This window comes from Pseudomonas sp. NPDC087814, from assembly GCF_044742865.1.
Taxonomy (GTDB): Bacteria; Pseudomonadota; Gammaproteobacteria; order Pseudomonadales; family Pseudomonadaceae; genus Aquipseudomonas.
The window spans coordinates 194,441-250,899 of sequence record NZ_JBIUVK010000004.1; the positions used below are offsets into that span (position 1 = coordinate 194,441).

The 56,459-nt window shown below is 61.3% G+C and carries 49 protein-coding genes; 32 read left to right on the forward strand and 17 right to left on the reverse strand.

The features are described from left to right. Positions 1-124: 124 nt before the first annotated feature. Both ACIOMR_RS05615 and ACIOMR_RS05620 read right to left on the reverse strand, forming a co-directional pair. Positions 125-478 carry a DUF6124 family protein gene (locus ACIOMR_RS05615; protein WP_401192765.1) on the reverse strand — a complete coding sequence of 118 codons (354 nt, stop codon included), beginning with the start codon at positions 476-478 and terminating at the stop codon, positions 125-127. 298 nt (positions 479-776) lie between these two features. Continuing rightward, entirely contained in the window at positions 777-1,199 is a 423-nt protein-coding gene (locus ACIOMR_RS05620) for an NUDIX domain-containing protein (protein ID WP_401192768.1), read from the reverse strand. 495 nt (positions 1,200-1,694) lie between these two features. Between ACIOMR_RS05620 and phnC the strand changes: the two genes are divergently transcribed. The 15 genes from phnC to ACIOMR_RS05695 all read left to right on the forward strand — a co-directional run bounded on the left by phnC (position 1,695) and on the right by ACIOMR_RS05695 (position 16,408). Further along, positions 1,695-2,528 (forward strand): phosphonate ABC transporter ATP-binding protein, encoded by an 834-nt coding sequence (gene phnC / locus ACIOMR_RS05625; RefSeq protein ID WP_003210623.1) that lies wholly within the window; start codon positions 1,695-1,697, stop codon positions 2,526-2,528. Between the two features lie 32 nt (positions 2,529-2,560). Beyond that, a complete protein-coding gene (phnD, locus tag ACIOMR_RS05630; RefSeq protein ID WP_003210622.1) occupies positions 2,561-3,562 on the forward strand; it encodes a phosphonate ABC transporter substrate-binding protein in 1,002 nt (333 codons plus the stop codon). A 148-nt stretch (positions 3,563-3,710) separates the two neighbouring features. After that, complete coding sequence (phnE, locus tag ACIOMR_RS05635) at positions 3,711-4,493, forward strand: phosphonate ABC transporter, permease protein PhnE (RefSeq protein ID WP_003210621.1); 783 nt, start codon at positions 3,711-3,713, stop codon at positions 4,491-4,493. A 35-nt stretch (positions 4,494-4,528) separates the two neighbouring features. Then, positions 4,529-5,233, forward strand: coding sequence for a phosphonate metabolism transcriptional regulator PhnF (gene phnF, locus ACIOMR_RS05640; RefSeq protein ID WP_023659262.1), 705 nt, complete (start codon positions 4,529-4,531; stop codon positions 5,231-5,233). Positions 5,234-5,244: 11 nt separating this feature from the next. After that, positions 5,245-5,682, forward strand: coding sequence for a phosphonate C-P lyase system protein PhnG (gene phnG, locus ACIOMR_RS05645; protein WP_003210619.1), 438 nt, complete (start codon positions 5,245-5,247; stop codon positions 5,680-5,682). Further along, positions 5,682-6,272, forward strand: a complete 591-nt coding sequence (gene phnH, locus ACIOMR_RS05650) for a phosphonate C-P lyase system protein PhnH (protein ID WP_063028147.1) — start codon at positions 5,682-5,684, stop codon at positions 6,270-6,272. Before phnG ends, phnH begins: the two co-directional genes overlap by 1 nt. Next, positions 6,272-7,348: a carbon-phosphorus lyase complex subunit PhnI gene (locus ACIOMR_RS05655; protein ID WP_008434767.1), complete on the forward strand. Its 1,077-nt coding sequence runs from the start codon at positions 6,272-6,274 to the stop codon at positions 7,346-7,348. Before phnH ends, ACIOMR_RS05655 begins: the two co-directional genes overlap by 1 nt. Next, entirely contained in the window at positions 7,341-8,207 is an 867-nt protein-coding gene (locus tag ACIOMR_RS05660; protein ID WP_008434764.1) for an alpha-D-ribose 1-methylphosphonate 5-phosphate C-P-lyase PhnJ, read from the forward strand. Before ACIOMR_RS05655 ends, ACIOMR_RS05660 begins: the two co-directional genes overlap by 8 nt. After that, positions 8,168-8,977 carry a phosphonate C-P lyase system protein PhnK gene (gene phnK / locus ACIOMR_RS05665; protein WP_085984643.1) on the forward strand — a complete coding sequence of 270 codons (810 nt, stop codon included), beginning with the start codon at positions 8,168-8,170 and terminating at the stop codon, positions 8,975-8,977. The genes ACIOMR_RS05660 and phnK overlap by 40 nt, the downstream gene beginning before the upstream one ends. Then, entirely contained in the window at positions 8,977-9,696 is a 720-nt protein-coding gene (gene phnL, locus ACIOMR_RS05670) for a phosphonate C-P lyase system protein PhnL (RefSeq protein WP_178903447.1), read from the forward strand. The genes phnK and phnL overlap by 1 nt, the downstream gene beginning before the upstream one ends. Continuing rightward, positions 9,686-10,831, forward strand: coding sequence for an alpha-D-ribose 1-methylphosphonate 5-triphosphate diphosphatase (locus ACIOMR_RS05675; protein WP_178903436.1), 1,146 nt, complete (start codon positions 9,686-9,688; stop codon positions 10,829-10,831). Before phnL ends, ACIOMR_RS05675 begins: the two co-directional genes overlap by 11 nt. Continuing rightward, positions 10,831-11,394 (forward strand): phosphonate metabolism protein/1,5-bisphosphokinase (PRPP-forming) PhnN, encoded by a 564-nt coding sequence (gene phnN / locus ACIOMR_RS05680; RefSeq protein ID WP_177054663.1) that lies wholly within the window; start codon positions 10,831-10,833, stop codon positions 11,392-11,394. Before ACIOMR_RS05675 ends, phnN begins: the two co-directional genes overlap by 1 nt. Continuing rightward, positions 11,385-12,134, forward strand: a complete 750-nt coding sequence (gene phnP / locus ACIOMR_RS05685; protein WP_003210610.1) for a phosphonate metabolism protein PhnP — start codon at positions 11,385-11,387, stop codon at positions 12,132-12,134. The genes phnN and phnP overlap by 10 nt, the downstream gene beginning before the upstream one ends. Positions 12,135-12,482: 348 nt before the next feature. Then, positions 12,483-13,979, forward strand: coding sequence for a M10 family metallopeptidase C-terminal domain-containing protein (locus ACIOMR_RS05690; RefSeq protein WP_177035115.1), 1,497 nt, complete (start codon positions 12,483-12,485; stop codon positions 13,977-13,979). 389 nt (positions 13,980-14,368) lie between these two features. Next, complete coding sequence (locus ACIOMR_RS05695; RefSeq protein WP_401192779.1) at positions 14,369-16,408, forward strand: M10 family metallopeptidase C-terminal domain-containing protein; 2,040 nt, start codon at positions 14,369-14,371, stop codon at positions 16,406-16,408. A gap of 157 nt (positions 16,409-16,565) precedes the next feature. Here ACIOMR_RS05695 and ACIOMR_RS05700 read toward each other — a convergent pair whose 3' ends face one another. Next, complete coding sequence (locus tag ACIOMR_RS05700; RefSeq protein ID WP_087694461.1) at positions 16,566-17,762, reverse strand: MFS transporter; 1,197 nt, start codon at positions 17,760-17,762, stop codon at positions 16,566-16,568. A 178-nt stretch (positions 17,763-17,940) separates the two neighbouring features. Between ACIOMR_RS05700 and ACIOMR_RS05705 the strand changes: the two genes are divergently transcribed. After that, complete coding sequence (locus ACIOMR_RS05705) at positions 17,941-18,555, forward strand: DUF5666 domain-containing protein (RefSeq protein ID WP_003210601.1); 615 nt, start codon at positions 17,941-17,943, stop codon at positions 18,553-18,555. Positions 18,556-18,732: 177 nt separating this feature from the next. Here the strand turns inward: ACIOMR_RS05705 and ACIOMR_RS05710 are convergent, their stop codons facing one another. From ACIOMR_RS05710 to gcl, 8 genes are all read right to left on the reverse strand, one after another. Then, positions 18,733-19,737, reverse strand: a complete 1,005-nt coding sequence (locus ACIOMR_RS05710; protein WP_003210600.1) for a sulfate ABC transporter substrate-binding protein — start codon at positions 19,735-19,737, stop codon at positions 18,733-18,735. Between the two features lie 106 nt (positions 19,738-19,843). Then, positions 19,844-20,668 carry an ion transporter gene (locus ACIOMR_RS05715; RefSeq protein WP_008434745.1) on the reverse strand — a complete coding sequence of 275 codons (825 nt, stop codon included), beginning with the start codon at positions 20,666-20,668 and terminating at the stop codon, positions 19,844-19,846. 31 nt (positions 20,669-20,699) lie between these two features. Beyond that, positions 20,700-21,575: an urea transporter gene (locus tag ACIOMR_RS05720; RefSeq protein ID WP_401192785.1), complete on the reverse strand. Its 876-nt coding sequence runs from the start codon at positions 21,573-21,575 to the stop codon at positions 20,700-20,702. Between the two features lie 129 nt (positions 21,576-21,704). Beyond that, positions 21,705-23,120, reverse strand: a complete 1,416-nt coding sequence (pyk, locus tag ACIOMR_RS05725) for a pyruvate kinase (protein ID WP_003210597.1) — start codon at positions 23,118-23,120, stop codon at positions 21,705-21,707. Further along, complete coding sequence (locus tag ACIOMR_RS05730) at positions 23,110-24,405, reverse strand: glycerate kinase (protein ID WP_401192788.1); 1,296 nt, start codon at positions 24,403-24,405, stop codon at positions 23,110-23,112. The genes pyk and ACIOMR_RS05730 overlap by 11 nt, the downstream gene beginning before the upstream one ends. 152 nt (positions 24,406-24,557) lie before the next feature. After that, entirely contained in the window at positions 24,558-25,448 is an 891-nt protein-coding gene (locus ACIOMR_RS05735; RefSeq protein ID WP_177068876.1) for a 2-hydroxy-3-oxopropionate reductase, read from the reverse strand. A gap of 163 nt (positions 25,449-25,611) precedes the next feature. Then, positions 25,612-26,394 carry a hydroxypyruvate isomerase gene (hyi, locus tag ACIOMR_RS05740; protein ID WP_003210594.1) on the reverse strand — a complete coding sequence of 261 codons (783 nt, stop codon included), beginning with the start codon at positions 26,392-26,394 and terminating at the stop codon, positions 25,612-25,614. A 10-nt stretch (positions 26,395-26,404) separates the two neighbouring features. Continuing rightward, positions 26,405-28,180 (reverse strand): glyoxylate carboligase, encoded by a 1,776-nt coding sequence (gcl, locus tag ACIOMR_RS05745; protein WP_063028181.1) that lies wholly within the window; start codon positions 28,178-28,180, stop codon positions 26,405-26,407. 267 nt (positions 28,181-28,447) lie between these two features. Between gcl and ACIOMR_RS05750 the strand changes: the two genes are divergently transcribed. After that, entirely contained in the window at positions 28,448-28,888 is a 441-nt protein-coding gene (locus tag ACIOMR_RS05750; protein WP_003210592.1) for a heme-binding protein, read from the forward strand. 126 nt (positions 28,889-29,014) lie between these two features. On the opposite strand, the gene ACIOMR_RS05755 is transcribed toward ACIOMR_RS05750, so the two are convergent. Together ACIOMR_RS05755 and ACIOMR_RS05760 are read right to left on the reverse strand one after the other, a co-directional pair. Continuing rightward, on the reverse strand, positions 29,015-29,479 hold the full coding sequence (locus ACIOMR_RS05755; RefSeq protein WP_401192793.1) for an REP-associated tyrosine transposase: 465 nt from the start codon (positions 29,477-29,479) through the stop codon (positions 29,015-29,017). A gap of 211 nt (positions 29,480-29,690) precedes the next feature. Beyond that, entirely contained in the window at positions 29,691-30,296 is a 606-nt protein-coding gene (locus tag ACIOMR_RS05760; RefSeq protein WP_003210590.1) for a TetR/AcrR family transcriptional regulator, read from the reverse strand. Positions 30,297-30,537: 241 nt separating this feature from the next. Here ACIOMR_RS05760 and ACIOMR_RS05765 point away from each other — a divergent pair, with 241 nt between their 5' ends. The 7 genes from ACIOMR_RS05765 (at position 30,538) to ACIOMR_RS05795 (ending at position 43,344) form a co-directional block, all read left to right on the forward strand. After that, positions 30,538-31,665, forward strand: coding sequence for an efflux RND transporter periplasmic adaptor subunit (locus ACIOMR_RS05765; protein WP_008433882.1), 1,128 nt, complete (start codon positions 30,538-30,540; stop codon positions 31,663-31,665). 13 nt (positions 31,666-31,678) lie between these two features. Next, the gene (locus ACIOMR_RS05770) at positions 31,679-34,741 is read left to right on the forward strand and encodes an efflux RND transporter permease subunit (protein ID WP_177027733.1); all 3,063 of its coding nucleotides are present in this window, start codon (positions 31,679-31,681) and stop codon (positions 34,739-34,741) included. 5 nt (positions 34,742-34,746) lie between these two features. After that, positions 34,747-37,872, forward strand: coding sequence for an efflux RND transporter permease subunit (locus ACIOMR_RS05775; RefSeq protein WP_177027746.1), 3,126 nt, complete (start codon positions 34,747-34,749; stop codon positions 37,870-37,872). Continuing rightward, entirely contained in the window at positions 37,869-39,290 is a 1,422-nt protein-coding gene (locus ACIOMR_RS05780; protein WP_177019607.1) for an efflux transporter outer membrane subunit, read from the forward strand. Before ACIOMR_RS05775 ends, ACIOMR_RS05780 begins: the two co-directional genes overlap by 4 nt. Positions 39,291-39,357: 67 nt before the next feature. Then, entirely contained in the window at positions 39,358-40,263 is a 906-nt protein-coding gene (locus ACIOMR_RS05785) for a DUF808 domain-containing protein (protein WP_177019608.1), read from the forward strand. 34 nt (positions 40,264-40,297) lie between these two features. Further along, positions 40,298-41,281 (forward strand): GlxA family transcriptional regulator, encoded by a 984-nt coding sequence (locus ACIOMR_RS05790; RefSeq protein ID WP_177027734.1) that lies wholly within the window; start codon positions 40,298-40,300, stop codon positions 41,279-41,281. 71 nt (positions 41,282-41,352) lie between these two features. After that, complete coding sequence (locus ACIOMR_RS05795; protein WP_401192800.1) at positions 41,353-43,344, forward strand: FUSC family protein; 1,992 nt, start codon at positions 41,353-41,355, stop codon at positions 43,342-43,344. Positions 43,345-43,374: 30 nt separating this feature from the next. On the opposite strand, the gene ACIOMR_RS05800 is transcribed toward ACIOMR_RS05795, so the two are convergent. Beyond that, a complete protein-coding gene (locus tag ACIOMR_RS05800) occupies positions 43,375-44,163 on the reverse strand; it encodes a VacJ family lipoprotein (RefSeq protein ID WP_003210582.1) in 789 nt (262 codons plus the stop codon). Continuing rightward, positions 44,156-45,454, reverse strand: coding sequence for a hypothetical protein (locus ACIOMR_RS05805; RefSeq protein ID WP_003210581.1), 1,299 nt, complete (start codon positions 45,452-45,454; stop codon positions 44,156-44,158). Before ACIOMR_RS05805 ends, ACIOMR_RS05800 begins: the two co-directional genes overlap by 8 nt. A 236-nt stretch (positions 45,455-45,690) precedes the next feature. Here ACIOMR_RS05805 and ACIOMR_RS05810 point away from each other — a divergent pair, with 236 nt between their 5' ends. Next, complete coding sequence (locus ACIOMR_RS05810) at positions 45,691-46,059, forward strand: hypothetical protein (protein WP_003210580.1); 369 nt, start codon at positions 45,691-45,693, stop codon at positions 46,057-46,059. A gap of 98 nt (positions 46,060-46,157) precedes the next feature. Here ACIOMR_RS05810 and ACIOMR_RS05815 read toward each other — a convergent pair whose 3' ends face one another. Continuing rightward, positions 46,158-47,711: a glycosyl hydrolase family 17 protein gene (locus ACIOMR_RS05815; RefSeq protein ID WP_401192805.1), complete on the reverse strand. Its 1,554-nt coding sequence runs from the start codon at positions 47,709-47,711 to the stop codon at positions 46,158-46,160. A 330-nt stretch (positions 47,712-48,041) separates the two neighbouring features. Here ACIOMR_RS05815 and ACIOMR_RS05820 point away from each other — a divergent pair, with 330 nt between their 5' ends. From ACIOMR_RS05820 to ACIOMR_RS05830, 3 genes are all read left to right on the forward strand, one after another. Beyond that, the gene (locus ACIOMR_RS05820; RefSeq protein WP_008433997.1) at positions 48,042-48,893 is read left to right on the forward strand and encodes a glycine betaine ABC transporter substrate-binding protein; all 852 of its coding nucleotides are present in this window, start codon (positions 48,042-48,044) and stop codon (positions 48,891-48,893) included. A 240-nt stretch (positions 48,894-49,133) separates the two neighbouring features. Next, positions 49,134-49,445: a DUF485 domain-containing protein gene (locus ACIOMR_RS05825; protein WP_003210577.1), complete on the forward strand. Its 312-nt coding sequence runs from the start codon at positions 49,134-49,136 to the stop codon at positions 49,443-49,445. Beyond that, a complete protein-coding gene (locus ACIOMR_RS05830) occupies positions 49,442-51,100 on the forward strand; it encodes a cation acetate symporter (protein WP_003210576.1) in 1,659 nt (552 codons plus the stop codon). Before ACIOMR_RS05825 ends, ACIOMR_RS05830 begins: the two co-directional genes overlap by 4 nt. Before the next feature lie 162 nt (positions 51,101-51,262). Here the strand turns inward: ACIOMR_RS05830 and gltA are convergent, their stop codons facing one another. Beyond that, positions 51,263-52,552 carry a citrate synthase gene (gene gltA / locus ACIOMR_RS05835; RefSeq protein ID WP_401192810.1) on the reverse strand — a complete coding sequence of 430 codons (1,290 nt, stop codon included), beginning with the start codon at positions 52,550-52,552 and terminating at the stop codon, positions 51,263-51,265. 363 nt (positions 52,553-52,915) lie between these two features. Between gltA and sdhC the strand changes: the two genes are divergently transcribed. The 4 genes from sdhC to ACIOMR_RS05855 are packed head-to-tail and all read left to right on the forward strand — an operon-like array spanning position 52,916 to position 56,147. Continuing rightward, positions 52,916-53,290 carry a succinate dehydrogenase, cytochrome b556 subunit gene (gene sdhC / locus ACIOMR_RS05840; RefSeq protein WP_008433998.1) on the forward strand — a complete coding sequence of 125 codons (375 nt, stop codon included), beginning with the start codon at positions 52,916-52,918 and terminating at the stop codon, positions 53,288-53,290. Next, positions 53,284-53,652, forward strand: a complete 369-nt coding sequence (sdhD, locus tag ACIOMR_RS05845) for a succinate dehydrogenase, hydrophobic membrane anchor protein (protein ID WP_003210573.1) — start codon at positions 53,284-53,286, stop codon at positions 53,650-53,652. Before sdhC ends, sdhD begins: the two co-directional genes overlap by 7 nt. A 3-nt stretch (positions 53,653-53,655) precedes the next feature. Then, entirely contained in the window at positions 53,656-55,431 is a 1,776-nt protein-coding gene (gene sdhA / locus ACIOMR_RS05850; RefSeq protein WP_003210572.1) for a succinate dehydrogenase flavoprotein subunit, read from the forward strand. Between the two features lie 11 nt (positions 55,432-55,442). Next, positions 55,443-56,147, forward strand: coding sequence for a succinate dehydrogenase iron-sulfur subunit (locus ACIOMR_RS05855; RefSeq protein ID WP_003210571.1), 705 nt, complete (start codon positions 55,443-55,445; stop codon positions 56,145-56,147). Positions 56,148-56,459: the final 312 nt, after the last annotated feature.

The following is a 56,459-nucleotide window of genomic DNA, read 5'->3' on the forward strand; positions in this document are numbered from 1 at the left end:
GGGGGGGGGCCCGTGCCCGCCACGGCGGTCAACCACCCCCCTTTCTTCCACCCCCCCCCCCCCCCCCCCCCCCCCCCCCCGCTCCCACATTGGATTTATGTTGCCAGTTGGATTTCGGTTTTGATCAGGCCACCGGGCACTCTCGATCCAGCGCTCTATCCACCAACAACAATCCCAACTCCAGCAGTTGTTGCATCGCCAATACCAGGCTGCGGTCTTTGCCATCAATGTTTTCGGAAAGGTCCAACGCCATTGCATTGGCAGACTGGAGTGTTTCGTAGGCGTTGCTCAGCAGTGCTTCCGTTTCAACGTTGGCTGATACGGTGAACAGACTGAAGTGGTTTTTTTCATTGGTGGACGCTTTGGTTTCGGCGGGTTTCAGGTAGTGATCGATAGCCCGCTGGGCGGCGTCCTGAAGCTTGGTTTTTTCAGACTTGGAGCCAGACGTTACTGGCGGATTGGGCGTGACTTTGTACATGCAATGACTCTCCATTCAATTGGAGCTCACCACATCTGCGACCAAGCAGGAGGGTGGCGAGCTGTACGCAGGTTGGTCGACCAGGGAATGGAAACCCGGCAGGGCCAGGGCCCTCCCACGCGCAGCTCGCCATAAAGCGAACACGATAATGCCGCTTGCGCGGCACTGTGCGCCATTCTAACCCGGGCGACCAAACCCGATCGCTGATGAGCAGCGACTTGGAGAGGCTAGCGGCGAGTTAAGGCTGCTGCAAGCCATAGAGATCGTAGGAAAAATCACCGATCTACCGGGATCTTGATTATTCCTGAAGCGATACTTCGGCAAGGCGCGGCTTTAGAAACTCCAGGGCATCTTTAAACACCTGATGCCACTCTTCTGACGGTTCGCTCGCCAGCGGGTGCCAGAAGAACTGGAACTCGTGGCCGCCATCATCCTTTGCAAAATGGGTCCAGGTATCTGGCAGGTCTTCAGGGATCAGGCATTGATGAAAGGCCCATGTATGCCCCGTGGACGCTGAGTGCCAAGTGCCCAGGTCACGTATCACCTTGCCGGTTATCCCGGCCTCTTCAAGCAACTCTCTAACTGCCGCAGCCTCGGTACTTTCGCCAGGCTCCAAGCTGCCCTTGACCAGTTGAAGACCTGCCAGTGGGTGTTTGAAGGCGAGGATTTCCAGGGATTGGCGGGTTCGCAGGATGACCGGACATGCCTTGTCTTTTCCCATCACGTTGTCCTTTTGCACATATTGGCGGCCAGCTATTGCACCACAGTCCGGCACATTTCCAATGCCGGGCGAAGACCTTGTGGCGAGGGAGCTTGCTCCCGCTGGACTGCGAAGCAGGCCCAAGTCAGCCACTTCAGTACATCTGACAGACCGTGTCACCCAGGCTTGGGGCCGCTGCGCAGCCCAGCGGGAGCAAGCTCCCTCGCCACAGGTTAGGTATGGATCGTTCCCACGCTCTGCGTGGGAATGCATCCCGTGACGCTCCGCGTCACCACTGCGCAAGACTTCAATGGACGCAGAGCGTCCGAGGCGGCATTCCCACGCAGAGTGTGGGAACGATCAAGGTCCTACAGCTACTTCCAACCTTTCATCAAACCTTCATCAAACGGTTTTACTCCAGTCATGTGCAAGTCATAGGGCTGACACAGCCCGCGCCTACTGTCGTTTGAACTCAAACGCAGCCACGGATGGCTGTTCAACCAGACAGAGAAGCCCATGACTCCAGCTATCCATGTCGATCATCTGAACAAGACCTTTGCGAAGAAATCCGCACTGGTCGACCTCGAGCTCACCGTTGCCACCGGTGAGATGGTCGCGCTGATTGGCGCTTCCGGCTCCGGCAAGTCCACCTTGCTGCGCCACCTCGCGGGCCTGGCCTGTTGCGACAAGAGCAACGGCGGCAGCGTCAAGGTGCTGGGCCGGGAAGTGCAGGCCAGCGGGCGGTTGAATGGCAAGGTGCGGCGCCTGCGCGCCGACATCGGTTACATCTTCCAGCAGTTCAACCTGGTCAACCGCCTGAGCGTGCTCGACAACGTACTGCTCGGTTGCCTGGGCCGCATGCCGCGCTGGCGCGGCAACCTCGGTTTGTTCAATGCCGAGGAAAAACAGTTCGCCATGGAATCCCTGGCCCGCGTCGGCCTGGCAGACCTGGCCAGCCAGCGCGCCTCCACCTTGTCCGGCGGCCAGCAGCAACGCGTGGCAATCGCCCGCGCTTTGACGCAACGCGCCGAAGTGATCCTGGCGGATGAACCCATCGCCTCCCTGGACCCGGAGTCGGCGCGCAAGGTCATGGAGATCCTCGCCGACATCAACGGCCGCGACGGCAAGACCGTGGTGGTCACCCTGCACCAGGTCGATTACGCCATGCGTTATTGCCCGCGAGCCGTGGCGCTCAAGGGCGGGCGGATTCACTTCGATGGCCAGGCCAGCGAGCTGAGCAGCCAGTTCCTCAACGATTTGTACGGTGCCGATGTCGACACCAGCCTGATGTTTTCCGACCAGACCCGCACACCCGTCGTCCCCGCACGGTTGGCCCTGGCCCGCGCTTGAAACCTTACTAACGACCCACAGGAATCCTCTCCATGTTGAACCGTATCGGTCATGTGTTTCTGTCTGCCGTGCTGCTTGCCAGCGTGGCCATGGGCACTGCCCAGGCCGCCGACAAGGCGATCAATTTCGGCATCATGTCCACCGAGTCTTCGCAGAACCTCAAGAGCATCTGGCAGCCCTTCCTGGATGACATGCACAAGAAGACCGGCCTCACCATCAACGCCACCTTCGCTTCCGACTACGCCGGCCTGATCCAGGGCATGCGCTTCAACAAAGTCGACGTGGCCTGGCTGGGCAACAAGGCCGCGATGGAAGCGGTGGACCGTTCCAACGGCGAAATCTTCGCCCAGACCGCCGCCGCCAACGGGGCTGCCGGTTACTGGAGCGTGCTGATCGTGCGCAAGGACAGCCCGATCAACAACGTCGATGACATGCTCAAGAACGCCAAGAACCTGACCTTCGGCAACGGTGACCCGAACTCCACTTCGGGCTACCTGGTACCCGGCTACTACGTGTTCGCCAAGAACCACGTCGACGCCGCCACCGCCTTCAAGCGCACCCTCAACTCCAGCCATGAAGTCAACGCATTGAGCGTGGCCAAGGGGCAGTTGGACGTCGCCACCTTCAACACCGAAAGCTGGGACCGCCTGGAAGTCACCCAGCCGGACAAGGCCGCCATGCTCAAGGTGATCTGGAAGTCGCCGCTGATCCCGGCCGACCCGATGGTGTGGAGCAAGGCCCTGAGCGACAGCGAGAAGACCAAGATCCGCGACTTCTTCGCCAACTACGGTGATACCGACGAAGAGAAGGCCGTGCTGAAGAACATGCAACTGGGCAAGTTCCTCAAGTCCAGCGACGACCAGTTGTTGCCGATCCGCCAACTGGAACTGTTCAAGCAGCGCACCACCATCAGCGCCGACGACAAGCTGGAAGCGGCTGACAAGGCCAGGAAGCTCGCCGACATCGACGCCGACCTGGCCAAGCTGCAAGAGCGCATCACCGAACTGGACAAGAAGACCGCAGCCAACGGCTAACCCCCTGTAGGAATCGGGTTCATGTGGGAGCGGGCTTGCTCGCGAATACGGTGTGTCATTCAACGCATCCGGCGACTGAGTCACCGCATTCGCGAGCAAGCCCGCTCCCACATTAAGCCCAGTTCCAACCCTACACCGAGAGTGACCCATGACTACCTTGCATGCTGAAGCAGTGGGCAAAAGGACTTGGCCGCAATACCTGGGCTGGGGCCTGTTCCTGATCCTGCTGGCCTGGGCCTGGCACGGCGCCGAGATGAACCCGCTGGCGCTGTACCGCGATTCCGGAAACATGGCGACCTTCGCCGCCGACTTCTTCCCGCCGGACTTCCACGAATGGCGCTCCTACCTCAAGGAGATGATCGTCACCGTGCAAATCGCCCTCTGGGGCACGGTGCTGGCGATCGTCTGCTCGGTGCCCCTGGGCATCCTATGCGCCGACAACATCACCCCATGGTGGATTCACCAGCCGCTGCGCCGGGTGATGGATGCCTTCCGTTCGATCAACGAAATGGTGTTCGCGATGTTGTTCGTGGTCGCCGTCGGCCTCGGTCCTTTTGCCGGTGTCCTGGCCTTGTGGATCAGCACCACCGGGGTCCTCGCCAAGCTGTTTGCCGAAGCCGTCGAAGCCATCGACCCGGGCCCCGTTGAAGGTGTGCGAGCCACCGGTGCCAGTGCCTTGCAGGAAGTGATCTACGGCGTGATCCCGCAAGTGATGCCGCTGTGGGTGTCCTACGCGCTCTACCGCTTCGAGGCCAACGTGCGTTCGGCGACGGTGGTGGGGATGGTCGGTGCCGGCGGGATCGGCGTGATCCTCTGGGAGAACATCCGCGCGTTCCAGTTCGTGCAGACCTGCGCGGTGCTGCTGGTGATCATCGTGGTGGTGAGCTGTATCGACGTGCTGTCCCAACGCCTGCGCAAGCAGTTCATCTGACGACGGAGGGGTGCCCCTGGGCGCTTTTTTTAAGCATGCAGTTGTCTAGACAAGATGAGCCGGTGTACCGCGAACTCGCCGACATCCTGCGCCGCGAACTGAGCAGCTACCAGGCCGGTGAATTCCTGCCGGGCGAGGTGCAACTGGCTGAACGCTTCGGCGTCAACCGCCACACCCTGCGCCGCGCCATCGACGAGCTGGTGTTCGAAGGCAGCCTGTTGCGCCGCCAGGGCAAGGGCACCCAGGTGCTGGACCGCCCGCTGATTTACCCGATGGGCGCCGAGACCTCCTACAGCCAGTCCTTGTCGGCCCAAGGCGTGGGCGTGGAAGCGATGCTGCTCAAGCGCCGCTACTGCTTTGCCAGCCGCGAAGAGGCCCAGCAACTGGGCATCGCCGAGATGGCGCCGATGATCGAGCTGCAAACCCTGCGCAAGCTCGACCACCAGCCGGTCAGCCTGATCCGCCACCGTTACTGCGCCAGCCATGCGCCGCTGCTGGCGGACTACAACGGCGGCTCGCTGCGCCACTACCTGCGTGAGCGCGACATGCCGTTGACCCGTACCCAAAGCCTGATCGGCGCGCGTTTGCCCAACCGCGACGAAGCCGCACTGCTGATGATGCCCCGGCACTTGCCGGCGCTCACCGTATTCACCCTTTCCCGCGATCGCGACGGCCGCCCGGTGGAGCTGGCGCAGTCCACCAGCCGTTCGGATCGCTTCCAGTACCAAGTGGTGACCTGATGGAGACCCCGATGAACCTGTCCCCGCGTCAACACTGGATCGGCGTGCTCGCCCGCGCCTTTCGCAGTGAATTGCTGCCCCATGAAGACGCCCTGCGCGACGTGGATTACCAACTGATCCGCGCCCCGGAAATCGGCATGACCCTGGTGCGTGGCCGCATGGGCGGCAATGGCGCGCCGTTCAACCTCGGCGAAATGAGCGTGACCCGCTGCGTGGTGCGCCTGGCTGACGGGCGTACCGGCTACAGCTATTTGGCCGGGCGCGACAAGGTCCACGCCGAACTGGCGGCCCTGGCGGATGCGCATTTGCAGGGCGCGCACCCGAGCCCCTGGCTCAGCGACCTGATCGGCGCACTGGCCAACGCCCAGGCCGAGCGCCGGGCGCAAAAAGAGGCCGACACCGCCGCCACCAAGGTCGAGTTCTTCACCCTGGTTCGAGGAGAAAACTGATGAATGCCCAACGCTTGCAACCGGCCTTTGTAGACCCGGTGCTGGACGCCCAGCGCGGTTTTCGCGGGGCCCTCAAGGCCCTCGCCGAGCCCGGCCTGATCCAGTCCTTGCCCGCGGCCCCCAGCCTTGAAGGCCTGGCGCCCGCTACCTATGCGCTGTGCCTGGCGCTGCTGGATATGGACACACCGCTCTGGCTGGCGCCGTGCTTCGACACGCCGCTGATCCGCGCCAACCTGGCCTTTCACTGCGGCTGCCCGCTGACCGCCAACCGGGAAGAGGCCGCGTTCGCCTTGCTCGGTGAACAGGACTTGCTCGACCTCAGCGGCTTCGACCACGGCAATGACCGCTACCCGGATCAGTCCTGCACCTTGCTGGTCCAGTTGACCGACCTGGAAGCCGGTCGCGCCTTGAACTGGCGCGGTCCGGGGATCAAGACCCAGCGTCAGGTCAACCTGCCGGTGCCTCAAGCATTCTGGCTGGAACGTCAACGCCGCGAGACGTTTCCCCGTGGCCTGGACGTGTTGTTCGCCGCCGGCCATCACCTGATCGGCCTGCCACGCAGCACCCGAATTGCACAGGAGCATGCCTGATGTACGTAGCCGTCAAGGGTGGCGAACAGGCCATCGACAATGCCCACCGCCTGCTGGCGAAAAAACGCCGGGGCGATACTTCCATTGCGGAACTGAGCGTGGAGCAGATCCGCGAGCAACTGCCGCTGGCGGTCGCGCGAGTAATGAGCGAAGGCTCGCTGTACGACACGGAGTTGGCTGCACTGGCGATCAAGCAAGCGGCGGGGGATCTGGTGGAAGCGATCTTCCTGCTGCGGGCCTACCGCACCACGTTGCCGCGCTTCAGCCCGAGCCTGCCGATCGATACCGCGCAGATGTCACTGAGTCGGCGTTTGTCGGCGACTTTCAAGGACGTGCCGGGCGGGCAACTGCTGGGCCCGACCTTCGATTACACCCACCGCCTGCTGGACTTCGCACTGCTGGCCGAAGGTGAATACCCGGGCCCGCAAACCACGCCGGATGCGACTCTGGAAGCGTGCCCTCGGGTACTCGGCCTGCTGGCCAAGGAAGGGCTGATCAAGAACGAATCCGACGACACCGGCAGCGTCGCCGACATCACCCGCGACCCGCTGGAATACCCGGCCAACCGCGCCCAGCGCCTGCAAGCCCTGGCCCGTGGCGACGAAGGTTTCCTGCTGGCACTGGGTTACTCGACCCAACGTGGTTACGGTCGCAACCACCCGTTTGCCGGCGAGATTCGCATCGGCGACGTCGAGGTGTGGATCGACCCGGAAGAGCTGGGTTTCCCGATCTGCCTGGGCAGCATCGAAGTCACCGAGTGCGAGATGGTCAACCAGTTCGTCGGCTCGGCCACCGAGCTGGCGCAGTTCACCCGGGGCTACGGCCTGGCATTCGGGCATGCCGAGCGCAAGGCGATGGGCATGGCCCTGGTGGACCGCTCGCTGCGGGCCAATGAGTTCAACGAAGAGATCGTCTCGCCGGCCCAGCAGGAAGAATTCGTGCTGTCCCACTGCGACAACGTCGAGGCGGCGGGCTTCGTTTCCCACCTCAAATTGCCTCACTACGTGGACTTCCAGTCCGAGCTGGAACTGATCCGCAAACTGCGCCAACCGGCCGAGGGCACCCGCCATGAATGACCTGACTCAAGCGCCTGCGCGTGACCCGGCGTACAACTTCGCCTACCTCGACGAGCAGACCAAACGCATGATCCGCCGCGCCTTGCTCAAGGCCGTGGCGATCCCCGGTTACCAGGTGCCGTTCGGTGGCCGCGAGATGCCGCTGCCTTACGGTTGGGGCACCGGCGGCATGCAACTGACCGCCGCGATCCTGGGGGCTGACGACGTGCTCAAGGTGATCGACCAGGGCGCCGACGACACCACCAACGCCGTGTCGATCCGCCGCTTCTTCGCCCGTACGGCGGGCGTCGCCACCACCGAAAGCACCCCGGACGCCACGGTGATCCAGACCCGCCACCGCATCCCGGAAACCCCGTTGCAGGCCGATCAGATCATGGTCTACCAGGTGCCGATCCCGGAGCCGCTGCGTTTTATCGAACCGTCGGAAACCGAGACCCGCACCATGCACGCCCTGAATGACTACGGGGTAATGCACGTAAAGCTCTACGAGGACATCGCCACCTTCGGCCATATCGCCACCAGCTACGCCTACCCGGTGATGGTGGATGAGCGCTACGTGATGGACCCCTCGCCAATCCCGAAATTCGACAACCCGAAACTCGACATGAGCCCGGCGCTGATGCTGTTCGGTGCCGGTCGCGAAAAGCGCCTGTACGCGGTGCCGCCGTACACCCAGGTCACCAGCCTCGACTTTGAAGACCATCCGTTCGAAGTGCAGAAGTGGGAACACACCTGCGCGATCTGCGGCAGCCATGAATCGTTCCTCGATGAGCTGATTCTCGACGACGCCGGTACCCAGAGTTTTGTGTGTTCCGACACCTGGTACTGCGCCCAACGGGTCAAGGAGAACAACCAGTGAGCCAGCCTCTTTTGCAAGTGCGTGACCTGTCGTTGTTGTACGGGGAAGAGAAGGGCTGCCAGGACGTCAGCTTCGATTTGTACCCCGGTGAAGTGTTGGGGATTGTTGGTGAGTCGGGCTCAGGCAAGTCCACCTTGCTCTCGCTGCTCAGCGGGCGTCTGCCACCGCAGGCCGGCCACATCGGCTATCGCGGCAAGGACGGTGAATGGCTGGATCTGTACAGCGCCAGCGAAGCCGAACGTCGCACCTTGCTGCGCACCGAATGGGGCTTTGTCGAGCAAAACCCTCGGGACGGTTTGCGCATGGGCGTGTCTGCCGGCGCCAATATCGGCGAGCGCCTGATGGCCCAGGGCGTGCGCAACTATGAGCAACTGCGTGGCGCCGGCCTCGACTGGCTGGGCCAGGTAGAAATCGACCCGCAGCGCATCGACGACTTGCCCCGGACCTTTTCCGGCGGCATGCAGCAGCGCCTGCAAATCGCCCGCAACCTGGTCTCCAGCCCGCGTCTTGTGTTTATGGACGAGCCCACCGGCGGCCTGGACGTGTCGGTACAGGCGCGCTTGCTCGACCTGTTGCGCGGCCTCGTTCGCGAGCTGGATCTGGCGGTGGTGATCGTCACCCACGACCTCGCCGTGGCGCGCCTGCTGGCCGACCGCCTGATGGTGATGCGCCGCTCGCGCGTGGTGGAAACCGGGCTGACGGACCAGATCCTCGACGATCCACAGCACCCTTACTCTCAACTGCTGGTGTCTTCGGTATTGCAACCATGATGAATGCCTTGATCGAGGTCCGTGACCTCTCGAAAATCTTCACCTTGCACCAGCAGAACGGCGTGGTGCTGAACGTGCTGCGCGGGGTGGAGTTCAGTGTGAAAGGCGGTGAGTGCCTGGTGCTGCATGGCCAGTCCGGCGCCGGTAAAAGCACGTTGCTGCGCACCCTGTACGGTAACTATCTGCCGGCGGGCGGCAGCATCCGGGTACAGCACCTTGGCGAATGGCTGGAGCTGGTTGGTGCCGAGCCGCGTGAGGTGTTGCAGGTGCGCCAGCAGACCCTGGGCTACGTCAGCCAGTTTCTGCGGGTGATCCCGCGGGTGGCCTGCCTGGATGTGGTGATGGAGCCCGCCCTGGCCCGTGGCTGGTCGAAGGCCAATGCACAGTCGCGCGCCGAGCATCTGCTGACCCGCCTGAATATCCCACAACGCCTGTGGCAGCTGGCACCCGGTACGTTCTCCGGCGGCGAGCAACAGCGGGTCAACATCGCCCGCGGCTTCATGGTGGATTGGCCGGTGATGCTGCTGGACGAACCCACCGCGTCCCTCGACGACAGCAACCGCCAGGTGGTGCTGGAACTGATGAACGAAGCCAAGGCTGCCGGCGCGGCCTTGATCGGCATCTTCCACGACCGCGCCGCCCGTGAAGCGGTCGCAGACCGCCATTTCGACATGACCCCAGCGCCTGTTGCCCAAGAGGAATACGCCCATGCCCGCTGAACAGATCCTCAGTAATGCCCGGCTGGTGACGGCTGATCGCATGTTCCTTGGCAGCATCGTGCTGCGTGACGGGCTGATCGTCGACATCGCCGAAGGCCGCAGCCAACTGCCCCAGGCCCAGGACCTTGACGGGGATTTCCTGTTGCCGGGCCTGGTGGAACTGCACACCGACAACCTGGAAAAACACATGACCCCGCGCCCCGGCGTGGACTGGCCGTCGACTTCGGCGGTGCTCAGCCATGATGCGCAGATCATCGCGGCCGGCATCACCACGGTGTTCGACGCGGTGTCCATTGGCGATGTGAATCCCAAGGGCAACCGCATGCAGAAACTGCCGGCGATGCTCAACGCCATCGCGGCAGCAGAAAGCGCCGGCCTGACCCGCGCCGAACACCACCTGCACCTGCGCTGCGAGCTGTGCCACCCCGACACCCTGAGCGTGTTCCGCGACCTGGTGGAAAACCCGTTGGTGCAGTTGGTGTCAGTGATGGACCACTCGCCGGGCCAGCGCCAGTTCGTGCTTGAATCCAAGTACCGCGAGTACTACATGGGCAAGTACCACCTGAACGACGAGACCATGGACGCGTTCATCAAGCTGCAAATGGCCAACTCCAGGGAGTACAGCGACCGCTACCGCGCCGCGATCGTCGAGCATTGCCTGGAACGCGGCCTGTCGGTGGCCAGCCATGACGATGCGACCCTGGCTCACGTCGAGGAGTCGGCGCGCTACGGCATGACCATCGCCGAATTCCCCACCACCCTGGAAGCCGCCCGTGGCTGCCGGCAACTGAACATGAAAGTTCTGATGGGCGCGCCGAACGTGGTGCGTGGCGGGTCCCACTCGGGTAATGTGGCCGCCGCCGGCCTGGCCGCCGAAGGATTGCTGGATATACTTTCCAGTGACTACTACCCGGCCAGCCTGTTGCAGGCGGCGTTCGTGCTGGCCGATCAACAGGATGGCGGCAATCTGTCGCGGGCAATCAGGATGATCAGCCTGGCGCCCGCGCACGCGGCGGGCCTCAGCGATCGCGGCGAAATCGCCACGGGTCTGCGGGCCGACCTGGTGCAAGCCAGGAGCCGCGACGGACTGCCCGTGGTCCAACAAGTGTGGCGACAAGCGAAGAGGGTGTTTTGATGGCAGGCAGGTTGATCTATCTCATCGGACCATCGGGTTCGGGCAAGGACAGCCTGCTGGATGCTGCACGACCGCGTCTGGCCGAGCGTGGTTGCCGCATTGTGCGGCGGGTCATCACCCGCTCGGCGGAAGCGGTGGGCGAAGCGGCGCAGGGTGTGAGCCCGGAGCAGTTTGCCGCAATGGAGGCCGAGGGCGCATTTGCCCTCAGCTGGCACGCAAACGGGTTGTCCTATGGCATCCCGCGGGAAATCGATGAGTGGCTGGCGGCGGGGCACGATGTGCTGGTCAACGGCTCCCGCGGCCACCTGGCGCAAACCCGGCTGCGTTACCCGAACCTGCTGGTGGTGCTGCTGACGGTAGACCAAGGGGTGTTGCGCCAGCGCTTGCTGGCGCGGGGGCGCGAATCCCTGGCGGATATTGATCTGCGCCTGGCGCGCAATGCGCGATTCGCCGAGGGTTTGAGCGCTGCTGCAGATGTGTTCCTGCTCGACAATTCCGGCCAACTGGAACACACGGTCGAGCGCTTGCTGGGCTGCCTCGACGGGCAACCTGCATGCGCCTGACACTGCTGGGCACCGGCGATGCGCGGCAAGTGCCGGTGTATGGCTGTGAGTGCGCCGCCTGTGGCCTGGCCCGCCATGACCAGAGCCTGCGCCGCCGCCCATGCAGCGCATTGATCGAGTGTGGCGACCAGCGCTGGTTGATCGACAGCGGGTTGCCCGACCTCACCGAGCGCTTCCCGCCGCGCAGCTTCAACGGGATTCTCCAGACCCATTACCATGCCGATCATGCCCAGGGTCTGCTGCATCTGCGCTGGGGCCAGGGGCTGGTGATTCCGGTGCATGGGCCGGTGGATCCGGAAGGGTTGTCCGACCTGTACAAGCACCCCGGCATCCTCGATTTCAGCCAGCCGTTTGCCGAGTTTGAAACCCGCCGGTTGGGTGAACTGAGCGTCACCGCGTTACCGCTGCTGCATTCCAAGCCCACCCTGGGGTATCTGCTGGAAGGTGAAGGGCGGCGCATTGCCTACCTTACCGACACCGTCGGCCTGCCACCCGCCACCCGCGATTGGCTGCAACGCGAGCCGCTGGATGTGCTGGTACTCGATTGCTCCATGCCGCCGCAACCGCAGGCACCGCGCAATCACAATGACCTGACGCTGGCGTTGCAATGTATTGAAGAGGTGGGTGCGCAGTTGGGGGTGCTGACCCATGTGGGGCATACGCTGGATGCGTGGTTGTTGCAGCATCGGCGGGAGTTGCCGCGGCATGTGACGGTGGGCTGGGATGGGCGGGTGATTTAGCGTGGGAAGTTATGTCAAGCGGTGAGGTCCTGATCGCTGGTGGATTTGGATGAAAAGTTTGAGTGGATGTATCTTTGTTGATGCCGGTTTGGAGTATTCATATTGGCGGCATTGTGTAGGTTTTTGTTTTTTTTCTGATAAACCAAGGCGCTGCCGCAACGGCTGGTATGTGTTCAGTTGTTTAAATTGCAAGTAATTTATTGAGTTTCTTAGCGGGTGTTTCATCGCTTTTAAGTGTTTCGATGAGAACTAAATAAGCGCTGTCCCGTGCTTTCCATGCATGGGAGCTTAATGGCTGATGCCGATTGTTCCGGCTCGTCTATTAATTAATAAAGAGTGCTCTTTCTCATGAACGTTTTTGACGCGATCTCCATCAGGCCCATGCTTCAAAACTTGCCGGAGTCTGACCCCGGTCCGACTGGCTTCGGCGCGAAAGCCAAGCCGACCTACACCACGGATCAGGCCGGCAAGCAGATCTCGCGGGACAACCTGCGGTTTCACGATCGTAACGGCGACAAGAAAGTTGATCTGTCCTACACCGTCGACCCCAGTTTCACCGCGCAGCAGCAACAACGCGTTCGTCAAGCGGTGCAGTCCTGGCAGGATGTTGCCAACATTAACCTCAAGGAGCAGGCAGATGGGGCAGACGGCACGGTAAACATTAAAAACAACCCTCGCGGTGACCGTGGTGTTGCCACATCACCTACACGCTCCAACACCAGCACGACCGCGACGATAGGCACGCTGAAAGCAGGGAGCAGACCTGGCCTGGGCAGCCACTTTTCGGTGACCGCGGTACATGAAGTCGGGCACGCCATCGGCCTGCAGCATCCAGGCAACTACAATGGTGGCGGCTCTACCTACAACAGTGGCGCGGTCTATGCCGGGGATACCAAGGCGCGCAGCGTCATGAGCTACTGGTCGGAGAAAAACCAGGCCGGCCACGACTTTCAGTCTTCGAATCCATCCGCGCCAATGATGGACGACATCGCGGCAGCGCAGCGGTTGTATGGGGCCAATCACCAAACCCGCAATACCGACACCACGTATGGTTTCAACTCCAACACCGAGCGGGAGGCGATGACGCTCAAGAGCGCCACGGACAAACCCGTTTTTTGCGTATGGGACGGCGGCGGTGACGATACGTTGGACTTTTCAGGGTTCTCACAGAACCAGAAGATCAACCTCAATGCCGAGTCGTTCTCTGACGTGGGCGGCTTGAAGGGCAATGTCTCGATTGCCAAGGGGTGCACAATTGAAAACGCAACAGGTGGGGCCGGTCGCGACACCCTGATCGGTAACGAGGCGGGCAATCGACTCAAAGGTGGAGCAGGGGCTGATACGTTGCGCGGTGGCGGCGGAGCGGACATGTTTATCTACGACAAGGCCAGTGATTCCACGCCCCAGGATCCTGACTTGATCGAGGACTTTACCAGCGGTACCGACAAGATCGACCTGTCGGGCGCATTGAAAGAAGCCGGGGTGGGCACCCTGGTGTTCACGGACCGATTCACGGGGCGCGCTGGCGAGGCCTTGCTCAAGTACGACGCCGCCACGGGCCGGTCAAGCCTTGAAGTTGACCTGAACGGCAGTGGCAAAGCCGAGTTGTTGATCAACAGTGTTGGCCAGATCAAGTCGACGGATGTGCAGTGGGCGGGGGCGACGCCTGGGTTCAAGCCGGTGCCATTACCCATGCCAAATGTAGTGCCGTCCCCGGCGCCGCCCCCTGCGCCTGATTCGAAAACGACCACGCTTGCAGTGTTGAACGAGATGATCGCCAAGACATTGTCGACGTTGCTGCAGCTATTGAAAGGTCTGCTTCAACAGCCGGGCGCCCCTGGGTAACCGCCAGAGTAAAGGCAGAGTCTGGCCCTGTTTCCAGTGCCTGGCTCTCAGCCATCAGCACCACGTGGTGGAGCAGCCGGATGTGTAGCAGATTGTTTTCATGCCCTGGTTAGGGCGATGGGTAATTGTAGGTTTATATGTCTCCGGTTTTCTTCGTATCCCATATTGAATGCAGAGCTGGCCTGATCTGAAACTTCTGAATATAAATATAGTGCGCTTAAAAAATTGGCGATGTGTTTCTGGCTGTTTGGATATTTAAATTGAAACGTTCATAGGGGTGATATTCGGTTTTTTCATGTGAGATTTTAAGGCGGCTGTTAAGTGAAACAGTCGCGTTGAAAGTCTGTTTCCTGATGAATGAAAGTCTCAACTAAAAGGATGTTGTTTTTATGAGAGTCACTGCTTCTTTTGTTAATCCGCCTGTATCAAGTCATGAGCTATCTACGTTGAATGCGGCCACTACCAGTGATGGCGCAACCTCAAAAAAAACCTTCACCACGGATGATGCTGCAAAGCAGATCCTGCGAGAGGGTTCGAGGCATTACGATCGTAATGGCGATAACAAAATCGAGCTTTCCTTCACCCTTGACGATCAATTCTCTGTGCAACAGAAAGCGTCCTTGCGCAAAGCCCTGACGTCTTGGCAGGACGTGACAAATATTGTCTTCAAGGAGGGGGCGCCAGGTCCGGATGGTTCAATAACCATCAAGGCCAATCCCGATGACAATGGCGGGGTGTCGGGGCTGCCTAATCGCTGGTACGGTGATATGAGCACTACGGTTGGAACGAAAGGCGCTTCTGATGCCCCACGGCATGGCGATGTTTTTTTATCAACGGCCATACATGAGTTGGGACATGCCCTGGGGCTTGGCCACCCTGGGGACTATGGTGAAAGTGTGCACTCTTATGCAGATGCCCTATACACGCAGGACACCAGAGCCCACAGCGTGATGAGTTACTGGCGAGAAACCAATCATACGGGCCATGACTTCAAATCGCGCGAACCTTCAACGCCAATGAAAGATGATATTGCTGCCGTACAGAAACTCTACGGGGCCAATCTCAATATTCGGAATACCGATACTACTTATGGCTTTGAATCCAATACTGACCGTGACCACTTCAGCCTTGAGTCCTCGAAGGACGCCCCGATATTTTCGGTATGGGACGGGGGCGGGAATGACACGCTGAACTTTTCGCTATTTTCCCAGAACCAGAAGATCAACCTGAATGCGGAGTCGTTTTCCAATGTGGGTGGCTTGAAGGGTAATGTGTCTATCGCCAAGGGCGTTGTCATTGAAAATGCCACAGGTGGCTCAGGTGACGATGAGCTCATAGGGAATGAGGCCGGCAACCGGCTCAAGGGGGGAGCGGGTTCAGACAGGTTGACAGGCGGCGCAGGCGCGGACGTGTTTGCTTACGATAGAGCGAGTGACTCGACACTCACCAGGCCTGACGAAATCCTGGATTTCACCAGCGGCACAGACAAGATCGACCTTTCGGGCTTATTGAAAAATACCTCAATCAAGCATTTCAACATTGTTGAGCGGTTTACGGGGCGTGCTGGCGAGATTGTCCTGAGCCATGACCCGCGCAGCGGAAACGGTAGTCTGGGTCTCGACACCACTGGCAGGGGCAAAGCGGATTTTCTGATTAAGAGCGTGGGTGGCATTCAGGCAAGTGACATAGTCACTGGCGGGGCACACGAACCTGGAGTTTCCAAGCCGGAGCCCCAACCAGAGCCCAAGCCAGAACCTCAACCGGACCCGAATCCGGAACCTTTTCCTGCTCCGCACGATACTGTCTACGGCTTCAACTCCAACACCGGTGATCCCTTCCTTAGCCTGCATTCCCAGAGTGGCGCTCCCAGGTTCCTGGTGAGGGACAAAGGTGGCGATGACACCCTGGACTTTTCGGGCTTCCGGCAGAACCAGACCATCGACTTGCGCGAGGGCGCAGCCTCCAGCGTAGGCGGCTTGCGCAATAACGTTGGTATAGCCAAAGGTGTCACCGTGGAGAATGCGATTGGCGGCTCAGGCCGTGACACGCTCATAGGCAATACGGTGGATAACGTTCTCACCGGCGGGGCAGGTGGAGATATGCTCTGGGGTGTGGGCGGTAGAAACACGTTCAGGTATGAGAAGGCCAGCGACTCGGCCTATGACGACGCTGACCTGATCATGGATTTCACCAGTGGCCAAGACACAATTGATCTGACGGGTTTAATGACAGAAGTCGGAACGCCCTTGCGGCTGGTGGATAGCTACACGGGCCGTATTGGAGATACCGTCGTCAAATACAACCAGCAGAGCGGGCGTTACTTTGTGGGCATCGACTTACTGGGACGGCGTCAGACAAACTTCCTGCTTAAAAGCACACGCTTGATCCGGCCAGAGGACGTGATCGGTCTGTCTACTCACCTGCGCTGAAAAGCAACGTGCCAGGGCGCTCGCCATCCTCCTGGAGGGGATACCGCCCATAAATCCCTGGGCGGTAATTCCCAATCAGTCAGCAAGCCCTTGACCTCGTCACTCGTCATTTGTGGCGGATGCGGCGTTGGAGCCGTTGATGCGGTTGTAAGGTGGGTCAGGCAGTCGCCACCGCCCCTTGCCGCGAGGCGCTCAAGAAGCGCAGCAACGCCACCAGCGGGAATGCGCTGCCCACCAGCATCACCCCCAGCCAGCCGCCGTGTTCGTACACGCTGCTGGCAATCGCCGAGCCGAAGGCGCCGCCGATGAAGATGCTGGTCATGTACAGCGCGTTCAGTCGGCTACGGCTGCTGGCGTCGAGGGCGTAGATGGCGCGCTGGCCAAGGACCATGTTCATCTGCACGCAGAAGTCCAGGACCACGCCGGTCACCGCCAGGCCGATCACGCTGTACAGCGGGTGCACGAAGGCCGGCAGGAAGCTCAGTGCGGCAAACAGCATCGCCAGCAGCGAAGCGCGGTGGGTGTGGCCGGCATCCGCCAGGCGCCCAGCGATGGGTGCGGCGATGGCGCCCAGGGCACCGACCAGGGCAAACAGGGCGATCTGGCTTTGGCTCAGGCCGTGGTTGCGGGACAGTTCCAGCGGGGCGGCGGTCCAGAACAGACTGAAGGTGGCGAACATGCAGCCCTGGTAAAACGCGCGCTGGCGCAGCACCGGCTGGCGGCGCAGCAAGGTGCCCAGCGAGGCGAGCAACTGGCCATAGCTGGCCGCGTGATCCGGTTGGCGCTTGGGGATGGTCAGCATCAGCACCACGCTGATAAACGCCATCAGTGCCGCAGCGGCCATGAACATGGCGCGCCAGCCGAAATGGTCAGCCACCACGCTGGACACTGGCCGCGCCAGCAGGATACCCAGCAGCAAGCCGCCCATGATGCTGCCGACCACCCGGCCACGGGATTCAGCCGGCGCCAGGTGCGCCGCCAGCGGAATCAGGATCTGTACCGACACCGAACTGAAGCCGATCAGCAGCGACACCAGCAGGAACAGGTTCGGCTGTTCGGTGAACGCTGCACCCAGCAGGCTGGCGATGGCCACCACGGTGGTGATAATCATCAGCCGGCGGTTTTCCAGCAGGTCGCCCAACGGCACCAGGAAGAACAGGCCCAGGGCATAGCCGATCTGGGTCAGGGACACGATCAGGCTGGCCATGGCCGGCGTGAGGCCGATGTCCGGGGCGATCAGCTCGATGATCGGTTGCGCGTAGTAGATGTTGGCGACGATGGCGCCGCAACAGAACGCAAACAGCATCACCATGCCTCGGGTCATCGTGCTTGTAGCGGGGGGCGTGGCGTTCATGGCGTTCTCATAAAAGCGAAGGATTGTGGCGAGCGAGGATAAAGACTGGCCCCGGGCGCGAGTAGCCTGTCTGTGGTGATAACACTCATGCCGGGAATTAATGACTGAAACGTTAACTTTCGCGCTGAAGGTCGATGATACATTCAGTCACAACTGCATAAACAGGAAATCGACTGCCATGAAGACGACATTCAACAAGATGCTCCTGGCCTCCAGCCTGGCCGCGCTGATGACCGTGGGCGTTGCCCAGGCCGCAGATGCCCCGCGTGTCGGCGTGCGGGGTGCGATTACCGCGATGGACGGCGACGCGATGCACGTCAAGGTCAACAGCGGTGAAGACGTCACCGTGCACCTGACCAAGGACACGCAGGTGCGTGCGGTCACCCTGGCAAAAATCGAAGACATCAAGCCCGGCAGTTACATCGGTTCGGCGGCCATGCCCAACGCGGATGGCACCCTGACGGCGCTGGAAGTGCATGTATTCCCACCGGCGATGGCCGGTACAGGCGATGGGCACCGTGCGTTCGACCTGAAGGAAGGTAGCAGCATGACCAACGGCACCGTGGGTGACCTGGTGGTGAGCGATGGCCGCACGTTGACCGTCAAGTACAAGGGCGGCGAGCAGAAGATCGTGGTGCCGGATGATGTGCCGATCGTCAACCTGGAGCCGGGTGATCGCAGCTTGCTGAAGCCTGGGGTGAAGGTGGTGATGTTTGCGGCGAAGGGCGCGGACGGGAGCGTGACGGCCCAGGCGATTTCTGCGGGTAAGGATGGCGTGACACCGCCGATGTAACGGCTGTAGATAGATCGTTCCCACGCTCCGCGTGGGAATACATCCAGTGACGCTCTGCGTCCCCAGCACGGTCCAGGTCTTGCGGCGCGACCTGGACGCGGAGCGTCCTATGATGCATTCCCACGCGGAGCGTGGGAACGATCAGCGCGTGGGAACGATCAGCGATCAGAGTGCGGATTACTGCCCGGAGTAGATCTGGTCAAAAACCCCGCCATCATTGAAGTGGGTCTTCTGCACGGTGCGCCAGTCGCCAAAGGTCTTCTCTACCGACAGGAAGTCGACTTTCGGGAAACGGTCGGTGTACTTGGCCAGCACTTTCGGGTCACGTGGACGCAGGTAGTTGTTGGCGGCAATTTCCTGGCCTTCCGGCGACCACAGGTACTTCAGGTATTCTTCGGCAGCCACTTTGGTGCCTTTCTTCTCGACCACTTTGTCGACGATCGACACTGGCGGCTCAGCTTCTGCGGAAACGCTCGGGTAGATCACTTCGAACTGATCACGGCCGAATTCACGGGCGATCATTTCTGCTTCGTTCTCAAAGGTCACCAGCACGTCGCCGATCTGGTTGGTCATGAACGTGGTGGTAGCGGCACGGCCACCGGTGTCCAGCACGGGTGCGTGCTTGAACAGGTCACCCACGAACTTCTTGGCCTTCTCTTCGTCGCCACCGTTTTTCAGCACATAACCCCAGGCCGAGAGGTAGGTGTAACGGCCGTTACCGGAGGTCTTCGGGTTCGGCACGATGACTTGCACGCCATCCTTGAGCAGGTCCGGCCAGTCTTTCAGGGCTTTCGGGTTGCCTTTGCGCACGATGAACACCGTGGCCGAAGTGAACGGCGCACTGTTGTTCGGCAGGCGGGTAACCCAGTTGTCCGGCACCAGTTTGCCGTTGTCCGCCAGGGCGTTGATGTCGGTGGCCATGTTCATGGTGATCACGTCAGCCGGCAGGCCGTCGATCACCGAGCGCGCTTGTTTGCTCGAACCACCGAAGGACATCTGCAGGGTCAGCTTGTCGTTTGGATGCTCGGCGGCCCAGTGCTTCTGGAAGGCGGCGTTGTAGTCCTTGTAGAAGTCACGCATCACGTCATAGGAGACGTTGAGCAGGGTGACCGGGGCGGCCTGGACGACGCCAGCCAGTGCGAGGCCGGCGGCCAGGAGAGAGGCACTAACGAGTTTTTTCACTGCTCATTCCTTGTTGTTCGAGAAGGTTTTTGAAACGCATGGGGGCAATATGCCAGCGACTATAACGGGGGGCGCATAGTCGCTTAAAGATTAAAAAGAACTTTGCTTATTCCAGTTTCTTGAAAAGCGCGCTGCCACACCGTGAGCAAAACGCTGCATTGGGCTCATGGCTGTTTTTCTTGCACACCGGGCAATCCGTTTGCAATTGCTCACCGCGCATGGCGTTGGCCAGTTCGGCGGTGAAGATCCCGGTGGGCACCGCGATGATCGAATAACCGGTGATCATCACCAGCGACGAAATCACCTGGCCCAGCGGGGTCTTCGGCACGATATCGCCAAAACCCACGGTGGTCAGGGTGACGATCGCCCAATAGATGCCCTTGGGAATACTGGTAAAGCCGTGCTCCGGGCCTTCGATCACGTACATCAAGGTGCCGAACACCGTGACCAGGGTGCAGACGCTGACCAGGAACACCACGATCTTCTGCTTGCTGCCCCGCAGCGCCGACATCAGGTAGTTGGCCTGCTTGAGGTACGGGCCGAGCTTGAGCACGCGGAAAATCCGCAGCATCCGGATGATTCGGATAATCAGCAGGTACTGCGCGTCGCTGTAGTACAGCGCGAGGATCCCGGGCACGATCGCCAGCAAATCCACCAGCCCATAAAAGCTGAAGGCATAGCGCAACGGCTTGGGCGAGCAATACAGCCGCAGGCCGTATTCGATGGCGAAGATGATGGTGAAGCCCCACTCGATATAGGCCAGCACGTTGGCGTAGTTGTCGTGGACTGCCTGGATGCTGTCGAGGATCACGATCACCAGGCTGGCCAGGATGATCAGCAACAGGGTGCTGTCGAAGCGTCGGCCGGCCGGGGTGTCACTTTGGAAAACCATGACGTAGAGACGCTCACGCCAGTGCTTGTTGCTGTCCATGGAAGTCGCCTGAATCGAAGATCAGCGAAGCCTAGGGGGATTCGAAGGGGCTGTCCATGCAGGTTTTCTGCATCACCCGCTGACTGGCGCGCACCAGCCAGGTGGCGAGGATAAACGGCGCGGTCAGCGCGGGCAGGTTCAGGCCGGTGAAGCCGGGCGTGAGGATGATCGCCAGCAGGATGCCGATCAGCGGCAGCCAGGGTTGGCGACGATACTGGCTGAGGGCCAGGGCGGCCAGCGCCGGGTTATAGCTGTGCAGGCCGAGCAGGGCGCTGGCGGGCTCGTCCATCAACAGGGCGATCAACACGCCGAGGCTCGCGCCGGTCAGCGCCCACAAGGCCGCGCGGCGGCTGGCTATTACAAGACCGAGGGCGATCAGCAGGCCGGCGAGGGGGTGGTCCATCAGGATGACTTGGGCCAGACCTGTGAACGGCGCGCAGATTAGCGCCCAGGTGCCGGGTTCGCTGGCGGCAAATGCGGCGGGCGCGGTGGTGCCCAGCAGCAGCCAGCCGAGTGCCACAAACGGTGCGGTGTAGGCGGGCAGGTCATCGGGGTTGGCGGCGCGTTTGAGCCACTGGCGAGTGAGGATTGCGCTGAGGCCACCGCAGGCGAGAATCAACGGCGGCAGCAGTGCCGACCAGCTGAAGTGCTGGCTGATCAGCAAGCCGAGCAGCACGCCGTTGTAGCTATAGAGACCGGCCTGGCGTTCGGCCTTGGGATAGCCGCGGCGTTGGGCGGTCAGCAAGCCGGCGACACCGCCCAGCAGCGCGCCGCCGAGCAGGGCCGGGGCGCCGACCAGGATCGCCAGCAGGCAGAGCAGGCCACACAGCGGGTGGCGCTGCAGGAATATCTGGCTGAAGCCGTTGAGCAGGGCTTCGGCCCAGTCGGGGCAGGGTTGGTTGGGCATGATCAATAATCTGCAGGAAAGCGCCGAATCTTGTGGCGAGGGAGCTTGCTCCCGCTGGGGCGCGCAGCGGCCCCAAAAGATGGGCCTGCTGCGCAGTCCAGCGGGAGCAAGCTCCCTCGCCACAGGGGATTAGATCAATGTCTCGATCCGCAACGAATTGGTCGACCCTGGCTGCCCGAATGGCACCCCAGCAGTAATCACCAACGTATCCCCACGCTCCGCCATACCCTGTGCCTGGGCAATCTCTAACGCCGTGGAACACACCTCATCCACCTGCCGCAGCCGATCGTTCACCACCGAATGCACGCCCCACGCCACGCTCAAGCGTCGCGCCGTCGACAGGTTCGGTGTCAGGTTCAGAATCGGCACCGCCGGCCGTTCCCGCGCCGCCCGCAAGGTGGAGCTGCCCGACTCGCTGTAGTTCACCAGCACTGCCACCGGCAGGATGCTGCTGATACGGCGGATCGCACAGCTGATGGCGTCCGACACCGTGGCATCCGCCTTGGGCCGGCTGACGTCCAGCTGGGTCTGGTAATCCGGGCCATTTTCCACCTGGCGAATGATCTTGCTCATCATCAGCACGGCCTCCAACGGGTATTCACCGGAAGCGGTTTCCGCCGACAGCATCACCGCATCCGCCCCTTCCGCCACTGCGTTGGCCACGTCGGTGACTTCGGCACGGGTCGGCGCCGGGGAGAAGCGCATGGATTCAAGCATCTGCGTGGCCACCACCACCGGTTTACCCAACTGGCGGCACACACCAATGATGTCCTTCTGGATTTGCGGCACGCTTTCCGCCGGCACTTCCACCCCCAGGTCACCTCTGGCGACCATGATCGCGTCGCTCAACTCGGCGATTTCCTGCAGGCGCTGCACCGCCGAGGGCTTCTCGATCTTGGCCATCAGGAACGCCTTGTCGCCGATCAACTCGCGGGCTTCGCGGATGTCTTCCGGGCGTTGCACAAACGACAGCGCCACCCAGTCCACCCCCAGTTCCAGGCCGAAGCTCAGGTCGCGGCGGTCCTTGGCGGTCAGCGGGCTGAGCTCCAGCAATGCCTGGGGTACGTTCACGCCTTTACGGTCCGACAGTTCGCCGCCGTTGAGCACGGTGGTGTCGATGGCATCGGCGTGCTTGGTGATCACCCGCAGGCGCAGCTTGCCGTCGTCCAGCAGCAGGTCCATGCCGGGCTGCAGGGCCGCGATGATTTCCGGGTGGGGCAGGTTGACTCGCCGCTGGTCACCGGGTGTCGGGTCGAGGTCCAGGCGCAGGGCCTGGCCGCGAATCAGTTGCACTTTTCCTTCGGCAAAACGCCCCACCCGCAGCTTCGGCCCTTGCAGGTCCATCAGGATGCCGAGGGGATAATTGAGCTGGCGCTCCACCTGGCGAATCCACTGGTAGCGTTGGGCGTGGTCGGCATGATCGCCATGGCTGAAGTTCAGGCGAAAGATATTCACCCCGGCTTCCACCAGCTCGCGGATGTCGTCGATGCTGTCGGTGGCCGGGCCCAGCGTGGCGAGGATCTTGACCTTCTTATCAGGCGTCATGTTCAGGGGACTCTCTTTCAGGGCTTTCAAGAATCAGAATGGCGCGGAAATCGTTGACGTTGGTGCGGGTCGGCTCGGTGATGATCAAGCCGTCGAGGGCCGCGAAGTAGCCGTAGCCATTGTTGTTGTCCAGCTCGTCACTGGCGCTCAAGCCCAGGGCTTCGGCGCGGGCGTAGCTGGTGGGCGTCATGATCGCGCCGGCGTTGTCTTCCGAGCCGTCGATGCCGTCGGTGTCACCCGCCAGGGCGTAGACGCCGGGCAGGCCCTTGAGGCTGTCGGTGAGGCTCAGCAGGAATTCGGCGTTGCGTCCGCCACGGCCATTGCCGCGTACGGTGACGGTGGTTTCGCCGCCGGAGAGGATCACGCAAGGCGCCGCCAGGGGTTGGCCGTGCTGGATGATTTGCCGGGCGATACCGGCGTGCACCTTGGCCACGTCCCGCGCTTCGCCTTCCAGGTCGCCGAGGATCAGCGGGCTGAAACCGGCCTGGCGGACTTTCACCGCCACCGCTTCCAGGGATTGCTGCGGACGGGCGATCAGTTGGAAATGGCTGCGGGCCAGCACCGGGTCCCCGGGCTTGACGGTTTCCGACTCCGGGCTTTGCAGCCAGGTGCGCACCGACGCCGGGATTTCAATCTGGTAGCGCTTGAGAATCGCCAGCGCCTGTTGCGAGGTACTGGGGTCGCCAACAGTGGGGCCGGAAGCGATGACCGTGGCCTGGTCGCCCGGTACATCGGAAATCGCGTAGGTGTAGACGGTGGCAGGCCAGCTTGCCTTGGCCAGGCGCCCGCCCTTGATCGCCGAGAGGTGCTTGCGCACGCAGTTCATCTCGCCAATGGTGGCGCCGGATTTGAGCAGGGCCTTGTTGATCGCTTGCTTGTCCGCCATGGTGATGCCGGCGGCCGGAAGGGCGAGCAGTGCAGAGCCGCCGCCGGAGAGCAGGAAGATCACGCGGTCGTCTTCGCCCAGGTTGCTGATCAGCTCCAGCACACGCTTGGCCACGGCCTGGCCTGCAGCATCCGGCACCGGGTGCGCGGCTTCGACCACCTCGATTTTCTTGCAGGGTGCGCCGTGGCCGTAGCGGGTGACCACCAGGCCCGAGACTTCGCCTTGCCAGCAGTTTTCCACCACCAGCGCCATGGCGGCGGCGGCTTTGCCGGCGCCGATCACGATGACCCGGCCGCTGCGGTCGGCGGGCAGATAGGGTTCGAGGACTTGCCGGGGGTGGGCGGCGTCGATGGCTGTGGCAAACAGCTCGCGAAGCAGGTGTTGCGGATCGACCGACATAAGCGGGCTCCCGGGGATTCTTGTTATTAGGTATGCATCAGATCGTTCCCACGCTCCGCGTGGGAATGAATCACTGGACGCTCTGCGTCCGCTGTTGTGACGCGGAGCGTCACGGCTGCATTCCCACGCAGAGCGTGGGAACGATCAGGGGGTTATTTATCGCGAATCGAAAAATTCGCCATATGTTCCAGGCCCTTGATCAGCGCCGAGTGGTCCCAGTTGCCGCCACCGATGGCGGTGCAGGTGCTGAACACCTGCTGGGTGCCGGCGGTGTTCGGCAGGTTGATCCCCAGCTCCTTGGCACCGGCCAGGGCCAGGTTCAGATCCTTCTGGTGCAGGTTGATGCGGAAGCCCGGATCGAAGGTGCCCTTGATCATGCGCTCGCCATGCACTTCGAGGATTTTCGACGAAGCAAAACCCCCCATCAGTGCTTCACGCACCTTGGCCGGGTCGGCGCCGTTCTTCGAGGCGAACAGCAGCGCTTCCGCCACCGCCTGGATGTTCAACGCAACGATGATCTGGTTGGCCACCTTGGCGGTCTGGCCATCACCATTGCCGCCCACCAGGGTGATGTTCTTGCCCATGGCCTGGAACAGCGGCAGGGCGCGTTCGAAGGTGTGCGGGTCGCCGCCGATCATGATGCTCAGGGTGCCGGCCTTGGCACCGACTTCACCACCGGACACCGGGGCGTCGAGGTAACGTGCGCCGGTCTCGTTGATCTTTGCGGCGAAGGCCTTGGTGGCGGTGGGCGAGATCGAACTCATGTCGATCACCACTTTGTTCGGCCCAAGGCCTGCGGCAACGCCGTCGGCGCGGAACAGCACATCATCGACCTGCGGAGTGTCGGGCACCATGACGATGATGAATTCGGCTTCCTGGGCCACTTGCTGCGGGTTGGCCAGGGCCACCGCACCAGCGCTGATCAGTTCAGCCGGCGCCTTGCCGTGATGCTCGGAAAGAAACAGTTGGTGACCGGCCTTTTGCAGGTTGGCAGCCATGGGGTGGCCCATGATGCCGGTGCCGATAAATCCGATTTTAGCCATGACGAAAATCCTCTCTTTATTCGATGTGAGCGCTGCTTTTTGTGGGAGCTGGCTTGCCTGCGATGGCATCACCTCGGTTTAACTGAGAGACCGAGTTGCCTGCATCGCAGGCAAGCCAGCTCCCACACAAGCCCTGCTTTCACATTGGGTTCTGTGTTGTGGGTTAGATCGCGTTGTGGCTTTTGAGCCAACCCAAACCCGCTTCGGTGGTGGTCAACGGTTTGTACTCACAGCCGACCCAACCCTGATAACCGATGCGGTCCAAATGTTCGAACAGGAAGCGGTAGTTGATCTCACCGGTGCCCGGCTCGTTGCGCCCCGGGTTGTCCGCCAGCTGGATGTGGTTGATCTCACCCAGGTGCGCAGCCATGGTGCGGGCCAGGTCGCCTTCCATGATTTGCATGTGATAGATGTCGTATTGCAGGAACAGGTTGGCACTGCCCACCTGCTCGCGAATCGACAGGGCCTGCGCCGTGTTGTTCAGGTAGAAGCCCGGGATGTCGCGGGTATTGATCATCTCCATCACAAGCTTGATGCCCACCGCCTGCAGCTTGTCGGCGGCGTACTTGAGGTTGGCGACGAAGGTTTTTTCAAGCGTCGCGTCATCCACGCCGGCCGGGCGAATCCCCGCCAGGCAGTTGACCTGGGTATTGCCCAGTACCTGGGCGTAGGCGATGGCCAGGTTGACCCCGGCACGGAACTCCTCGACCCGGTCCGGGTGGCAGGCCAGGCCGCGTTCGCCCTTGGCCCAGTCACCGGCCGGCAGGTTGAACAGCACTTGGGTCAGGCCGTGGGCATCGAGTTGCGCCTTGATTTCAGCTGAGCTGAATTCATAGGGAAACAGGTATTCCACACCACTGAACCCCGCGTCGGCGGCGGCTTTGAAACGGGCAAGAAAGTCCTGTTCGGTAAACAGCATGGACAGGTTGGCGGCAAAACGCGGCATGGGGTTCTCCTTAATCGAGCAGTGAAATGGCAGTCGGCGCGTCGTTGCCCACCAGTGCCAGATCTTCGAATTCGTTGACGGCGTTGATCTCGGTGCCCATGGAAATATTGGTCACCCGTTCCAGAATAATCTCAACGATCACCGGAACCTTGAATTCTTCGATCATTTCCTGGGCCTTGCGCAGTGCCGGCTGGATCTGGCCCGGCTCGAACACCCGCAGGGCCTTGCAACCCAGGCCTTCGGCGACGGCCACGTGGTCGACGCCGTAACCGTTGAGTTCCGGTGCGTTGAGGTTGTCGAAGGACAGCTGCACGCAGTAGTCCATTTCAAACCCGCGCTGGGCCTGGCGGATCAACCCCAGGTAGGAGTTGTTCACCACCACGTGGATGTACGGCAGCTTGAACTGTGCGCCCACGGCCAGCTCTTCGATCATGAACTGGAAGTCATAGTCGCCGGACAGTGCCACGACTTTGCGGGTCGGGTCCGCCTTGACCACACCCAGTGCCGCCGGAATGGTCCAGCCGAGCGGGCCGGCCTGGCCGCAGTTGATCCAGTGGCGTGGCTTGTAGACGTGCAGGAACTGCGCGCCGGCAATCTGCGACAGGCCGATGGTGCTGACGTAGCAGGTGTCTTTGCCGAACACCTGGTTCATCTCTTCGTACACTCGTTGCGGTTTGACCGGCACGTTGTCGAAGTGGGTCTTGCGGTGGAGGGTGGCCTTGCGCTGCTGGCAATCGTGGAGCCAGGCGCTGCGGTCCTTGAGCTTGCCGGCGGCTTTCCACTCGCGGGCCACTTCAATGAACATGGTCAATGCAGAGCCGGCGTCGGAAACGATGCCCAGGTCCGGGGTGAACACGCGGCCGATTTGCGTCGGCTCGATGTCCACGTGAATGAATTTTCGGCCCTCGGTGTACACCTCCACCGAACCGGTGTGACGGTTGGCCCAGCGGTTACCGATGCCCAGCACCACGTCCGATTTCAACATCGTGGCGTTGCCATAGCGGTGGGACGTTTGCAGGCCGACCATGCCCACCATCTGCGGGTGATCGTCCGGGATCGTGCCCCAGCCCATCAGGGTCGGGATCACCGGGATGCCGGTCAACTCGGCGAATTCCACCAGCAGTTCGCTGGCGTCGGCGTTGATCACGCCACCACCGCTCACCAGCAATGGGCGCTCGGCCTGGTCCAGCAGGGCCAGGGCTTTTTCCACCTGGATGCGGGTCGCCAAAGGCTTGGCCAGGGGCAGTGGTTGGTAGGCGTCGATGTCAAATTCGATCTCGGCCATTTGTACGTCGAATGGCAGGTCGATCAGCACCGGGCCCGGGCGGCCGGAGCGCATTTCATAGAAGGCCTTCTGGAAGGCATACGGCACCTGGCCGGGTTCCAGGACGGTGGTCGCCCACTTGGTCACCGGCTTGACGATGCTGGTGATGTCGACAGCCTGGAAGTCTTCCTTGTGCATGCGTGCCCGTGGCGCCTGGCCGGTGATGCACAGGATCGGGATCGAGTCCGCCGAGGCGCTGTACAGGCCGGTAACCATGTCGGTGCCCGCCGGGCCCGAGGTGCCGATGCACACGCCGATATTGCCGGCCTTGGTGCGGGTGTAGCCCTCGGCCATGTGCGAGGCGCCTTCAACGTGGCGAGCAAGGACGTGATCGATGCCACCGACCTTCTGCAAGGCCGAATACAGCGGGTTGATCGCGGCGCCCGGGATACCGAAGGCGGTGTCGACCCCTTCACGGCGCATCACCAGGACAGCGGCTTCGATTGCTCTCATTTTGCTCATGGTTTTGGTGCCTCTTGCGTTTTGTAATTGTATACAAGTGGTGTTGGTCCGAAGTGTATTCACGGCGAGCGGGGCAGGTCAATCCATTTTCTTGGGTGGCCTTTACGTTCGTCGGAAGGCTTATGGACGGGAATATTTCGACGTGTGGTGCGTATGTTTCGAAATATTGTATACAAAAAATAAATCTATTGTGTTCTATTTGTTTGATCGAGCTTCTGATCAGACAGAGCCCCACGGCTTTCCCATAACAAGATAAGGACGGCACCCATGAGCGCTTTAACCTTGAAAGTCGCAGTCAACCTGGCCAGCCACGCCATCGCGGCAGGCCGCACCATTTCGGCGGCACCGCTGACCGTTGCGGTACTCGACAGCGGCGGGCATTTGATAACGTTGCAGCGCGAGGATGGCGCGAGCCTGCTGCGCCCGCAGATCGCGATTGGCAAGGCCTGGGGCGCGATAGCCCTGGGCAAGGGCTCGCGCTTGCTGGCGCTGGACGCACAGCAACGGCCGGCGTTTATTGCCGCGCTGAACAGCCTGGGGCAGGGCAGCGTGGTGCCGGCACCGGGCGGGGTGTTGATCCGGGATCAGGCGGGTGTGGTGCTGGGAGCGATCGGGATCAGCGGGGATACGTCGGATATTGACGAGCAGTGTGCGATCAGTGCGATCGAGGGGTTGGGGTTGTTGGCGGATGCGGGGGTTACTGCTTGATGTGAGGTGACTGGTCGGGCCTCTTCGCGAGCAAGCCCGCTCCCACATTTGACTGCATTCCAAGGCTGGAACTCGGTCAAATGTGGGAGCGGGCTTGCTCGCGAAAGGGGCGACTCGGTCCCGGACCTAAACCCAAACCCAAACCGCATCCCACAGCGGATAGTCGCCAATCCGCTCCACCAACCCTGCTCTTAATGGGTTGGCCACGACATACCGAGCCATCTTCACCAAGTCATCGTCCTTGCGCAGCGCACGATCATGAAAGCTGGTTTGCCATAGCCGCCCTTTGCGGCCCGTAGCGCCATTAACGGTTCGAGTGCTTTTGGACTTCACCTGGCACATCAGGTCTCCCAATGAGCCTTTTTGCAGCTCAATCAACCAGTGAAAGTGGTCGGGCATGACCACCCAGGCCAGGGAGTTCGCCAGCCCTTGATACTGGGCGAGCCGGAATTGCCAGACCACCAGGCGGCCGAGATAAAAATCACTGAATATCGGCGCGCGTTCGTGGGTGTTGGTGGTGATCAGGTAGATGCGGTTGGACTCGCTGAATCGCCCGATGCGCAGGCGATGTGAAGCAGCTGGATCAGGCATTCCTTTGCCTCTCTTCAGGTGGGGTTCTGAGAGGCTAGATCGGGGAATCTGGAGATGATGGTTTGGCTTTGTGCAGGATGTGTCTGGGAGGGCGCTTTCGCGAGCAAGCCCGCTCCCACATTGGATCTGCGGCGTTTAAACAATTTATGTCTGGCACAAATTCAAATGTGGGAGCGGGCTTGCTCGCGAATCTTGAAGACGCTGCGGTCTATCAGTCCCGCTCACACCCCTTCAACACCAACCGAATAATCGTCTGCGCCGCCGCCTCATAATCCGCTTCATCCAACTTCGCCTTCCCGGTCACCGCCGAAATCTGCCAGTCAAAATCCGCATACGTCTGCGTCGCCGCCCAAATGCTGAACATCAGGTGATGCGGATCAATCGGCGCAATCAGCCCACGGTCCACCCAGCTCTGGATGCAGTCGATGTTGTGCTTGGCCTGGGCATTCAGCTGTTCCACCTGCTCGGGGCTTAAATGCGGGGCGCCGTGCATGATCTCACTGGCAAACACTTTCGAGGCAAACGGCAAATCCCGGGAGATGCAGATCTTCGAGCGGATGTACCCGCTCAACACGGCCGAAGGGTCGCCATCAGGATTGAACGGTGTGGAGGCCGCCAGGATCGGCTCGATAATGCTTTCGAGCACCTCGCGATAGAGGTTGTCCTTGGACTTGAAGTAGTAGTAGACGTTGGGCTTGGGCAGCCCGGCCTTGGCGGCGATGTCGCTGGTTTTGGTCGCGGCGAAGCCCTTGTCGGCAAACTCCTCACTGGCAGCCCGCAGGATCAGTTCTTTGTTGCGCTCGCGAATGGTGCTCATAGACCAGGAGGTTCCTTGCCAAGACAGGCGGTCTGGCATGGTAGCACCGGCTTTGCGCAGGGCTCAAGAATCCCGCCGCAGCCCTTGCATGGCGGGGCGCCCAGCTGACTTTGTCTGTCTTGATGCTGAACGCATTCACGGTCGTACAGGCACAGCTCGAGCGCGCTGCTAGAGTTCAGGCAGCGAGCGGCCATTTAGCCTGGCCGCCGCTTCCTGTTTTCGGCGTTCGAGAGAGAAACCCGTGGAGAAAAGCAGACGACGTACGTTCGCCTGGGCCGTTGGCACGTTGTTACTGGTAGCGTTGTTGATTGCCCTGGGTTTGCACTTCTTTGCAGGCGGGCACAAAGGCCGGCCGGCCGTCACCGGCGAACCGGTGGCCGTGGTGCCGGTGGTGTTGCAGGACGTGCCGGTGTATATCGATGCCCTCGGCACCGTCACCCCCACCCGCAGTGTGACCGTGGTCACCCAGGTCGATGGCATCCTCAGCAGCGTGGAATTCAAGGAAGGCCAGCACGTCAGCAAGGGCCAGGTGATTGCGCGGATCGATGACCGTGCTCTCAAGGCCCAGCTGGCCGTGGCCAAGGGTACCCTGGCCCACGACCAGGCTGTGTTGAGCAATGCCCAGCGCGATCTGGTGCGCTACCGCGAACTGGTCAAGGCCGGTTCTACCAGCCAGCAAACCGTCGACACCCAGGCGTCCTTGGTCCAGCAACAACTGGGCACCGTGGCCGCCGACCAGGGCAATGTGCAGAACCTTGAAGTGCAGGTCGGCTACTGCACCATCACTTCGCCGGTCGACGGTGTGGTGGGCCTGCGCCTGGTCGACCCCGGCAATTACGTCACCACCACCAGCACCACCGGCATCGTGGTGATTACCCAGATGAACCCGGCCACCGTGGTGTTCGCGGTCCCCGAGGACGACTTGGGCGCTATTAACCAGGCCCTGGGCCGTGGCGCCGTGACGGTGCTGGCCTACGACCGCAACAAGAAAGCCCTGCTGGCCACCGGCAGCCTGTTGGCCCTGGACAACCAGGTAGACACCTCCACCGGCACCATCAAGGTCAAGGCGCAGTTCGATGATTCGGGCAGTGCGCTGTTCCCCAACCAGTTCGTCAATGCGCGCCTGAAGGCCGACACCCTGGCCCAGGTTGCCGTGGTGCCCACCCGGGCGATCCAGCATGGCAGCAAGGGCGATTTCGTGTTCGTGGTGAATGGCGACAAGGCCAGCCTGCGCAACATCAAGACCGGCCCATCGATGGGCGATGTGTCGGCGGTGCTCGAGAACGGCGTCAAGCCAGGCGAGCAGGTGATCACCGAAGGCGCCGACAAACTGGATGACGGTTCGGCGGTGAAGGTCGTCGCCCAGTGAGGAGCTGCCGAGCATGAACATTTCGCGGCCCTTTATCGAACGTCCCGTCGCCACCACCTTGATGATGGTCGCGGTGCTGTTGCTGGGGATGTTGGGGTATCACCTGTTGTCGGTGTCGGCGTTGCCTGAAGTCGACTACCCGACCATCCAGGTCTTCACCCAATACCCCGGCGCCAGCCCGGACGTGGTCAGCTCCTCGATCACCGCGCCGCTGGAGCGCCAGCTCGGCGAGATGCCGGGCCTCAAGTCGATGAACTCCACCAGCTCCGACGGCGCTTCGGTGGTGACCCTGCAATTCGACCTGTCGCTGTCCCTGGACGTGGCAGAGCAGGAAGTGCAGGCCGCGATCAACGCCGCCGGCACCTTCCTGCCGGCCAACCTGCCGTACCCACCGGTATACAGCAAGGTCAATCCGGCGGATGCGCCGGTGCTGACCCTGTCCCTGACCTCCGATGTGTTGCCGCTGACCAAGGTCGAGGACCTGGCGGATACACGGCTGGCGCAGAAGATCTCGCAGATCACTGGCGTCGGCCTGGTGACCATCAGCGGCGGTCAGCGCCCGGCGGTGCGGGTCGAGGCGAATACCTCGGCGCTCAATAGCCTCGGCCTGTCCATTGATGACCTGCGCACCTCCCTCGGCACGGCCAACGTCAACCAGGCCAAGGGCAATATCGACGGCAAGTTCCAGGCGTATTCGATTGGTGCCAACGACCAGCTGCAATCTGCCGAGGAATACCGCGACCTGGTGATCGCCTATAAAAATGGCGCGCCGATTCGCCTGTCGCAGATCGCCAGTTCCACCCAGGGCCCGGAGAACCCGCGTCAGGCTGCGTGGACCAACAGCACGCCGTCGATTGTGCTGAACATCCAGCGCCAGCCAGGCGCCAACGTGATCCAGGTGGTCGACCGCGTGCAGCAATTGCTGCCCAAGCTGCGGGCCAGTTTGCCGGGTACCTTGAAGGTCGATGTGCTGACCGACCGCACGCAAACCATCCGCGCCTCGGTCACCGATGTGCAGTACGAACTGGCGGTGGCGGTGCTGCTGGTGGTGATCGTGATTTTCATTTTCCTGCGCGACGTTGCGGCGACGGTTATTCCGGCAGTCACCGTGCCGCTGACGCTGGTGGGCACCCTGGCGGTGGCTTATGCGCTGGGCTTTTCCCTGAACAACCTGACACTGATGGCGCTGACTATCGCCATCGGATTCGTGGTGGACGACGCCATCGTGATGATCGAAAACATCACGCGCTATATCGAGGCGGGCGACTCGCCGCTGGAGGCGGCGCTCAAGGGGTCGGAGCAAATCGGCTTCACGATTATTTCGCTGTCGATTGCGCTGATTGCAGTGATGATCCCGCTGCTGTTCATGGGCGATGTGGTCGGCCGGCTGTTCCGCGAATTCGCCATGACCGTGGCCGTGACCATCGTTATCTCGGCGTTCATCTCCCTGACGCTCACGCCGATGATGTGCGCGCGGATGCTCAAGAATAAGCACCAGGAACGCCGCGCGGATTTCTTCGACCGCATCAACACCCACTACGTGCGTGGCCTTGACTGGGTGTTGGCGCACCGCACCTTGACCCTGATCTCGATAGCGCTCACCGCCGCGCTGACCCTGATGATTCTGGTGATCATGCCCAAGGGCTTTTTCCCCGACCAGGACACCGGCCTGATCCAGGGCATTTCCCAGGCGGCGCCGACGGTTTCGTTCCAGCAGATGCAGACCGAGCAACAGCGCCTGGCCGCGCGAATCCTCAAGGACCCGGCGGTGCAAAGCCTGTCGTCCTTCGTCGGTATCGACCAGACCAACCCGACCATCAACCAGGGCAACCTGCTGATCAACCTCAAGCCCCGCGGCGAGCGTGACAGCGCCACCGAGGTGATCCGCCGGCTCTCCGATGCCAACGCCGACGACGCCGGGATCCGCCTGTACCTGCACTCGGTACAGGACCTGACCCTCGACGCCACGGTGTCCACCACCAGCTACCGGCTGGGCCTGCAAGCCACCGATCCGGACGAGCTGGAAACGTGGACCACCAAGCTGCTGGCGGCGATCAAGCAAGACCCGATGTTCACCGACGTGCAAAGCCAGGCGATGCAATTCGGCAACCAGATCCAGCTGACCTTTGACCGCGCCACCGCCTCGCGCCTTGGTATCACGCCCCAGGCGATCGACGATGTGCTGTATGACGCCTTCGGCCAGCGCCAGGTCTCGACGATCTACACCCAGCTCAACCAGTACCACGTGGTGATCGCCACCGACCATCCGCCGCGCAACTTGCCGGACCTGCTCACCGGGTTGTACGTGGACATTCCCGGTGGCGGTGTGGCGCCGCTGTCGAGCATGGCGACCATGCAGGTGGTGCGTACGCCCGTGACCATCAACCGCCTGGGTCAGTTTCCGTATGCCGACGTGTCGTTCAACCTTGCTCCGGGCCAGACCCTTGGCACGGCTGTGACGCGGCTCAAGGACATCGAGGCCAAGGTCGGCTTGCCGCTGTCGGTGCAGGCCAACCTGGAAGGCGCGGCGGCGACGTTCGAACAGTCGCTGTCCAACCAGGTATTCCTGGTGGTGGCGGCGATTGTGGTGGTGTACCTGATGCTGGGGATTCTGTACGAAAGCTTCGTGCACCCGGTGACGATCCTTTCGACGCTGCTCTCGGCAGCGCTCGGGGCCTTGCTGGCACTGCTGGTGACCGGCACACAGTTCGACATTATCGGATTGATCGGCATTGTGCTGCTGATCGGCATCGTGATGAAAAACGGCATCATGATGGTCGACTTTGCCCTGGAGTTGTTACGCGAGGGCGGCCTGAGCCCCACGGCCGCGATCCGCCAGGCGGCAGAGTTGCGGTTCCGGCCGATCCTGATGACCAGCATGGCGTCGCTGTTCGGCGCGGTGCCGCTGGCGCTCGGTACGGGGATTGGTTCGGAGCTGCGTCACCCGCTGGGCATCGCGATTATCGGCGGGTTGTTGCTCAGTCAGTTGCTGACGCTGTTTTCCACGCCGGTGATCTTCCTCGCCATGCACGGCCTGGGGCAGCGCTTCAGCCGCCGCCCGGCTGAAGCGGTCTGATGGCAATGAACCTCAGCGCGCCGTTTGTTCGCCGCCCGATTGCAACCACCTTGATGGCGGCCGGCCTCGCGCTGTTTGGCGCGCTGGCCTTCATGCTGTTGCCGGTGGCGCCGTTGCCGGAGGTGGATTTCCCGACCATCAGCGTCAGCGCCTCGTTGCCCGGCGCCGATCCGACCACCGTCGCCAGTTCAGTGGCCACGCCCCTGGAGCGCCAGTTCGGGCAGATCGCCGGGGTCACGCAGATGACCTCATCCAGCAGCTTGGGCTCGGCGCGGATCATTTTGCAGTTCGACCTGAATCGCGACATCGACGGCGCCGCGCGGGATGTGCAGGCGGCGATCAATGCGGCCCGCAGCAACCTGCCCAGCGACCTGTCCGGCAACCCGACGTACCGCAAGGTCAACCCGGCGGATTCGCCGATTCTGATCATCAGCCTGACCTCCGACAGCGCCACGCCGGGGCAGATGTATGACGTGGCCTCGACCCTGTTGGAGCAAAAGTTGTTGCAGACCACCGGGGTCGGTGACGTGACGGTGGGCGGCGGGGCGCTGCCGGCGGTGCGGGTGGAATTGAACCCCGATCGGCTCAACCAGTACGGCGTCAGCCTGGAGCAGGTGCGCCAGGTGATCAACGCCTCCAACGTCAACTTGCCCAAGGGCAACGTGGCCATCGGCGACCGTAACTACGGCATTGCGGCGAATGACCAGTTGCTCGATGAAAAGGACTACGGGCCGCTGGTGGTCAAGGCCCACAACGGCGACCTGATCCATATCGCCGACCTGGGCTACGTGCGCGAAGACGTGCAGGACCTGCGCAACTTCGGCCTGTCCAACGGCAAGCCGGCAGTATTGCTGGTGGTGTTCAAGCAGCCGGGCGCCAATGTGATCGAGACGGTGGACGCGGTGAAAGCCTCGCTGCCGTTCCTGCAAAGCTCGATTCCGGCGACGATCAAGCTCAACCTGCTGATGGACCGCACCACCACCATTCGCGCCTCGTTGCATGACGTCGAGATCACGTTGCTGGTGTCGATCCTGCTGGTGACCCTGGTGACCTTCGGCTTCTTCCGCGACTGGCGCAGCACCCTGGTGCCGGCGATTGTGGTGCCGCTGTCGCTGCTCGGCACCTTCGGCGCGATGTACTTCCTCGGCTACAGCCTGAACAACCTGTCACTCATGGCGCTGACGATTTCCACCGGCTTTGTGGTGGACGATGCGATTGTGGTGGTGGAAAACATCATGCGCCACCTGGAGCGCGGCAAGACCCGGGTGGAAGCGGCGCTGGCCGGTGCCCAGGAAGTCGGCTTCACGGTACTGACCATCAGCGTGTCGCTGGTGGCGGTGTTTATTCCGCTGCTGCTGATGGGCGGGATTGTCGGGCGGCTGTTCCGCGAGTTTTCGGTATCGTTGTCGGTGGCCATCGTGATCTCGATGCTGATCTCGCTGACGGTTACACCGATGCTCGCCAGCGTGCTGCTGCGCGCGCCGAAAGCGATTCATGAAGGCAATGAACACCCGGACTCGCGCTTTCACCGCTTCTACGATCGCACCCTCGGTTGGGTGATCGACCATACGGTGCTGATGGGTTTTGTGACGGTGTTGGTGATCGTGCTCGCCGGCGTGTTGTACGTGCTGGTGCCCAAGGGTTTTTTCCCCCAGGAAGACACCGGGCGCTTGCAGGGCAGCATCCTGGCGAACCAGAGCATTTCCTATGGGGCGATGCAGAAGGACTTCACCGAGATCAACCGCAAGGTGATGAAAAACCCGAACGTCGAAACCGTCGCCGGGTTTGTCGGCGGTGGCGGAGGGGGCGGCGGGGCGGTCAACAGCGCGCAGATGTTTGTATTGCTCAAGCCCCTGGGCGAGCGCAAGGACAACGCCACCGAAATCATCGGCCAGATCCGCCGCAGCCTCGGCGACTTGCCGGGCACCAAGCTGTATTTGCAGTCGGCCCAGGACATCACCGTGGGTGGCCGGCAAAGTGGCGCGCAATACCAATACACCCTGACCGCCGATGACCAGGAGTCGCTGGACGAATGGGTGCCCAAGGTGGTGGCGGTGCTGCGCAAATTGCCGCAACTCACCGACCTCAATACCGACCAGCAAGACAACAGCTTGCTGGCCAATGTGCAAATCAACCGGGACACGGCGGCGCGCCTCGGGGTGAGTGTCTCGGCGGTCGACCAGACGCTGTACGACGCCTTTGGCCAGCGCCAGGTCGCGACCCTGTATCGCGCGGCCAACCAGTACCACGTGGTGATGGAAATCGCGCCGGAATACTGGACCGACCCTTCCGCGCTCAAGGGCATTTATGTGCCGACGGGCATCCAGGCCACGACCACCAAGGGCACCACGGCGGCGCCCAACCTGACCACCGGGCAGACCCTGGTGCCACTCTCGGCACTGGCGGATAACACGGTGGCGCGCACCGCAATTTCCATCAGTCACCAGGGCACGTTCCCGGCGGTGACAGTCTCGTTCAACCTGGCGCCCGGCACGTCCATCGGCCAGGCCACGGCGATGGTGGACGATGCGGTGAAGCAGCTGCGCATGCCCGCCAGTGTGGTCGGCCAGTTTGCCGGTACGGCCCAGGTGTTCCAGTCGTCGGTGGCCAGTGAGCCGCTGCTGATCGTCGCTGCGTTGCTGTGCGTGTATATCGTGCTGGGCATCCTCTACGAAAACCTGACGCACCCGCTGACCATTCTTTCGACCTTGCCCTCGGCCGGCGTCGGTGCGTTGATCGCCTTGCTGCTGACCGGCACCGAGCTGTCGATCATTGCGCTGGTGGGGGTGATTCTGTTGATTGGTATCGTGAAGAAAAACGCGATCATGATGATCGACTTCGCGATCACCGAGCGGCGGGAGTTCGGCCTAACGGCCAAGGAAGCGATTCGCCGGGCGTGCCTGATCCGTTTCCGGCCGATCATGATGACCACCCTGGCGGCGATCCTTGGCGCGCTGCCGCTGGTGCTCGGCACCGGTTATGGCTCTGAGTTGCGCCGGCCGTTGGGGATTTCGATTATTGGTGGCCTGCTGTTCAGCCAGGTGCTGACGCTGTACACCACCCCGGTGATCTACCTGTGGCTCGACCGGGCGTCACAGCGCCTGGGTCGGCGTAAGGAAGCAAGGTTATGAACGTGAAATACAGCGTGCTTTGCATCAGCCTGCTGCTCGGCGGCTGCATGGTCGGGCCCGATTACCAGAAGCCCGCCATGGAGCTGCCGCAGTCATTCAAGGAAGGCGCGCAGTGGCAGCGTGCGGCGGCCAACCCCCAGGGGGCCATGGACAGCCAGTGGTGGCTGGCCTATCAGGACCCGGTGTTGAACGACCTGGTGGCGCGCTCGGCCAAGGCCAACCAGTCGATCATCGCGGCGGAGGCGGCTTATCGTCTGGCCCAGGCGCAGGTGGCGTCCAGCCGGGCAGGGTTGTGGCCCACCGTTGGCGTAGGGTTGTCGGGTTCGCGGGGAACGGCAGGCAGTGGTAGCGGCACGTCCACCACCGGTACCACGGCGGGCGGCGTGCAGAACAGTGTCAGCGCAACCTTGACCGCCAGTTGGGAGCCGGACCTGTGGGGCCTGGTGCGGCGCGGGATAGAGTCCAGCCAGGCGACGGCCCAGCAATCGGATGCGTTGCTGGCCGGGGTGCGGCTGTCCATCAGTTCCAGCGTGGCGAGTAACTACCTCGCCCTGCGGCAGATGGACATCGACGTGCGCCTGTTGCAGCAACAACAGAAGATCAACCAGCAACTGCTGGACATGATCCAGGTGCAGTTCACCCAGGGCGTCGCCACCAACGACCAGTTGCTGGTGGCTCAGGACCAGTTGACCACCTCGATTGCCGACTTGCAGACCTCCCTGCGCGACCGCGAGCAATACGAACACGCGCTGGCCGTGCTGGTGGGCGTGGCGCCGAGTGAATTCAGCGTGGCGGTGCGCAATGACTACAGCTTCGTGGTCCCGCGGCCACCGTTGACCTTGCCGTCGACCCTGCTGCAACGGCGTCCCGATGTGGTGGCGGCGGAGCGCTCGGCAGCGGCGGCCAACGCGAAAATCGGCGTGGCTGAAGCCGCATTCTTCCCGACCCTGGATCTTACTGCCGAGGCCGGTTACCGCGGCAGTGCGTTGGGCGGGTTGTTCTCCCTGCCCAATCGCATCTGGACGTTGGGGCCGGCGCTGGCGGAAACCCTGTTCGATGGCGGCGCCCGCGAAGCGGCGGTCAAGCAGGCCGAGGCCAGCTATGACCAGATCGCCGCGACCTACAAGGGCACCGTGCTCAGCGCCTTGCAGAACGTTGAAGACAACCTGTCGGCAATCAACCACCTGCAAACCCAGGCCGATGCGTTCCAGCAGGTGTACCAGCGTAATCAGCAACTGTTCGGCAGCCAGGAAGCACAGTTGCGCGCCGGCACCGTGAGCCAGGAGGCCGTGCTGACCCAGCAACTGGTGTTGCTGCAAGCCGAGCAGAATCTTCGCGACACCCAGGGCCAGCTCAGCCAGGGCAGTGTGGCGCTGATCCAGAGCCTTGGCGGGGGCTGGCAAACGCCTGCGCGCTGAACGGCTCGCTAACCCGGTGTGCGCCGCGTTATTCTCGGCGCACTTTGAATCACGGGAAGCCCGAGCCATGGCAGGAAGCAGTTTGCTGGTATTGATCGACGACATCGCCGCGGTGCTCGACGATGTGGCGTTGATGACCAAGATGGCCGCGAAGAAAACCGCCGGCGTGCTGGGGGACGACCTGGCGCTGAATGCCCAGCAAGTCTCCGGGGTGCGCGCCGAGCGGGAAATTCCGGTGGTGTGGGCGGTGGCCAAGGGCTCGTTCGTCAACAAGCTGATTTTGGTGCCGGCTGCGCTGCTGATCAGCGCGTTTGCGCCGTGGGCGGTCACGCCGTTGTTGATGCTGGGCGGCGCTTACCTGTGTTTTGAAGGTTTCGAAAAACTCGCCCATAGCTTCTTCCACAAACGCACCGAAGAGCAGGCGCACCTGGTGGAAGCCGTGGCGGATCCGGCCACGGACCTGGTGGCCTTCGAGAAGGACAAGATCAAGGGCGCGATCCGTACCGACTTCATCCTCTCCGCCGAAATCATCGCCATCACCCTCGGTACCGTGGCCGATGCACCGCTGATGCAGCAAGTGATCGTGTTGTCGGGTATCGCCATCGTCATGACCATCGGCGTCTACGGCTTGGTGGCCGGTATCGTCAAACTCGATGACCTGGGCCTGTGGCTCACCCAGAAGCCCGGCCAGGCGGCGCGCAGCATTGGCGGGGCGATCCTGCGGGCGGCGCCGTACATGATGAAAAGCCTGTCGGTGATCGGTACGGCGGCGATGTTCATGGTCGGCGGTGGCATCCTGACCCATGGTGTGCCGGTGGTGCATCACTGGATCGAGACCGTGAGCCAGAGTACTGGCGGCCTGGCGTGGTTGATGCCGACGTTGCTCAATGCCGTGGCGGGGATCATTGCCGGGGCCGTGGTGTTGGCGGTGGTCAGCGTGCTGGGTAACCTCTGGAAGCGTGTGAGGGCATAGGCATTTGATCGAGCGACGGCAATTCAGCGGGGGCATGAAAGGCAAGAACCTCCGCTACCTGAATGAAAATCCCGGCGAGGCCCGTCAGACGGTGCGTGCGGGATTTGTGTTGCTCGAACATTTCTCGCTGCCGGCGTTTACCCAGGCGCTGGATACGCTGATCACCGCCAACCTGCTGCGGCCCGCTTCTTTTTCTACCTCGACCTTCGGCTTGCGGGAAGGCGAGGTGATCAGTGACCTGGGGCTGGTGATCCGGCCCGATGCGCGGCTTGAGTCTTCGCTGCTTAAAGAGTTGGACCTGTTGGTGATATGCGGTGGCTATCGCACTGAACTGAAGGCTGCGGAGGAGTTTATCCACCTGCTGAAAAGCGCCTCGGAGCAGGGTGTGAGCCTGGCCGGTTTGTGGAATGGTGCGTGGTTCCTGGGGCGTGCGGGATTGCTGGGCGGCTACCGCTGCGCCGTGCACCCGGAACATCGCCCGGCCCTCGCTGATTTCTGCAAGGCGACGCAGGTCAGCAGCGAACCCTATGTGATTGATCGCGACCGGCTGACGGCATCGAGCCCTTCCGGTGCGTTTCATATGGCGCTGGACTGGATCAAGGGGCAGTACGGCAAAGCGCTTGTGGAGGGGATCGAGGACATCCTGGCGTTTGAGGAGTCGCGCTACCGGCGGGTGAAACCCACGGAAAACGTGTGCTTGAGCGCGCCCCTGCGCGAGGTGGTCAACCTGATGGACGCCAACCTCGAAGAGCCTCTGGAGCTTGAGCAACTGGCCGTTTATGCGGGCCGTTCCCGACGCCAGTTGGAGCGTTTGTTCAAGGAGCAGCTTGGCACCACGCCCCAGCGTTATTACCTGGAACTGCGCATCACCGAGGCCCGTCGGCTGCTGCAACACACCGAGCTGTCCCAGGTGGATGTGCTGGTGGCCTGCGGGTTTGTCTCGCCGAGCCATTTCAGCAAGTGCTACAGCGCCTACTTTGGCTACAGGCCATCCAAGGAAAAGCGCCTGGTCAAATAGCCTGAGATTGGCATTCGCCACAAATATAGATACGATGCTAATCATTAGCTTGCTATCTATATGTAGGTTTAATGAAATCCTCCACCTTCCAGCTCCCTGATTTCTGGCAGGCGACGTTGACCCCGTCCCGTAGCGATCTGCTGTTTGCCTTGCGCAACATGATCGCCGGCGGGGTCGCGTTGTACCTGGCCTTCTGTTTTGACTTGCAGCAACCGCAATGGGCCCTGACCACCGTATTTATCGTGGGCCAGTCCACCAGCGGCATGGTCCTGGCCAAAGGCGCCTATCGGCTGGTGGGTACGTTTGTCGGGGCCATGGTTTCCATCGCGATGATCGGCGTGTTTGGCCAGGCGCCGTTGTTGTTCCTGCTGTGCATGGCGCTGTGGCTGGCGTTTTGTACCACGGGGGCATCCTTGCTGCGCAATCATGCGTCCTATGGGTTTGTGCTGGCGGGTTACACCACGGCGATTATTGCGCTACCCGCTACGGCGGCACCGCTGGGAGTGTTCGATGAGGCGGTGGCACGCTGCCAGGAGATCAGCCTGGGGATTCTTTGTGTCTCCATCGCCAGTACGATTCTGTGGCCGCGCCGGGTCGAGCAGGTGCTGGCGGTTCAGGCGCGCGCCGCCTGGCAGGCCGGGGTGCGGGCTGCCGCTTCGGAGCTGTTGGGTACCGACCAGCGTAAAGGCTTGCTCGAAGCATTGAGCCGCCTGGTGGCGGTGGACAGCCAGCGCGACCATGCCTGGTTTGAAGGGCCCAAGGGCCGGCGCCGCTCCCAGGCCTTGCGGGTGCTCAGCCGTGATCTGCTTAGCCTGCTGCGGGCGGCGCGGGGCGTGGCGCGCCAGCGGATGATGCTCGATGAAACGGCGGCGGTCGGGCCACTGATTGAAGCGGTGGCTTTGGCGTTGCAGCAGGAGCGCCTTGATGAGCTGCCCGGGTTGTCACAACGGCTTGGCCTGGCGTTGCAGGATCCGCATCTTGGCCAGGAGGCGCACTTTTGCCTGGTGCAACTGGCGCAGGTGTTGCGCTTGATTGAGCTGGGTGCATTGACGCTGTCGGCGGTCGAGCAGGGCAGGGTGCCGCCCGGCGCACCGGGGGCGATGTCCTGGCACCGGGATATCGAGCAGGGGGTGCTTGGCGGGCTGCGCAGTGCGTTGGCGTTTCTGGCGGTCGCGGCGTTTTGGATCTTTACGGCATGGCCTTCGGGTTTGGGCGCGGTATCGATTTGTGGCGTGGTGTTGAGCCTGTTTGCAGCGCGGGAAAACCCGTCGGCTTCCAGCCTTAACTTCCTCAAGGGCATAGCGCTGTCGATCCCGGTGGCCGGTTTTGTGTGCTTCGTGCTGTTGCCCGGCTTCGATGGCTTTCCCTTGTTATGCCTGGCGTTGGGAGTGCCGCTGTTTTTCGCCTCGTTGTGCATGAGCCGCCTCAAGCTGGCGGCCACGGCCTCGGCGTTCTGCATCTTTTTCGTCAACAACGTCGGGCCCAGCAATGTGATGACCTATGACTTCGCCGCGTTCCTCAACAAGGCCATCGCGACGCTGGTGGGTGTCGGGATTGCCGTGGTGGTGTTTCGGCTGATCCAACTCAATCCCGGCGAGCATCACTATCGGCGGATGTTCAAGGCGTCGCTGTTCGACCTGGCGCAATTGACTTCCCGTCCCCTGGAGCAGGCTGAAAGCTGGTTTGGCGGGCGCATGGCGGACCGGCTGATTCGCCTGTCGCGCTACAGCGAAACCTTGCCTGCCGATCGCCGTGTCCACTGGGATAACGGATTGCTGGGGCTGGACCTGGGGGACGAGTTGCTGGAGTTGCGCGCCTGCCTGGCGGACAGCCGGGGTGCGTTGGCGATTGAGCGCGATCGCTATTTGCGGGCATTGGAGTCGGTGTTGGAGGAGGGTGGACCGAGCGTGGCGAATGAGTCGCTGATGGATGCGGCCAGCGTTGCGATGCTTGAAGCGCTTGAACAGCCTTCGGGATTGGCGGAGCAGGATCGGGAAATGGCCAGGGCGGCGGTACTGCAATTGCGGTTTACGTGGCGTAAGTGGTGTCGGCGGGGGGTGTAGGCGCTGGCAAGCCAGCGCCTACACGGGGCATTACTCGGCGATCTGCAACTTGCGCGCCTCGGTGTACACGTAGCGCACCTTTTCATACTCGAACGGCGAGTTCATCTGACCGTAGCGGAAGCTGGTCTGGTAGCGCTTGTCGACGGCGCGCAGGGCCCAGATTTCCGGGTGGTTTTCGCTGACCTTGGACACGTTCAGGAAGTTGATCTCGGTCTCGGCGCCGTAGTCCACCAGCAGGCCGGTGGTATCCCGCAGGTTCGACGGACCAAACAGCGGCAGCACCAGGTAGGCGCCGCCCGGTACACCGTAGAAGCCCAGGGTCTGGCCGAAGTCTTCGCTCTGGCGCGGCAGGCCCATGGCGGTGGCCGGGTCCCACAGGCCGGCGATGCCGATGGTGGTGTTGAGCAGCAGGCGGCCGGTGGTTTCCAGGGAACGATGGCCCTTGAGCTGCAGCAGGCTGTTCAACAGGTTGGGCACATCCCCGAGGTTGTTGAAGAAGTTGCTGACGCCGGTACGCAGGAAGCTTGGGGTGACATAGCGGTAACCGTCCACCACCGGCAGGAACACCCACTGGTCGAAGCGGTAGTTGAAGTGGTAGACCCGGCGGTTCCACGACTCCAGCGGGTCGTAGACATTCAGCGCGTTGACCGACGAGCGCTCGAACTCACGCTGGTCCAGGCCAGGGTTGAACTTGAGGTGGCTCAGGGGCTCCTTGAAGCCGTCGGAGTCCACTACGGTCGGCGTGTGGGCCTTGCTGTTGTCGGCATTGGCCACGCCCGCGCACATCAGGGCGGCGAGCAGCAGAAGATATTTAGCCACGGAAGAACTCCAGCATGGCGTCGGCGTTGACGCGGTAGTTGAGGTTGCCGCAATGGCCGCCCAGGGGGTAGACGGTCAAGCGATCGCCGAAGGTTTTACGCAGGAAGCCAAGGTCGCCAGGGCCCAGGATCACGTCGTCGGCGTTGTGCATGACGGCGATTTTCGGGCTGTCGTGCAGGTAGTCCTTGAGGGCATACAGGCTGACCTGGTCAACCAGTTGCAGCAGGCTGCCGCCGTCGGAACGGGCGCGCCACATCGGGATCACCTGTTCGGTGAGGTAGCAGTCGAAGTCGCACTGCAGCGCACGCTTGAGGAACGGCGTGAGGCTGGTGCCTTCGCTGATCGGGTACTTGGGCGGGATGATCAGGCCGCGACGGTTGATCAGGTCCGAGGTGAAGGCAATGTCGGCCGCCGAGAAGCGGAATGAAGTGCCGATCAGCATCGCCATCTGTTCGTTGGTCAGGTGTTCCTTGGAGTTCTGGAAGTCGTACAGCAGGGCATCGTTGAGGTCGATGTAGCCCTTTTGCTGGAAGTAGCGGGTCAGTTTGTTCAACACCAGCTCATAGAAGGTGGTGCTGTTGTTGATGCCCTTGACCTCGGTCTGCACCAGCTTGTCGAGGTTGGTGATCGAGGTATAGAGGTTGACCGGCGGGTTCAGCAGCAGGACTTTCTTGAAGTTGAAGCTGCGACGGGTTTCGTCCAGCTTGCTGACAAAGGCTGCGTCGAGGGCGCCGAGGCTGTAGCCGGTGAGGTAGAAGTCGGTCACGGGCAGCGTCGGGTTTTGCGCGCGTACGGCCTGCATCACGCGGTACATGTCTTCGGCGTCTTCCTGGCTGATGCCGGGAGTGGCGAAGCGCGAGGCGGCGGCGATGAAGTCGAAGCTGGTGGGGGACGACAGCTGGACGACGTGGTAACCGGCCTTGTAGTAGAGCTTTTTCAGGTATTCGTTGATGGTGCTGTCAAAGCGTGCGCCGGTGCCGGCGATCAGGAAGATCAGCGGTGCGGCACGGTCCTGCTTGGCGATGCGGTAGGTGAGTTTCTTCACCGCCCAGAAGTTGTCAGGCAGGCTGAACTCGCGCTCGGGACGCATCGTCAGGGTGTAGTCGGACTGATTGATTTGATCGTCCGATGGCAGTTCCGGCCGCAGGTTCGGCGGGGTGGTGGCGATGGTCGCTTCAAACGGGTTGGTCAAAGGGTAGCCATAGCTGGCCTGGTCGATATCGACCGCCAGTGCTGACGCACTCAGAAAAAGGCTGCCCAACAGGGCCGCACAGCGCAAGGAACGGAGCATGACTAAATCCCTAAGAGGAAAACGTGCTGAAGTGGAGTTCGCAGGCTATGACCACCGCGTTGCTGCCGAAGTGCCAGCCTTCGGCACTAAAAGTCGGAAAAAACGTCGGAATCGGGGTAATAGTAGCGAGACGATACACTTTGGCACGCCTTAATGAACACTTATCTGTTTGCAAAACTTGCCAACGGCCACCGGGGGATTAAGCTGGGCGCCGTTTTCGCCTATCGGAGTGCCCCATGTCCCGCCGTTTTCCGCTGATCCTGTTGCTTATTGCCCTGCCGCTTTGGCTGGCCGCCAGTTATGGCGCGCGTTACGGATTCATGGAGGATGGCCGTTGGGTGGGCATTTGCGCTGACGAAGCCAGCCGCTGGGAATGCCAGGTGCGTTCCAACCTGGGGTTGATGATTCACTTCAAGGTGCTGGGCTGGGCGGCGCTGGTCACGGCGGTGCTGGCGTTTTTCGTGCCGGGCCGGGCCGGGTGGGGTTTGGCGGTGTTGGCGCTGGTGTTCGGGTTTCCGGCGTTGGCGTTGTACAACACGACCTTTGCGGTGTTTGCGGTGGTGATTGCGGGGTTGCGGTTGGTCCGTAAGCCTCGCGTTGCCTGACAGGGCCTCTTCGCGAGCAAGCCCGCTCCCACATTTGACCGAGTACATCCCTTGGAATGCGGTCGAGTGTGGGAGCGGGCTTGCTCGCGAAAGCGGTCTTAAGCCTTGCGCACCCGTAAGCAACGCCACAAGGCTACGACCATGAGCAGGCTCACCACCGCCCAACCCCACGCCTGCTGGTTCATCAACCCTTCACGGAACAACTGCGGCGCAATACCGGCACCGATGATGAACGCCAGCAATGCAATCTCCCGCCGCAGCCCGCTCACCGGACGCACCAGGTACACCAGCGCCGGCAGCACCAGCGCGGCACTCGGGAAGCTGCGGTAACGCGGGTCAAATACCAGCGCCAGCATCATGACCGCACCGGCAAACCCGGCGATTGCCACCAGCCAGCCAGCGCGCTGCTCCAGCCAGTTGAAGGCGCGTTCGCGCCAACCTTCTCGCGTACTCAACGCCAGGGCGGCGTGAGCCAGTACCGCAAGGTTCAAGGCCACCAGCAATCCAGCCCACACCCACTCATCCGTGAAGCGCGCGGTGACCCGGTTCAACTCGGCCCAGGTGCCGATCGAGCAGGCCGCCACGGCGCCCAGCAATGGCAACAACAACGCAGCCCGGGTCGTGCGCACGCGGCCACCCAGCAGCAGCGTGCCCAGCAGGATGATCCCGCCAACCCCCAGCCACAGCGGCCAGTACGGCACATTGGTCACCGGGCCGGCGAGCACGCCCTTGTCCTGGCGGTCCGCATCAAACAGGCCCCAGTAACCCCCCACCGCCCCTTCACTGGCACGTTTCCACGGCTGGTCAAAGGCTTCGATCAGGTTGTAGTGCCAGCCATTGGCTTCGGCCATGGCCACGAACCCGCGCATGAATTTCGCTTCGTTGACCCGGCTCGGCACCGCCGTTTCCCGCTGGCGGCCTTCGCTCGGCCAGCCGGTCTCGCCGATCATCACGTCCTTGGGGGCGAACTTGTTGCCGAAGGTCTGGCGCACATCGCCCACGTGCTTGAGCGCCTGGTCGATGCCCGAGGGGTCATCTTCCCAGTAAGGCAGCAGGTGGATGGTCAGGAAGTCCACGGCCGGGGCGATTTCCGGGTGTTGCAGCCAGAACTCCCACACATCGGCGTAGGTGACCGGTTGCTTGATATGGTCCTTGACGTGATGGATCAGCTTGACCAACTGCGCGGCAGTGACTTCCTTGCGCAGCAGGGTTTCGTTGCCGACGATCACCGAGGTGACGACGTCGGGGTTGGCATTGGCCGAAGCGATCAGTGCCTCGACTTCCTTGGCGGTGGCCACCGGATCACTGCTGACCCATGCGCCGCTCATCAGCTTCAGGCCGTGTTTGCGTGCCAGTGCCGGCAAGTCTTCAAGGCCGGTCTGGGAGTAGGTGCGTATGCATTCGAAACGGGTGGCCAGCAACGCCAGGTCGGCGTCCATGCGCTCGGGGCGCAGTTTGAACGGCTGGTCGAACGGCGACTGGTCTTTGTCGAAGGGCGTGTAGGACGCACATTGCAGCTTGTGGCTGGCGCTGGCCACGTCCGGCAGCACCACCGGTTGGCCAAGGCCGTACCAATAGCCGCCGAGGGCCAGCACACCGAGGATCAGGGCAAATAAATAGGGCAGGAGCGGGAAACGTGCAGTCGCGGGCATGATCAGGCCGTCTGGGGGCAAAGGCGCGCATCTTACCCGGATTTGAGCCGTCCCAGTGGGGCCGCATAATTTTGACATGCAAAGTTCGGGCGGGATCGTCGGTGAATGTCCTACAAATCATCCTGCTGGCAATGTGATGTCGTTTCTTGCTTACCTGAGGTCGCAGTCAGAGCAGGTCGCTTGTGGCAGCAGGTTGATGATCGAAGTGTCAGCCCTCCACTGATGAGGCACCCACGTGATCGATGCGCGTGAAGGGGGCGCGGTGCACCACATAACAACAGGTTGACGTCGCTCGGCATCCGCCGGGCGCAGCACTTTCGGGGAAGCACTATGAAGATGCGACGACTCTTGGGCGCAGCTGCCACTCTGGTAGTTGCGATGAGCTCCACACTGGCCAGCGCCGACAGCAAAACCCTGAGCATCGGCTATGTGGATGGCTGGTCGGACAGTGTTGCCACCACCCACGTGGCGGCAGAAGTGATCAAGCAAAAGCTCGGTTATGACGTGAAACTGCAAGCGGTCGCCACCGGGATCATGTGGCAAGGCGTGGCCACCGGCAAACTCGACGCCATGCTCTCCGCCTGGTTGCCGGTGACCCACGGTGAATACTGGGCCAAGAACAAGGACAAGGTGGTCGACTACGGCCCCAACTTCAAGGACGCCAAGATCGGCCTGATCGTGCCTGAGTACGTGAAAGCCAAATCCATCGAAGACCTCAAGACCGACACCACCTTCAAGAACAAGATCGTGGGTATCGACGCCGGTTCAGGTGTGATGCTCAAGACCGACGAAGCAATCAAGGCCTATGGCCTGGACTACAAGCTGCAAGCCAGTTCGGGCGCGGCGATGATCGCCGAGTTGACCCGTGCCGAAGACAAACAGGAATCCATTGCGGTCACCGGCTGGGTGCCACACTGGATGTTCGCCAAGTGGAAACTGCGTTTCCTGGACGACCCAAAAGGAATTTATGGTGCTGCTGAGACCGTCAACAGCATCGGCAGCAAAGGCCTGGAAAAGAAAGCCCCGGAAGTCGTGGCGTTCCTGAAGAAATTCCAGTGGGCCTCCAAGGATGAAATCGGCGAAGTCATGCTGGCGATCCAAGAGGGCGCCAAGCCTGAAGCGGCGGCCAAGGACTGGGTGGCCAAGCACCCTGAGCGCGTCGCCGAGTGGACTGCTAAATAAGGCGTTAAAACTGTAGGAGCGAGCTTGCTCGCGAAGAACGCAAGGGCACCGCGATCATCCAGAATGAACGCGTTACCGTTGACGTTTTTCGCGAGCAAGCTCGCTCCTACAATTGTTTCTGCACACCCGTAAACCCTCGCTACACTCCTTCTACTACTAAGGTCGTCTGGAACCTGTTCCTCAGCCGCATACAGTGGATATGTTCCAATAATAAAAAGCTGTGCTGCGAGGATAAAAACAATGAACGACAGCATTTACCTCTCGATTCAAAACAGCCCGCGTTTCAAGGAGCTGGTTAGTAAAAGGGAAAGATTCGCCTGGATTCTCTCGGCAATCATGCTTGGGCTTTACTCCGCTTTCATTCTTCTGATTGCCTATGGGCCGCAAATACTGGGGGCCAAGATCAGCCCCGGTTCGTCCATCACGTGGGGGATCCCTATCGGGGTCGGGCTGATTGTGTCGGCCTTCGTCCTCACCGGCATCTATGTACGACGCGCCAACGGCGAATTCGACGACTTGAACAATGCGATTCTCAAGGAGGCTGCGCAATGATCCGTCGTCTATTGGCTGTACTCGGCGCTTCGGCCTTTGCACCTGCCGTTTGGGCGGCCGATGCACTGACCGGCGAAGTGCATAAACAACCGCTGAATATCGCAGCGATCCTGATGTTCGTGGCCTTCGTCGGCGCGACCTTGTGCATCACCTACTGGGCGTCCAAGCGCAACAAGTCGGCGGCCGACTACTATGCGGCCGGCGGCAAGATCACCGGGTTCCAGAACGGTCTGGCGATTGCCGGTGACTACATGTCGGCAGCCTCCTTCCTGGGGATTTCCGCGCTGGTGTTCACCTCCGGCTACGACGGCCTGATCTACTCGATCGGCTTCCTGGTGGGCTGGCCGATCATTCTGTTCCTGATCGCCGAGCGCCTGCGTAACCTGGGCAAATACACCTTTGCCGACGTGGCGTCCTATCGCCTGGGGCAAACCCAGATCCGCAGCCTGTCGGCCTGTGGCTCTTTGGTGGTGGTGGCGTTCTACCTGATCGCGCAGATGGTAGGCGCGGGCAAGCTGATCCAGCTGCTGTTCGGCCTGGATTATCACGTCGCGGTGATCCTGGTAGGCATCCTGATGTGCCTCTATGTGTTGTTCGGCGGCATGCTGGCGACCACCTGGGTGCAGATCATCAAGGCAGTGCTGTTGCTGTCCGGTGCTTCGTTCATGGCGCTGATGGTGATGAAACACGTCAACTTCGACTTCAACATGCTGTTTGCCGAGGCGATCAAGGTTCACCCTAAAGGTGAAGCGATCATGAGCCCGGGCGGCCTGGTGAAAGACCCGATTTCGGCGTTCTCCCTCGGCCTGGCACTGATGTTCGGTACCGCCGGCCTGCCGCACATCCTGATGCGCTTCTTCACCGTGAGTGACGCAAAGGAAGCGCGCAAGAGCGTGCTGTATGCCACTGGCTTCATCGGCTACTTCTATATCCTGACCTTCATCATCGGCTTCGGCGCGATCCTGCTGGTCAGCACCAACCCGGCGTTCAAGGATGCTGCAGGTGCCTTGCTCGGCGGTAACAACATGGCGGCGGTGCACCTGGCCAACGCGGTGGGCGGCAGTATCTTCCTGGGCTTCATCTCGGCCGTGGCGTTTGCCACCATCCTGGCAGTGGTTGCCGGTTTGACCCTGGCGGGTGCTTCGGCGGTGTCCCATGACCTGTACGCCAGCGTGATCAAGAAAGGCAAGGCCAACGAGAAGGATGAGATTCGCGTATCGAAGATCACCACCATCGCCCTGGCAGTGCTGGCGATTGGCTTGGGCATCCTGTTTGAAAGCCAGAACATCGCGTTCATGGTGGGCCTGGCGTTCTCCATTGCGGCCAGCTGTAACTTCCCGGTGCTGCTGCTTTCCATGTACTGGAAAAACCTCACCACCCGCGGTGCAATGATTGGTGGCTGGCTGGGCTTGATCAGCGCCGTTGGCCTGATGATCCTCGGCCCAACCATCTGGGTCTCGATCCTGCACCATGAGAAGGCGATCTTCCCTTACGAGTACCCGGCGCTGTTCTCGATGATCATTGCGTTCATCGGCATCTGGTTCTTCTCCATCACCGACAAATCGGCGGCGGCAGAGAAGGAACGTGCGCTGTACTTCCCGCAGTTTGTGCGTTCGCAGACTGGCCTGGGGGCGAGTGGGGCGGTTAGCCACTAAGCCCGTAACAGTTACAAAAAAATGCCCCGGTCGTGAGATCGGGGCTTTTTTTTGCCTTTATTGGTAACGAATACGACAAAACTGTTTCTCAAATCCGGCACAAATAAAAACGGCCTCCCTATCAAAGGAGGCCGTTTTCGGTGTAGCCAAGTAGCGATCAGCTTACTTGCGGTCTTCCAGCTTGGTGATGTCACGCGACTCGTAGCCAGTGTACAGCTGGCGCGGACGGCCAATCTTGTACGGGCTGGAGAGCATTTCTTTCCAGTGGGAGATCCAGCCTACGGTCCGCGCCAGGGCGAAGATCACGGTGAACATGCTGGTTGGAATCCCGATCGCCTTGAGGATGATCCCCGAGTAGAAGTCGACGTTCGGGTACAGCGAGCGCTCGATGAAGTACGGGTCGGTCAGGGCGATCTCTTCCAGGCGCATGGCCAGTTCGAGTTGCGGATCGTTCTTGATGCCCAGTTCCTTCAACACTTCGTCGCAGGTCTTCTTCATTACGGTGGCGCGCGGGTCGCGGTTCTTGTAGACCCGGTGACCGAAGCCCATCAACTTGAACGGATCGTTCTTGTCCTTGGCCTTGGCGATGAACTTGTCGATGTTCGAGACATCGCCGATTTCATCGAGCATGGTCAATACGGCTTCGTTCGCACCGCCGTGGGCAGGGCCCCACAGTGCGGCGATACCGGCGGCGATACAGGCGAACGGGTTGGCACCCGAAGAGCCCGCCAGGCGCACGGTAGAGGTCGAGGCGTTCTGTTCGTGGTCGGCGTGGAGGATGAAGATCTTGTCCATCGCGGCGGCCAGCACCGGGCTGATCGGTTTGATCTCGCACGGGGTGTTGAACATCATGTGCAGGAAGTTTTCCGCGTACGTCAGGTCGTTGCGCGGGTACATCATGGGTTGACCCATGGAGTACTTGTAAACCATTGCGGCCAGGGTCGGCATCTTGGCAACCAGGCGGATCGCGGAGTTTTCGCGATGCTGCGGGTTATTGATGTCCAGGGAGTCGTGATAGAAGGCCGACAGGGCGCCGACTACGCCGCACATGACGGCCATCGGGTGGGCGTCGCGACGGAAGCCGTTGAAGAAGGTCTTCAACTGCTCGTGAACCATGGTGTGGTTCTTCACGGTGCTGACAAACTGGGCCTTTTGCTCAGCTGTTGGCAATTCGCCATTAAGCAGCAGGTAGCAGGTTTCCAGGTAGTCCGACTGTTCAGCAAGCTGTTCGATCGGGTAGCCGCGGTGCAGCAAGATACCGTTATCACCGTCGATATAGGTGATCTTCGACTCGCATGAGGCGGTCGACATGAAGCCTGGGTCGAATGTAAAACGGCCCGTGGCCGTCAGGCCCCGTACGTCGATAACATCGGGACCAACGGTGCCGGTTAAAATGGGCAGCTCGACGGGGGCTGCGCCCTCGATGATCAACTGCGCTTTTTTGTCAGCCATGTGGCCTCCTATTTATGCTTCAAATCATCAGACAGACCCCCCACGCAGGGCCCGCACCACTATAGTGAGATAAATTCAGATGTCAATTTGCCTAAAGTCTTGCTCCAGAAGGCTTTAACCGTACTTTTTCCTCGAAATTACCTGCCGTTTACGCCTTTTATGCCGCCAGCGCAATGCGCTATTAGGGTGAGGAGTGCGCGTTGTCATTAGTTGCCTAACTGTCTATACTCGGCCTCCGACCGCCAGGGGCTTTTGGGCCCGTTTTGATGGGGGTCGCACTCCCTGGGTGGTGGTTACCTGACCAGTGCACTCCCCAACAACTTTGCCCTGATTGTTAGGGGCTCTTCAGTGTGAAAAAAAGCCGTGAATAGCCAACGACCTGTAAACCTAGACCTAAGGACCATCAAACTCCCCATCACCGGCGTAACGTCGTTCCTGCACCGTGTATCCGGCATCATCCTGTTTCTTGGCCTGGGCATCATGCTTTATGCATTGAGCAAATCCCTGGGTTCGGAAGAAGGGTACGCCGAGGTGAAGGCATGCTTGACCAGTCCGCTGGCCAAATTCGTCGCCTGGGGCCTCCTGTCCGCTCTGCTTTATCACCTTGTGGCCGGTATTCGCCACTTGATCATGGACATGGGTATCGGTGAGACGCTGGAAGGCGGCAAGCTGGGCTCGAAAATCGTCATCGCCATTTCCGTGGTGCTGATCGTTCTGGCGGGAGTTTGGATATGGTAACCAGCGTTACGAACCTGTCGCGTTCGGGCCTCTATGACTGGATGGCGCAACGTGTGTCTGCGGTTGTTCTCGCGGCTTATTTCATCTTCCTGATCGGGTACCTCGCGGCGAACCCTGGCATTGGCTACGCCCAATGGCACGGCCTGTTCGCTCATAACGGGATGCGCATCTTCAGTCTGCTGGCCCTTGTAGCCCTGGGCGCTCACGCCTGGGTTGGCATGTGGACCATCGCGACCGACTACCTGACGCCGATGGCGCTGGGCAAGTCCGCGACAGCAGTACGGTTTCTCTTCCAGGCAGTATGCGGCGTCGCGATGTTCGCTTACTTCGTCTGGGGTGTGCAGATTCTTTGGGGTATCTGATTCATGGCTAACACAGTTAATACGCTTTCATTCGACGCCATCATCATTGGCGGCGGCGGTGCCGGCATGCGCGCTGCGCTGCAACTGGCCCAGGGCGGTCACAAGACTGCCGTGATCACCAAGGTGTTCCCGACCCGTTCCCACACCGTTTCGGCCCAGGGTGGCATCACCTGCGCCATCGCCTCCGCCGATCCAAACGATGACTGGCGCTGGCACATGTACGATACCGTCAAGGGTTCCGACTATATCGGTGACCAGGACGCTATCGAATACATGTGCTCCGTAGGCCCGGAAGCGGTCTTCGAGCTGGAGCACATGGGTCTGCCGTTCTCCCGTACCGAACAGGGTCGCATCTATCAGCGTCCGTTCGGCGGTCAGTCGAAAGACTTCGGTAAGGGTGGCCAGGCCGCTCGTACCTGCGCCGCAGCCGACCGTACCGGTCACGCGCTGTTGCACACCCTGTACCAGGCCAACCTGAAGGCCGGCACCGTATTCCTCAACGAATACTACGGCGTCGACCTGGTGAAGAACGAAGACGGTGCCTTTGTAGGCATGATCGTTATCTGCATCGAAACCGGCGAAACCTCTTACGTGCGGGCTAACGCCACCGTATTGGCGACCGGCGGTGCAGGCCGTATCTACTCCTCTACTACCAACGCCCTGATCAACACCGGTGACGGTATCGGCATGGCCCTGCGTGCAGGTGTCCCGGTACAAGACATCGAAATGTGGCAGTTCCACCCGACCGGCATCGCCGGCGCCGGTGTACTGGTTACAGAAGGTTGCCGTGGTGAAGGTGGTTACCTGATCAACAAGAACGGCGAGCGCTTCATGGAGCGTTATGCTCCGAACGCCAAAGACCTTGCCGGTCGTGACGTTGTAGCCCGTTCCATGGTTAAAGAGATCATCGCCGGTAACGGCTGTGGTCCCGATGGCGACCACGTAATGCTGAAGCTCGATCACCTCGGTGAAGAAGTGCTGCACAGCCGTCTGCCAGGCATCATGGAGCTGTCCAAGACCTTTGCCCACGTTGACCCGGCTGTTGCGCCGATCCCGGTTGTTCCAACTTGCCACTATATGATGGGCGGCGTTGCCACCAACATTCATGGCCAGGCGATCACCCAGGACGCCGACGGTGTCGACCAGATCATCCCTGGTCTGTTCGCGGTAGGTGAAGTGGCTTGTGTATCGGTTCACGGTGCCAACCGTCTGGGCGGCAACTCGCTGCTTGACCTGGTGGTATTCGGTCGTGCCGCCGGCCTGTTCCTGGAGCAGACCCTCAAGGAAGGCGTTGATTACGCGCGTCCACGCCAGTCCGACATCGACGCTGCCCTGGCACGTCTGGATGGCCTGAACTCGCGTACCGATGGCGAAGACGTCGCCTCCCTGCGCAAAGAGCTGCAAAGCTGCATGCAGAACTACTTCGGTGTGTTCCGTACCGGCGAATACATGCAGAAAGGTATCGCCCAGCTGGCTGACCTGCGTACGCGCATCGCCAACGTCAAGATCAACGACAAGAGCCAGGCGTTCAACACCGCTCGAATCGAAGCCCTTGAGCTGCAAAACCTGCTGGAAGTGGCTGAAGCGACTGCGATCGCCGCCGAGGTTCGTAAAGAATCCCGTGGTGCTCACGCTCGTGAAGACTATGAAGACCGCGACGACGAAAATTGGTTGTGCCACACCCTGTACTTCCCGGGTGACAAGCGCGTAACCAAGCGTGCCGTGAACTTCTCGCCGAAGACGGTTCCGACGTTTGAACCGAAGATTCGGACTTACTAAGGGTGGCTGCCATGTTGAAAGTCAGTGTTTATCGCTACAATCCTGATCAGGACGCTGCGCCGTTCATGCAGGAATTCCAGGTCGATACCGGTGGTAAGGACCTGATGGTGCTGGACGTGCTGGCCCTGGTTAAAGAGCAGGACGAAGGTTTCTCCTATCGTCGCTCTTGCCGTGAGGGTGTTTGCGGCTCCGACGGCATGAACATCAACGGCAAGAACGGCCTGGCATGCATCACGCCGCTGTCTTCCGTGGTGAAAGGCAACAAGTTGGTTGTTCGTCCGCTGCCAGGTTTGCCGGTTATCCGTGACCTGGTCGTCGATATGAGCATCTTCTACAAGCAATACGAGAAGGTTAAGCCATTCCTGCAGAACGACACGCCGGCTCCGGCCATCGAGCGTCTGCAGACTCCGGAAGAGCGCGAGAAGCTGGACGGTCTGTACGAGTGCATCCTGTGCGCTTGCTGCTCGACTTCCTGCCCGTCCTTCTGGTGGAACCCCGACAAGTTCCTGGGCCCAGCTGCCCTGCTGCAAGCGTACCGCTTCCTGGCAGACAGCCGTGACACCAAGACTGCCGAGCGTCTGGCTTCGCTGGATGACCCGTTCAGCGTATTCCGCTGCCGCGGGATCATGAACTGCGTCAACGTATGTCCCAAAGGCCTGAACCCGACTAAGGCCATTGGTCACGTACGTAGCATGCTGCTGCAAAGCGGCGTGTAACCGACGTTGTAGTAAAAGCAGGACCGTTGTGCCCGTAGATGCTACGGCGCAGGCTTCAACCGGCGCCGTAGTTTTAACTTGAGCAGCGACTTACAAAGACGCGGCTCTTATTTTGAAGAAATGAGACAAGCAGGGGCATTCGGGTTGGTACCCGAACTATCAGCGTGATCCTATGTGGCTTGTTTTGGTCGCTGCACTTGGCCTTTTGCAAGCAAACTCGGTGTTTTCGCCGGTGGTGTAACCATATCGTGGTTGTCAAATCATGAATGATTTAGTGATGCATCTGATGTTGATCTGGTGTTATGTTTCATT

Coding starts and splice junctions, on each gene's coding strand:
- phnL (WP_178903447.1), top strand. CDS start 8,977: ATGAATGCCTTGATCGAGGTCCGTGACCTCTCGAAAATCTTCACCTTG.
- ACIOMR_RS05715 (WP_008434745.1), bottom strand. CDS start 20,668: ATGGACAGCAACAAGCACTGGCGTGAGCGTCTCTACGTCATGGTTTTC.
- phnH (WP_063028147.1), top strand. CDS start 5,682: ATGAATGCCCAACGCTTGCAACCGGCCTTTGTAGACCCGGTGCTGGAC.
- phnD (WP_003210622.1), top strand. CDS start 2,561: ATGTTGAACCGTATCGGTCATGTGTTTCTGTCTGCCGTGCTGCTTGCC.
- ACIOMR_RS05675 (WP_178903436.1), top strand. CDS start 9,686: ATGCCCGCTGAACAGATCCTCAGTAATGCCCGGCTGGTGACGGCTGAT.
- ACIOMR_RS05785 (WP_177019608.1), top strand. CDS start 39,358: ATGGCAGGAAGCAGTTTGCTGGTATTGATCGACGACATCGCCGCGGTG.
- ACIOMR_RS05825 (WP_003210577.1), top strand. CDS start 49,134: ATGAACGACAGCATTTACCTCTCGATTCAAAACAGCCCGCGTTTCAAG.
- phnN (WP_177054663.1), top strand. CDS start 10,831: ATGGCAGGCAGGTTGATCTATCTCATCGGACCATCGGGTTCGGGCAAG.
- ACIOMR_RS05780 (WP_177019607.1), top strand. CDS start 37,869: ATGAACGTGAAATACAGCGTGCTTTGCATCAGCCTGCTGCTCGGCGGC.
- ACIOMR_RS05770 (WP_177027733.1), top strand. CDS start 31,679: ATGAACATTTCGCGGCCCTTTATCGAACGTCCCGTCGCCACCACCTTG.
- ACIOMR_RS05795 (WP_401192800.1), top strand. CDS start 41,353: ATGAAATCCTCCACCTTCCAGCTCCCTGATTTCTGGCAGGCGACGTTG.
- ACIOMR_RS05615 (WP_401192765.1), bottom strand. CDS start 478: ATGTACAAAGTCACGCCCAATCCGCCAGTAACGTCTGGCTCCAAGTCT.
- hyi (WP_003210594.1), bottom strand. CDS start 26,394: ATGCCGCGTTTTGCCGCCAACCTGTCCATGCTGTTTACCGAACAGGAC.
- ACIOMR_RS05730 (WP_401192788.1), bottom strand. CDS start 24,405: ATGTCGGTCGATCCGCAACACCTGCTTCGCGAGCTGTTTGCCACAGCC.
- ACIOMR_RS05695 (WP_401192779.1), top strand. CDS start 14,369: ATGAGAGTCACTGCTTCTTTTGTTAATCCGCCTGTATCAAGTCATGAG.
- ACIOMR_RS05820 (WP_008433997.1), top strand. CDS start 48,042: ATGAAGATGCGACGACTCTTGGGCGCAGCTGCCACTCTGGTAGTTGCG.
- phnE (WP_003210621.1), top strand. CDS start 3,711: ATGACTACCTTGCATGCTGAAGCAGTGGGCAAAAGGACTTGGCCGCAA.
- ACIOMR_RS05700 (WP_087694461.1), bottom strand. CDS start 17,762: ATGAACGCCACGCCCCCCGCTACAAGCACGATGACCCGAGGCATGGTG.
- ACIOMR_RS05660 (WP_008434764.1), top strand. CDS start 7,341: ATGAATGACCTGACTCAAGCGCCTGCGCGTGACCCGGCGTACAACTTC.
- ACIOMR_RS05735 (WP_177068876.1), bottom strand. CDS start 25,448: ATGGCTAAAATCGGATTTATCGGCACCGGCATCATGGGCCACCCCATG.
- sdhA (WP_003210572.1), top strand. CDS start 53,656: ATGGCTAACACAGTTAATACGCTTTCATTCGACGCCATCATCATTGGC.
- ACIOMR_RS05705 (WP_003210601.1), top strand. CDS start 17,941: ATGAAGACGACATTCAACAAGATGCTCCTGGCCTCCAGCCTGGCCGCG.
- phnF (WP_023659262.1), top strand. CDS start 4,529: ATGCAGTTGTCTAGACAAGATGAGCCGGTGTACCGCGAACTCGCCGAC.
- ACIOMR_RS05775 (WP_177027746.1), top strand. CDS start 34,747: ATGAACCTCAGCGCGCCGTTTGTTCGCCGCCCGATTGCAACCACCTTG.
- phnC (WP_003210623.1), top strand. CDS start 1,695: ATGACTCCAGCTATCCATGTCGATCATCTGAACAAGACCTTTGCGAAG.
- ACIOMR_RS05760 (WP_003210590.1), bottom strand. CDS start 30,296: ATGAGCACCATTCGCGAGCGCAACAAAGAACTGATCCTGCGGGCTGCC.
- ACIOMR_RS05690 (WP_177035115.1), top strand. CDS start 12,483: ATGAACGTTTTTGACGCGATCTCCATCAGGCCCATGCTTCAAAACTTG.
- ACIOMR_RS05655 (WP_008434767.1), top strand. CDS start 6,272: ATGTACGTAGCCGTCAAGGGTGGCGAACAGGCCATCGACAATGCCCAC.
- ACIOMR_RS05805 (WP_003210581.1), bottom strand. CDS start 45,454: ATGCTCCGTTCCTTGCGCTGTGCGGCCCTGTTGGGCAGCCTTTTTCTG.
- ACIOMR_RS05855 (WP_003210571.1), top strand. CDS start 55,443: ATGTTGAAAGTCAGTGTTTATCGCTACAATCCTGATCAGGACGCTGCG.
- gltA (WP_401192810.1), bottom strand. CDS start 52,552: ATGGCTGACAAAAAAGCGCAGTTGATCATCGAGGGCGCAGCCCCCGTC.
- pyk (WP_003210597.1), bottom strand. CDS start 23,120: ATGACGCCTGATAAGAAGGTCAAGATCCTCGCCACGCTGGGCCCGGCC.
- ACIOMR_RS05620 (WP_401192768.1), bottom strand. CDS start 1,199: ATGGGAAAAGACAAGGCATGTCCGGTCATCCTGCGAACCCGCCAATCC.
- ACIOMR_RS05790 (WP_177027734.1), top strand. CDS start 40,298: ATGAAAGGCAAGAACCTCCGCTACCTGAATGAAAATCCCGGCGAGGCC.
- sdhD (WP_003210573.1), top strand. CDS start 53,284: ATGGTAACCAGCGTTACGAACCTGTCGCGTTCGGGCCTCTATGACTGG.
- phnP (WP_003210610.1), top strand. CDS start 11,385: ATGCGCCTGACACTGCTGGGCACCGGCGATGCGCGGCAAGTGCCGGTG.
- ACIOMR_RS05755 (WP_401192793.1), bottom strand. CDS start 29,479: ATGCCTGATCCAGCTGCTTCACATCGCCTGCGCATCGGGCGATTCAGC.
- phnG (WP_003210619.1), top strand. CDS start 5,245: ATGAACCTGTCCCCGCGTCAACACTGGATCGGCGTGCTCGCCCGCGCC.
- ACIOMR_RS05810 (WP_003210580.1), top strand. CDS start 45,691: ATGTCCCGCCGTTTTCCGCTGATCCTGTTGCTTATTGCCCTGCCGCTT.
- ACIOMR_RS05830 (WP_003210576.1), top strand. CDS start 49,442: ATGATCCGTCGTCTATTGGCTGTACTCGGCGCTTCGGCCTTTGCACCT.
- ACIOMR_RS05815 (WP_401192805.1), bottom strand. CDS start 47,711: ATGCCCGCGACTGCACGTTTCCCGCTCCTGCCCTATTTATTTGCCCTG.
- gcl (WP_063028181.1), bottom strand. CDS start 28,180: ATGAGCAAAATGAGAGCAATCGAAGCCGCTGTCCTGGTGATGCGCCGT.
- ACIOMR_RS05750 (WP_003210592.1), top strand. CDS start 28,448: ATGAGCGCTTTAACCTTGAAAGTCGCAGTCAACCTGGCCAGCCACGCC.
- ACIOMR_RS05720 (WP_401192785.1), bottom strand. CDS start 21,575: ATGCCCAACCAACCCTGCCCCGACTGGGCCGAAGCCCTGCTCAACGGC.